The sequence below is a fragment of the Mucilaginibacter lappiensis genome (assembly GCF_900155965.1).
In the GTDB taxonomy this organism is placed as follows: domain Bacteria; phylum Bacteroidota; class Bacteroidia; order Sphingobacteriales; family Sphingobacteriaceae; genus Mucilaginibacter; species Mucilaginibacter lappiensis.
The window spans coordinates 179,752-237,422 of sequence record NZ_FTMG01000008.1; the positions used below are offsets into that span (position 1 = coordinate 179,752).

Below are 57,671 nucleotides of genomic sequence, written 5' to 3' on the forward strand. Positions count from 1 at the left end.
TTACTACCTTGGTTGATTACAGATTTGGTGGTCAGCTGATATCAACGCCTTTAAAATACGGCATAAACGCGGGGATGTATACCAGTACTTTAAAGTATAGGGATGCGGAGCACGGAGGACTGCCATATTATATAAATGGTTCAGGTACCTACGTATCATTGCCATCAAATGCAACTGCAGGTCCGGGTGGCGAAAAAGTGTATCATGATGGTTTAATACAACCAGGTGTAACTGCAAGTGGTGCACCTAATACCACTATCATAGATGCTGCAAGCTATTACCTAAATCAGTTTTCTGCCGGCGATCCTAATAGCTTAAATACAGGAAGCGCTATATACAACAACAATTATATTAAACTGCGTGAAGTTGTATTAGGTTATAATTTGCCTCAAAGTTTTGTGCGCCACATAGGTATGTCAAAAATTAAGTTTTCACTGATAGGTCGTAACTTATTGTATATATACCGCACCTTGAAGAATCTTGACCCAGAAACGCCAATTGGAAACCAGTGGTATAACCAGGGTATTGACAATGGCTCGTTACCGGCAACAAGAAGTTACGGTTTCTCCTTAAATGCCACTTTTTAACCATTAAAATTGATCAGAAGATGAAAAAAATATTTATATATAGCGCTGTCTTATTATCGCTTATAGCGTCATTAAGCTCCTGTAAGAAAACGATTGATAAGAATTATAACAATCCGGAATTATCAACAAAGCCTATCATAAGCGGCTTTTTTACCGCTATGTTAAATAGCGATCGCGTTAGACCCGCTTATTGGAATCTGCGTACGTTTTTCTTTCCACAGATATCTGTTTATGCGCAAACCACAACATTTGATAATGTATCAACTGCTTATAAGCACAGAGACGATTATATTGGTCAATACTGGTCGGACTTTTACTATCCGTCAGGTAATGGAAGTGGACCTATGGCTGTATACCGTGCTATGCAGGCGTCTTATTCTGCTCTATCCAAATCAGATCAGGCAGATCAGTTAGTTTATATGGAGGCGGCTAAAATAGTTTTAGCCGAGCGGGCCGCTAAAATGATTGATATCTGGGGTGATATCCCTTTTACACAAGCAGGCAGTCTTGAAACAACAAGTAATATTAAGAACCCTGTTTTTGATGATAGCAAAACGCTTTATAATTCACTCATCAGTGATCTTAATGAAGCCGCAACTTATTTTGGAGGAGTAAAACTAGCAGGGAATGTGCAATCTGCATTTAACAAAGCCGATATTTTGAATAGTGGCAGCGTGCTAAAATGGCAAACTTATGCCAACTCGGCTCGTTTACGTTTGTTAATGCGTATATCAAATGTAGATGAAGCAACTGCCAAAGCCGCCGTTACAACCATGTTAAGTAACCCTACAGCGTATCCACTTGTTGATGGTGCTAACAACGGTAGTTACAGCCCTTTGAGCTCTGATATTCTTTTACAGCCATTAACTACCACAACTAACAGTACGCTATCTTCTGCTTTAGTTGAGATCGATAGTTATTGGGCTCCCGACTACAAGTTAAATAAGGTGATGCTACCTTCAAACGACCCCAGGATAAGAGTTATGTTTGATAAATATGGTCAAACTGTAAGCGGTAAATTTGTTCCTAACAAAACCTACCGGGCTATGCCAATAAGTTATGGATCTGGACAACAGGATACTGCCTTTTTCAAATATTCTATTGTGGATTCGGCAACATTTATAAATAACATTAAAATGCCTGGTATCGTTATCACTGCTTCAGAAGTTAACTTTTTGAAAGCAGAAGCTTATGAGCGCTGGGGATTGGGTGATGCGTCGGCAGCTTATAATACCGCGTTAAAGCAATCCATTACTTTTTATTATTATCTTAATAGTATAGGTCAGGGTACTGAAGCTGCTCCAACAACTACAGAAATCGATGCCTTTTTAGCTAATAGTAACATTAATTATACCCTGGCGGCTGATCAAACGCATAAGCTGGCTTTGATTTATACTCAGAAATGGCTTCATTTCGGCTTTTTACAATCTGATGAGGCCTGGGCAGAATATAGGAGAACAAAATATCCTGCATTGACATTCCCGGTTGAAACTGCAACGGATTACCAAAATCCTCCAACCAGGCTTTTGTATCCAACGGTTGAAACTGGTTACAACACCAATTACAATACGGTGAAGGCCAAAGATACCCGCACAACAAAAATATTCTGGGATGTAAATTAATACCATAGTTGATTAAGGGGGGCACCATGGTGGGTGCCTCTTTTTTACTGTTTTCTATAGTAAAGAGGCTGTATCATAAATCATGATCAGCCTCTTTTTTTTATTTATTCAGATACTTAAGCAATGTATAGTCTTGGTTGGCTCCATTAACAAAAGTGGGTTTACATGTTTTTTGAGAAAAATTACATAATTAATTGATTATCAGTTATGTAAATTGATGTCGACCATAAATTGTGTAAACCATGTAAACCCACTTTTTGTATAATATTATCGGTTGAATTTCAATTCATAGGCAACACAACACCAAGGATGGGCAATTTGATTTGTGGTACAGCCTCTTTTGTTGAATGATTTTATTTTGATGCAAACCAGGCAAGGCTAATTGGGTTATACCATAAGAAGTATTCTTAAACATTTTAGTATGAGGGCAATATGGAGAGGGTCAATCGGGTTTGGACTGGTTAGCATCCCAATTAAGTTATATTCTGCTGTACAAACAAGTTCTCTTGATCTGGATATGCTGGATAGTAGGGATCATTCCCGGATTCGGTATCAGCGTGTTAATGAACAAACGCATAAAGAGGTGCCGTATGACAAAATTGTTAAAGGCTTTAAGCTTAAAGATGACTATGTAATAGTTGAAGAAGGTGATTTTGCGGATGCGGCTCCCGAAAAAAGCAAAGTGATCGAGATAGAAAATTTTGTCGACATCGCCGACATCGACCTCATGTATTATGAAACATCCTATTACATCGAGCCTGATATTTCTACTAATAAAGCTTACGCTCTTTTATTAAAGGCTATGGTAAAATCTGGAAAAGTTGGTTTGGCACGCTTTGTATTACGTAATACCGAAAGTTTGTGTATCGTGCACCCGTCAGACAATATACTGGTAGTAACCCGGATTCGTTTTGCCCAGGAAATCAGATCAACGGATGAGTTAAATATTGCAGATGATGTTGGGATCACTAAAAAAGAACTGGATGTTGGTTTGGCGCTGATCAAGCAATATACCGAGCACTTTGATATCTCTAAATTTAAAGACGAGTATAGTAATGAACTGATAAACATTATTAAGGCTAAAGCAAAAGGAAAACGACCAACCATCAAAAAACTAAAACCACATAAAACTACAAGCGATGATTTATATGAGCAATTGATGGAAAGTTTGCAAACCAAGAAAGGAGCATAAAAATGGGCTTAACGGATTATATCAAAAAGCGCGATTTTAAACAAACTTCTGAGCCTAAAACTGGCAAAAGCACAGGTAAAATGCTGTCTTTTGTAGTGCAGCGGCACCATGCCACTAATTTGCATTATGATTTTAGATTGGAGTTGGATGGAACTTTAAAGAGTTGGGCTGTGCCTAAAGGGCCTTCGATGAATCCTGGCGACAAACGCCTGGCTATGATGGTAGAAGATCATCCCATTGATTATCAACACTTCGAAGGTATTATTCCTAACGGTAACTATGGGGCCGGGGTTGTATTGATATGGGATCATGGTACTTATGAATCACTGGCTGAAGATCGGGCCGATGATGTGAAAACATTAAGGGTCGGTTTAAAAAGTGGTAACCTGAAATTTAAATTAAACGGCGAAAAGTTAAAAGGTGAATTTGCCCTGGTGAAATTGCATAATGCCGAAAATAATGCCTGGCTGCTGATTAAGCATTCGGATGATTTTGCTGTCAAAAGAAAATACAGCAGTGAGGATCTGGTGCCTGCCGACATAAAAAAAATGCGAAATAACAAAAACGGAGAAGCAACTGCGTTACCAGGCCTGAAAGAAAAAGAGGGCAAAAAAAAAAGCCCAGCCCCCAAAAGCATGAAAATCGTATAGCTGAAAAAGCCTATGCGCCCATGATGGCTAAATTAGAAACCAAAGTTTTTGACCAAAAGGGCTGGATCTATGAACGTAAATTGGATGGCTATCGCGCGATTGGATACACGGGTAAAAACGCGAAACTGATCTCGCGCAAAGGGATAGATTTTAGCGAGAGGTATGATAAAGTAATAGATGAGCTAAAGCTGATCGATCAGGATGCTATATTGGATGGTGAACTGGTTATTGAGGATAAAAGTGGTAAAAGTCGTTTCCAGGATATCCAGCATTATGAAGGCGACAGTGCTAACTTGATCCTTAAATATTATGTTTTTGATCTGTTGAACCTTAAAGGGCACGATTTGCGCAACCTGGAATTAGTGAAACGCAAAAAGCTATTGAAAGCACTGATAGAGCCATTGAACACTGATACTATAATTTACAATACACATATTGAAGGTAATGGGGCTGATCTATTTAAAAAAGCACAGTCCTTAGGATGGGAGGGGATCATCGGTAAAGATGAAGAAAGTACTTACCAAAGCGAAAAGCGATCAGACAGGTGGTTGAAGTTTAAATTACGAAACTCGCAGGAAGCTATTATTTGTGGTTATACTGCACCTGGAGGATCAAGAAAATATTTCGGGGCTCTGGTATTGGGCATTTATGAAGGTGAAAATATCCGGTACATTGGTAATTGCGGAACAGGCTTTAATGAAAGCAGCTTAAAAGAACTGTATGAAAAATTACGCCTCTTAGAAACAGATAAAAAACCGTTCAAAGAAAAGGCCCATCAGACCACTAAAGTAACCTGGCTCCGGCCCGAATTAGTTTGTGAGGTTTGGTATGCGGAATGGACGGCGGATGGCCATTTAAGGCAGCCCGTTTTTAAAGGATTGAGAATAGATAAAGACACAGAGAACGTAATTATGGAAACACCCGAAAAACAAATGGCGGATGAAGAGACTATAGAATTTGGCCGTACAAAGTTGAAAGTAACACATCTGAATAAAATTTTCTGGAAGCAGGAGGGTATTACCAAGGGCGAATTAATTAGCTATTATCATAGTATGGCTGATTGGATTGTGCCTTATTTAAAAGATAAGCCTATATCTATGCGCCGCCAACCCAATGGTATTGATGATGGCGGATTTTTTCAAAAAGATGTGGACATCACACACTTGCCTGCCTGGATAAAAACCGAACCTCTTCACTCTGAAAGTAATGATAAAGATATCAACTATATCATCGGGAAGGAGGCAGCGACTTTACTGTATATGGTAAACCTGGGCTGCATCGAAATTAATCCATGGTTAAGCTCCTACAAGAAACCAGATAATCCGGAGTTTGTGGTGATCGATCTTGACCCTCATGATGTGCCGTTTACCGAAGCTGTAGAGACTGCTTTAAAAACAAAGGAGGTATTTGAACGGATGCACCTTGAGGTTTTTATTAAAACATCAGGTTCAAAAGGTCTGCATATTTATTGTTACCTGGATGCAAAATATGATTACGATTTTGTTAAAATGTTTGCTGAGTATACAGCCAACCTGATTCATCAGGAATTGCCTGATACAACCAGTGTGGAAAGAAGCCCGGCTAAAAGAAAAAACAAGATCTACATTGATTTTTTACAAAACAGGCGCGGGCAAACAGTCGTCTGCCCTTACTCTGTTAGGCCGAAGCCCGGTGCAACGGTTTCGACTCCTTTACATTGGCATGAAGTAAATGATCAGCTTAAATTGTCGGACTATACGATTTATAACATTCCAGAAAGGGTAAAGAGAATACAAGATCCCTGGGAAAATTTAACAACCACTCCTGGAGATTTAAAAGCAGCACTTAAATTAATAAAAGGTAAATAACTTATTCAGGTCCTTAATGTTTCTATAATTGCGTTCTTTCCGTGGCAAGTACTATCGTACAAAATTCTATTGTAGTTTATTATGCAAAAGATTGAAAAATTGTATCTTCTTTTATGTTAAATTAGTTTGACCGGAACGAATTTTACATAAATTTAAAACATAATTAACAGAATCAAATTGGCCATAAAACCCATTCCTAATGAAAGTGAATTAATAAAGCAAGTAGCCTGTGGCAGCGAACGTGCTTTTACAAAGCTTTTTGATGCCTATTACAGGCAGTTGGGCGAATATGTGGTAAGGTTGACAGAATCTGTTGAATTGGCCGAAGAAATTGTACAGGATGTTTTTATAAAGATCTGGACTAAAAGAGAATGCCTTACCGAAATAGACAACTTTAGTTATTATCTGTTTATTATCAGTAGGAACCAGACCTACAATTTCCTGCGGAAAAAGGCAAGTGAACGGGTACGACAATTAGCCTGGGAAAAACAATTTGAAGAGGAGATCTATGAATTGGATCAGGTAAGTACAGAAGAATCCTATCGTATCCAGATAGATAAGGCAATCAATAAATTACCACCACAACAACAAAAAGTTTATCTTCTAAGTCGTAACGAACGGTTAAAGTACGAGGATATAGCTGCGGTTTTAAATATCTCTGCAGAAACCGTTAAAAAGCACATGAAACTGGCCCTGCGTGCCATTAAAAATAGCATCAGTTTGGAAAATAATGATGTTATAGTTTTGATCTTATTGACCCCGTTGATTTTTAAATAAAAATATTTTTCAGGCATTACCCCTTTTCTAATCCTTTTGGGTCTTTAGGGATATAAGACTGAAAAGCATGTCTGAAAGATTAACTTATTTATTCCGTCGATACTTTGATAAAACAGCAACCGTACAGGAAAGGGATGAGCTTATGCAGCTTATCAATGATCCTGGGTCTGAAGCAGTGGTTACTTCATTGATGGAAGAAATGTACATGTCTGGTGAGCAGGTAGGGCATGATCCCTTTGTTGAAGGTAAGCGGAAAAAAATACTTAACGCAGTTTTAGGTGAAAATTCAATAACCGATTTTACAGATAAAGTAGTACCAATAACCCGAAATAAGTTTTTATGGGTAAGGTATGCTGCTGCCATCGCTATATTTTTAGGTTTATCTGTTGGTTTATATGTTTATGTTAAGCGAAGTTCTTTAGGACAGCTTGCTATAACCAAATCCCGCAATGATGTAAAGCCCGGTGGAAATAAAGCTATTCTGACACTTTCAAATGGTGCAAAGATCATATTGAATGATGCAAAAGATGGAACGCTGGCTCAGCAGGGGAATGCCTCAGTTGTAAAGCTGGCAAACGGTGAACTGGCCTACAAACAAGGTGTATCTGCTGATGAGGCGCCTGTTTATAATACCATGTCGACTCCGCGTGGAGGGCAATATAAACTACAATTGCCCGATGGTACCATGGTTATGCTTAATGCCGAATCATCCATTACTTATCCCATCGCATTTACAGGTAAAGAAAGGATCGTTACGATATCTGGAGAGGCTTATTTTGAAGTTGCCAAGAATAAAAAAATGCCTTTCCGGGTGCACTTTGGCGATCAAACGGTTGAGGTATTAGGTACACATTTTAATATTTGTGCTTATAAAGACCAGCCTGATTTTAAAACAACACTTTTAGAAGGCTCAGTGAAAATTTCAAAAGGTAGCGAAAACCAATTATTAGCACCGGGTCAACAGGCGGTGTATGAGCCCGGCAGTCATAAGTTTAACGTAAAAACGGTAGACATTGATGATACTTTGGCCTGGACGAACGGACATTTCCTTTTTGACAATACAGATATTGACAATGTGATGCTTCAATTAGCCCGATGGTATAACATTGAGGTGGTTTATAAAGGTCCTAAGCCAACCTTGAAGTTTACAGGAGAAATTAGAAAAGATAGCAATCTTTCGAGGGTATTGAGAATTCTGGAATCGACCGGTGGAGCAAAGTTTACGATCAGCGGCAACACGGTAATAGTAGAAAAGGAATAATAGATAAGAATTTAACCAATTAATCAATTAACCCATTAACCCATTAAAACCTTTATAAGGATGAGAAAACGCAAGACATAACCTCTGGAAAAAGGGTATTCAAAAGCAAGCCCCCCCGGATTCCGGCCAGGGAGGCTAAATGATTGGATCAACCCAAAGTACAATTGTATCCATTGATTTTAAACTTAACCCAAACATTCAAATGTATGAAACTACTTCTACATTCTAAAGCTCCTATGCCCTATGGCCAGGGGTTTAATGATACAAACCTACTCGATAGCTATTTTAAACAGGTACTACGGATAATGAAACTAACGGGCGTCCTTCTATTTGTACTAACCATGCATCTGAGCGCATCCACAATGGCTCAAAAAGTTAGCCTTTCCAAAGAAAACGGCGACCTGAAATCAGTTTTGAAGGAATTGCGCAAACAAACAGGGTATTTGTTTATGTATAACAACCAGGTTATCAAAAAAGCCCGGCCCATATCTATACACGTTACCAACACGGAGCTTAGTGAGGTGCTGATCAGAATATTTAAAGATCAGCCGTTGACCTACGAACTGGATGACAATACCATCATCATCAAGGAACCAACCCATTCATCGGATAATGATCAAACCGAGAAACAGGTCCCAATACGTATTACTGGTAAGGTAGTGGATAAAAAGGGTGTCTCTATTCCGGGGGTAACCGTACAGATTAAAGGTACTTCAACGGTTACCTCAACTTCGGCTGATGGGACTTTTGCTATCAATGCCGAAAAGGGGAGTGTTATTCAATTCCGTTTTATTGGCTTTGAAATGAAAGAGGTATTGGTCGAAAACCAAACAACACTCACCATTACGCTTAACGAGGATCAGAAAGGTTTGAATGAAGTAGTGGTGGTGGGTTATGGTACCAGTACCAAAAAAGAATTGACCAGCGCCATCTCAACTGTAAAAGCAGAGTCTTTTAATGCCGGTGTGGTTGCGACCCCAGCTGACCTTTTAGAAGGCAAGGTAGCCGGTTTGAATATCACCAATGATGGTAACCCCAATGGAACGGCAACCGTAACACTTCGCGGCCCCTCATCATTAAGGGCAGGAGCGGCTTCCACACCCTTTTATGTAATTGATGGCGTCCCCGGAGCTGATTTTAACCTAGTAGCTCCATCTGACATCGCATCGATTGATGTTTTAAAAGATGCATCGGCATCGGCTATTTATGGTACCAGGGCTACCAATGGTGTAATTATCGTTACTACAAAAAAAGCCAAGCCCGGCCAACTGCGAATGAGTTATGATGCCTACGCTTCTATCCAAAAAATCTCTAATCGATTTGAAGTAGCCTCGGCCGATCAGTTAAGGGCCTATGTTAAAGCAAATGGCCAAAGTTTTACGCCTGCAAATGATAACGGGGGCAATACAGACTGGGCAAAAGAAGTGGAAAGAAATACCGGCTTCTCTCAAAACCATAATTTATCCTTCGGTGGAGGTACTGATAAAACAACCTTTGGCGGTAGTATCAATTACCTCGAAAACCAGGGTATTGTAAAAGGGAGCGGCTTGGACAGGTTTGTGGGCAGGCTTAACTTATCGCAAAAGACCCTGAATGATAAATTGAAACTGGATTTCTCCCTGAGCAATTCTGTAACCAATTCTGATTTGATTGTTAATGATATCCCGCTCACAACTACCAACGGTCAAAATCCGAGTTTATTTAAATCTATAGTTCAATATCTGCCTACCCGCACAGTGTACAATGCCGATGGCACTTTATATACTGACCCTACCTTGTTGTTAGGTTATAATCCGGTGGGGCTGATAACGAATGATACTTATAAACAGAAAATAAACCTCATGCTGGGTAATATAAAAGGTGTCCTAACCTTGCCCGCAGGTTTCTTGTATAATTTTAACTTGGCCTATCAAAGCAGAACAACCAATAATAATACCTATCATAATTCAGTATCGGAATTGGCGCCAAATCTAGGAGGTCAGGCCATTCGCTCCACTTATGAGGATACCAAAAAACTATTTGAAAACTACCTAAGCTATGTGCACAATTGGAATAATCAGCATGATTTTAAAATATTGGCTGGTTATTCTTATGATGAAACTACAACCGGGAACGGGTTTCAATCATCCAACCAAAATTTTGTTTCGGATGATACGGGATATAATAACCTTGGCCTGGGTACGCCTCCTGCGGGTTACCTGGTAAACTATGGAACTGTTCAGGTGGAGACCTTGCGACTGATCTCGTTTTATTCCCGCGTAAACTATAGTTACCTGGGTAAGTACATTTTCCAGGCTTCTTTAAGGCGCGATGGTTCTAACGCTTTTGGTGCCAATCATCGCTGGGGGTACTTTCCAGCAGCTTCAGCGGCCTGGCGGATAATTGATGAATCGTTCATGAAATCTCAAAATCTGTTTGATGACCTGAAAGTACGTATAGGTTACGGTAAGACCGGTAACTCGCAGGGATTCCCGGCCTACACGCCTTTAACCCAATACGGAACAACGGGTAGCTTTTATTATAATGGCAGTTATATTGGTGCTATTGGGCCTACGCAAAACCCAAATCCAAATCTGAAATGGGAAGCTACCGCTACGTTAAACGCTGGTATCGATTTTTCTTTATTCCAGGGAAGGCTTGGCGGATCTGTGGATGTGTATAATAAGAAAACAACAGATATGATCTCAGTTATCCCTGTATCAACAGTAACGAACCTGGTATCAACGTTAACTGCTAACGTCGGCAGCATGAGCAATAAAGGTGTGGAAATAGCACTTAACGGCTCTCCCATAAAATCCGGTGCATTTACCTGGGATACTTATGGGAACATTTCTTTTAACAAAAATAAAATAACCTCCTTAGGGGCAAATTTGTCAAAGATATACGCGGGTTTCCCAGAAGCACCTGGTCAGAGCGGTATCCACGTATCCATCATCGAAGCCGGTTATCCGCTGGGTGAGTTTTATACCCTGAAATATTTAGGCAGAACCAATGGGGTTTCTACCTTCCTGGGTGCTAATGGTCAGCCAACTACCACACCACAAAGTACAGATCAGGTTTATGCTGGTAATGCCCAGCCAACCTATACGTTTGGATGGGGGAATAATTTAACATATAAAAATTTTAGTCTTAACTTCTTTTTCAGGGGGCAGGGTGGTAATAAGATCATGGATGCTTCCCTTGCAAGCTTTAACCAGCCAACGCAGGCCTCGGCACACAATGTACCTACCTTAACTTTAAGCGAACCGGGTAACGATGTGAATGCCAATTTGTTTTCAACCAGGTACCTGGAAAGCGGCACTTTTGTGCGATTAAGTAATGCTACGCTGGCTTATAAATTTAAAGTTCCGGGTAATTATATTCATGGTGTACGGGTTTACCTCACCGGTACCAACCTGTTTATCATCACCAAATACAAAGGTGTTGACCCTGAATTGAACCTGAGTTTAAATAACCAGGCAAGCGGTCAGTTCATAGGGGTGGATTACAATAATTTTTATCCTAAAACACGGAGTTACCTGGCTGGTGTTCAAGTAGATTTATAATTAACCATTAAGATCAAACAAGATGAATCGTATTAAACAACATATAGTTTTTAGTTTTTTATCGGTAGGTATGGCTTTGGTGGCCTTACAAAGCTGCACAAAACTCGATGTAGTACCTGTATCAACACTTACTCCGGCCAACTTTCCTAAAACACCTGCCCAGTTTGTGGCTGCAACAGGACCTATCTATACCAATTTTCGTGGCACCCCTGGGCGTAACCTTTGGCTTACATTAAATCTGAGTACCGATGAAAATGTACTGGTTGCCCGCGGCGGTAACTGGTTGGACGGCGGTACTTATTCAACCCTTAACCTGCATACTTACACACCGGATAATACCATATTTGAGGATGACTGGACATGGGGTTTTTCTACCATTAGTACCTGTAACCAGGTGCTGTCGTTGTTCTCATCTGTGGCAGAAAGCGCTGCTAAAGACCAGACTGTAGCCGAAATAAAAACCATGCGGGCGATGTCATACTTTTATATGATGGATCTGTTTGGCAACGTGCCTATTTCCAAAACATTTGGCGATACCACCAACCTGGGTACACAGACCCGTGCACAGGTTTTTGCCTTTGTTGAAAGCGAATTATTGGCCCAGGTCCCTAACCTGAGCGGTAACGTAGATGTTTCAACTTATGGCAGGCCAACAAAATATCTGGCCTACACTATATTGGCCAAAATGTACCTGAATGCGTCCTATTATATCGGCACCCCAAGGTATCAGGATGCGGTGACCATGTGTGATAATGTTATCAAGGACAGTAAATACGCCCTGGATGCCGATTATCTGGGTATGTTTAAACCTAATAACGGTCCGCAGATAAAGGATTTTATTTTTGCTATTCCTTATGATGGAAACTTGGCACAGGGACAGTATTATGCCCGATGGACATTACATCCGGCGCTGAAAACCAAATACAGTATGCCTTATGCACCTGATGGGCCAATGTATACATTTCCAACTTTTTACGCTCTTTTCAATGATGCTAATGATATCCGCAAAAAACAATATCTGACTGGGAAACAATATAATAATGACGGAACTCCTATATTGATCACCACAACAAACAAAGGTCTTGATGATAGTTACAGTGGGTCAGATCCGGGTGGGGTAGTAGTGCACCAACTGGAGTTTACCCCTAATATTGTTTGGAGGAACAACGCCACATTTGATATCGGTAATGATGAATTAGCCAATGAAGAGGGTTACCGGAATAATAAATTTTATCCCGACAGCACCTCTACCTCCCGTAACCAGGGAAATGATGTGCCACTCTTTAGATATGCAGATATATTGATGATGAAGGCCGAGGCTATTTTGAGGGGTGCCACTGCAACCAATGGGGACTCTCCGCTGTCATTAGTTAACCAGGTAAGAAGTCGCGCAAAGGCAGCGTCGCTTGCGTCTGTATCTCTTTCAGATATTCTGGATGAGCGTGGTCGTGAGTTTGCTGTTGAATGGTGGCGTCGTAATGACCTGATCCGTTTTGGACAATATGAAAAAACATGGGGTATCAAAACAGATGCAGATCCCAATCATCGCATATTTCCGATTCCGAATCCCGAAATTCAACTAAATCCTAAACTGAAGCAAAATCCAGGCTATTAATAATCCGGATTTAAGATCCCCGGCCATTTATGGTCGGGGACTTATTCGGTATAACTTTTTCTGATAAAAGTAATTACTTTAACGGCCATAAAACTTTGATTAGTAAAAGTGCTTTTTTAATATAAAAGCCTTTATAAAACATTATGAGAACAACCCTATTATTCATAGTTTCAGTAATCCTCATTAATACAGCATCAGCGCAGCACAAGGTATATAATATTAAAACCCTTGGAGCGATAGCTGATGGTAAAACCGATAACACCCTGGTTATCCAAATGGCTATTGATCGGGCTTTTGAAGCAGGAGGTGGTACTGTTTGGTTTCCTGCTGGTAAATTTGTGACCAGCGTTATCCATATACGATCAAATGTGGAATTACATCTCGCAGATGGTGCTGAATTATGCGCATCTGTTAAACGCATTACCTATGGCCCCGGAAAAGCATCTCCTCTGATCCGGGCAGAAGGGCAGCAAAATATTTCGATCACTGGAAAAGGTACCATCAACGGACAAGGCGAAGCTTTGTTAAAGGATATTTACCGGATGCTGAACGAAGGCACACTGAAAGATGCAGAATGGAAAACATATAACGACTGGCATCAATTACGTCCGGAGGAAGATAACAGGCCTAAACTCATCGTTTTTGAAAAATGTGATAAGGTTACCCTTAAAAATATCACTATTAAAAATGGCTTATGCTGGATACAAGATTACAGAAGCTGTACCAACATGATTATTGACAGTATCCAGGTGGTCAGTAATACATTTTTAAACAATGATGGGGTCGATCTGGTCGATTGTAAAAATGTAAGGCTAACCAATAGTTTTTTTAATGTAGCCGATGACGGGATCTGTCTGAAATCATCTGATCCACAAGGCGCCTGCGAAAATATATATATTGCTAATTGCAGAATACGTTCAAGCGCCAGTGCTTTTAAAATAGGAACGGCATCTTGGGGTGGGTTTAAAAAAATAACAGTTCGGAATATTTATGTATATGATACCTATCGCTCAGCCATAGCCATTGAATCGGTGGATGGCGCTGTGATAAGTGATATTGATATCAGGGATATCATTGCAAAAAATACAGGTAATGCCATCTTTATCCGCTTGGGAAAACGCAATAAAAAAAGCCCGCCAGGATCAATTAACAATGTTTACATTGGGAATGTTAAATGTGAAATACCCAGCGGCAAACCAGATGCGGGCTATCACATGGAAGGACCAACCGAGCAGTTTGCCCATAATGTTTTCCCTTCTTCTATTACAGGTATACCGGGCTTTGCACTCAATAATATTACTTTAGAAAATATCGCGATCACTTATAGCGGTGTAGCCAAAAAAGAAGTGGCTTATTTTAATACTGATTCCCTGACCAAAATCCCTGAGAAAATAGCCAGCTATCCTGAGTTCTCCATGTTTGGTGAATTACCAGCCTCCGGGTTTTATGTAAGGCATGCTGCCGGTATAAAAATGAAAAATATACATGTAACTTATGCCGGTAAAGATTTTCGTACTCCTTTTATTTTTGATGATGTAAACAAGCTGACTCTTGAAAAGGTGAGCGTTATCCATACTGATGTATTGCCTATCATGATCCTGAACAATGTAAAAGAACCCTTATTGCAGGATATTCAACTGCCAAGAGATGATAAGAAATTTATTAAAATACAATAGCTTATTATTAATGATGTGGGGTAAAAAAATATTAAAAGAACTAAAAATGATAATAGGTAATAAAGGTCACCTCAAATGTTTATTGGCGTGTTTTATTTGTAGTGTTTTTACCAATGTACATGCGCAATTAAACCTGTCGGCTTCTTATGCACTTATTAAAAGAGTAATACCAGCTTATTCGCAGAAATTTAAAGTCCAGGCACTCCAAAGCAATACTTCCAAGGATGTTTTTGAGGTTGATGGTGCAAACGGGATGATCATTCTACGTGGCAATAATGGCATTGCTGTGGCTTCGGCGCTGTATTATTATTTAACGCAGTACACACATTGTCAAATCACCTGGAACGGGACGAATTTAAATTTACCCGCCAGATTACCTATTCCTGCAAAAAAAGTCAGGAAAAGTACGCCTTATGATTACCGATACTATTTAAACTATTGCACCTATAGTTACAGCATGAGCTGGTGGGATTGGAAACGCTGGGAAAAGGAGATTGACTGGATGGCTTTGCATGGTATTAGTATGCCCCTGTCCATTACCGGGCAGGAATACGTTTGGAATAAAGTATATAGCGAAATGGGATTTAGCAAAGCCGATATGCAGGATTTTTTTACCGGCCCGGCTTACTTCGGATGGTTTTATATGGGTAATATGGATAAATGGGACGGCCCTTTACCAGAAAGTTGGATCAATAACCATAAAGACCTGCAATTAAAGATTTTGCAAAGAGAAAGAGAATTAGGTTTAAAACCTGTATTACCAGCCTTTACCGGGCATGTTCCTGCTTCGTTTAAAACACATTTTCCAAAGGCTAAGCTCAAGCAAACCAATTGGAAAAACGGGTTTGCCGATACTTATATCCTGGATTCGGAAGATCCTTTGTTTGCAGAGATCGGCAGGAAATTTATCCAGGAACAAACCAGGATTTACGGAACGGATCATTTGTATTCGGCGGATACCTTCAATGAAAACGAACCGCCATCCAATGATCCAAAGTTTTTGGCCGAGTTGAGCGCAAGGGTGTATGATGGGATGAAGGGTGCTGATCCGAAAGCGGTTTGGGTAATGCAAGGCTGGTTGTTTTACAGCGACCGCGAGTTTTGGCACGATGAGCAAATTAAAGCTTTATTAAATGCGGTGCCTAATGAGCAGATGATCGTTTTGGATCTAAACACAGATTTTGAACCTATCTGGAAGCGTACCAATGCCTTTTATGGAAAACCATGGATCTGGAATATGCTACATAATTATGGTGGCAATATCAGTTTATTCGGCAGGATGGATGCGGTGGCAAAGGAGCCTGCTGCGGCTCTTCATGATCCGGCTTCAGGTCGAATGGTGGGTATTGGCCTAACCATGGAAGCTATTGAGCAAACGCCGGTGTTGTACGAATTGATGACCCAGAATACCTGGCAAAAAGAACCAATTGATTTGGATAAATGGCTGCCCGAATATATCCTTAATCGTTATGGTATAAAAAGTGCAGCAGCATTGGAGGCTTGGCAAACACTGCGGAATACCGTTTTTAACGGAAAGGATATTCGTGATGGTGCCGAATCGATCATCACCGGTAGGCCCACGCTTGATTCCGCGACTGTTTGGACACGCACCAGGTTGAATTATAAACGCATAAACCTGTTACCTGCATGGGATAAAATGATAGAGGCTATTCCGGCCTGTCAGAAAAGTGATGGTTTTAATTATGATCTGGTTGATGTTTCGCGCCAGGCATTAGCTAATTATGCAAGGCCACTACAGTTAAAATGGCTGAAAGCTTATCATGATAAGGATTGTCAGGCATTTGATCAATATACTACCAAATACCTGGAGCTTATTACGGATATGGATAAGTTACTTGCTACCCGAAAGGATTTTTTACTGGGCCCGTGGATAGCAGATGCACGCAACTGGGGGACTAATGATGATGAAAAAAAATTATATGAGCGTAATGCTCGCAACCTGATCACCCTTTGGGGTGACGAAAATAGTCCGCTGCATGAATATTCATGCAGGCAATGGAGCGGTTTACTAAATGATTTTTATAAGGTACGCTGGCAACAGTTTTTTGATCTGATAGGTGCGTCGTTAAAAGATAACAAGACTCCCGATCTTAAAGCTTTTGATAAATCGATCAGCTCTTGGGAATGGCAATGGGTTAATATCCGGAAAAGTTATCCCATATCGCCTTCAGGAAACAGCGTGATTGTTGCTGAACAATTGCATAAAAAGTACAGGAATGTAATGGGAGAGGATTTAAAATAAGATGGAAACAAATGCTACCTCAAATTTTGTGAAGTCGCCCCGTTTGCTATCGCTTGATGCCCTGCGTGGTTTTGATATGTTTTGGATCATGAGCGGGGAGGGGGTTATCCATGCGCTTGCTAAAGCTACCGGCTGGCCGTTATTTTTATGGATGTCTGGTCAGCTACACCATACCGCCTGGAACGGTATTACATTTTATGATATGATCTTTCCGTTGTTTTTATTTATCGCTGGGGTTTCTATGCCTTACTCCATGAGTAACAAGATCAGTAAATATCAGGTAGCTTATCCTTATTTATTGCCTTCTGCCGTAAAAAGAGAGATCTACAAATCGATGGTCAGAAGAACGCTGATCCTACTTTTTTTAGGTATGGTAGTTAACGGATTATTTAAGTTTAATGGTTATGAAAATACCCGCTTTGCCAGTGTGCTGGGGCGTATAGGTTTGGCTTGGTTTTTTGCAGGTCTCATCTATCTGAACTTCGGTTTACGGGGACAGGTATGGTGGTTCGGTATATTATTACTGGGCTATTGGGCTGCTATGGAACTAATTCCGGTTCCTGGCTATGGAGCCGGCGTTTTAACGATGAATGGCAGCCTGGAATCCTACATTGATCGTTTGCTGCTTCCAGGCAGGTTACATGATAAAGTACATGATCCGGAAGGGATATTGTCTACCATTCCGGCAATTTGTACGGCTATGTTGGGCATATTTACCGGTCAGTTTTTAAAATACGAATCAGTGAAATGGCCTATGTGGAAAAAAGGGCTTGGACTTTTTATTGCAGGCCTGGTATTAATATCCCTGGGTATGTTATTGGATATGGTTTTTCCGATCAACAAACGTTTATGGACAAGCTCTTTTGTTTTATTTGTTGGAGGATGGAGTTTGATTTTTCTTTCGGTCTTTTATCTCATTATAGATGTTGCTGGCTACCGTAAATGGGCTTTCCCATTGGTGCTTATTGGGGTAAATTCTATCGTAATATATTTGGCATCTGAAGGAGTGGTAGATTTTCAGCACACGGCCAATTTCTTCTTTGGTGGACTTATTCATCATTTAGCTCAAAATTGGCAAACTTTCTGGACTGCCGTTTCTATAGTTATTATACAGCTCACCCTTCTCTATATTTTATACCGGAATAAAATTTTTCTGAAGATATGATCTGTTATATAGCTACAATAAATCGACTGTCTGGAAAGTCTTCCAAACAGTCGATTTAATCCCATTTTTGAATTAATGGTTAGTTATAGTTCGTTTGGTAAGAATAGCCTTTTGATAGTCATAGGTAATACCTGAGGGCTTAACTACTGTCTGTGTTTTTATTGGTAAGGTTTCTTTTGGTGCCGTTTGTGGTTTAATATTTGTGTCTTTTTTGCAGGACGAAAAACTGATAAGCAGGCTAACCACTAAGAGATAAATCAACTTTTTCATTGTTGTATTTTTAGGTTTATGAATTAATAAACTGATGTTTAGATGTATGCAATGGTGTTTTAAACGATTGGTGGCTTACGTACCTGTAACTGGGTTTACAAATTGCCACATGGCGCTGTACCAACCAGCTTGCGCCCCGGCATACTCCGCATATCCGGTTAGGTGTTCAATATTGATCCACTCGTTAGTTTGCCATCTGTTTTGGATATAACTCCAGCCATCTGTTGCGGTAGCTGTAGACCACATAGCACTGTACCAGGTGGTGTTTCCTGTTGTGCACTCCACGTTGCCATTTTGGTCTTCTACATGCATCAAATTTCCGGTTGCACGATTCTTAAGAAGATAATAGCCATTGCCAGCATCTATTTTAGTCCATTGGTAAGCATTGGTTGTAGCACTGGTTCCATAAGCTACTTTGCCATTCCCGGCGTCATATAAATAATTATTGGCCTGATAACGGTTTACGATCTGGTAATAAGTAATAGAGCCGCTGGTACCCGGGTTACTGTCGTACCAGGTGCCATTTACATACCAGCCTGTTTTATTTCTGCTCAAATTGTCTGTTTGGTTTGATCCATCGTTGAATATAAGATTGGTTGAGGTAATATTGGTAAAGGTATAGCTGTACCAACCATTGCCATTATTGGTCATAGTTACACCTGGCCAGGATCCATCAGCAAGAACACCAGAAGGCAGTGCATTCCACCAATAGATCTTAATGCCGGTACTCCAACCTGGAGGAGGCGAAAAATATACTGTGAACGAGGTGCCCGGAGTAACTGTAATAGATGAAGTAGCTGTTTTGGAGCCGTCCTGTGTTTTTACAGTGATGGTAGCTGTACCTGCTGCAATTGCGGTTACCAGGCCGGTTGCGCTTACCGTGGCAACGGCAGTGTTACTGGAGGTCCAGGTAACATTAGTGTTTGTTGCATTTGTGGGTGCAATAGTTGCGATTAATTGCTGCGTAAGACCTGCGGCTATGGTTGCACTTGTTGGTGCCACACTTACACCGGTAACCGGTACCTGTGCCACATTCTGGTTGGTATAAACCAGGTACTGAAAGCTATTTAATGTTTGTGTAGCCCCTGATGTTAGCGTAACTGTGGTTCCTGAATAGGCATCTTTGTAACTGCCCGCCAGGGCGGAAGGAATGGTATAAGTGGATGAATTACCCCTGAGATTTACCAATACAACTACTTTTTCGGAGCCCGAAACTTTGGTGAATGCGCAAACATTGGCATCGGAGTAATTAGTCATAGTGCCACGCCTAATGGCCGTACTTGATGTTCGGTAATTGAGCACTTTAGCAAATTCAGCGGTTACGTTGGCATTCTGCGACCAGTCTATTTTTACATTGGTGTAAGGCCAAAAAATTTGCTGATTAAAGGCAACCTCCTGGCTTCCAAATAAGAAAGGAACGCCTCTCATATAGGCACATACTACAAAATTGGCCATTACACCCGCACTTCCTCCAAAAATGGTTAAAGCGTTACCATCGCTTGATCCGTCAACATCGTGGTTATCTGTGTATCTGATCACTTGGTTTGTACCGGAGGCATTGGCATATTCGTAATTGGTGCTATTGGTAATATCGGTGGCAACGTTATCACCATTTTTACGGATAGGTTTTAACGCGTTATAATAAAACTGATCACCAAAATTATAATCAAATCCACCCTGAAAAAGGTTTTGATGATCACCTTCTGCAAACATTAACAAATTGTGTGTAGTTATCCCTCTGAGACTGCCAATGGCCTGCGTCCAGAAATCAAGCGGAGGATTGTTCGCAAAATCACACCGGAATCCATCAATGTTAGCTGCAAATACCCAGTAGCGCATAGCATTGATAATGGCCGTACGCATGCTGGTATTCGAAAAATTGAGCGCGGCTACATCCGGAAATGTGGCCAATTGCAAGATATTACCACTGCCGTCACGATTGTACCAGTCGGGATGTTGGGTTGTCCATGGATGATCCCAGGAGGTTCCATTAACTACAAAATCAAGGATAACCGCCATGCCCCGGCTATGTGCACCATCTACAAGTGCCTGTAGATCTGATAAGGTACCATATTCCGAACCCACAGAAGTAAAGTCTTTTATACAATAAGGGGATATGGAACTTTTAGCATCTGTACCGTGTGGATACACCGGCATCAAATAAATAACATTTGTACCAACCGCTTTAATGTTATCCAGGCGGGCGGTTACCCCTGCCAGATTGCCAGCCGTACTGAAGGGACGGATATTGACCTGGTAAAGGTTTACATCCATAGGGTTTGGCACACCAGCGAATGGTGTTCCGTATTGCGCCGGATCCTGGCCAAACGCACTTTGCGACAAAGCAATCAAAAAAAGTGATACTGCTAAATTTCGGATCCGCTGGATAAAGTTTTGTAAAAGATAATAGCTTTTTGTTTCCATAATATATGTTGTTTTATTGGTTGCAATACATGTTTGCCTAAACTGTCAAGGTCAACTTAACTATGGTTTTCTGTACCGGGATTTCAATCACATGGAGTATATCCTGATATTTCAGAAGCCCGAAGATGGTGACCTGATTTTAAAGCAAAAAGATAATTGGTTGTAGTAAGCATGATTGGTTATGTCATGCAAATCAAAGCTAAATCACTTAGGATATATTTTGGAAGAGGATAGTATTCAATATAGATATCTTTGTGAGTTGTGTTTTATAATTTATTGGTAATTAGATATTTATGTTATTTTTGGGTAATTGCAATATAGATTATTGTAGTATAATAATATTGGATATAAGCTTTAGAAGAAGTTTACCAGATAGCCTATTTAATGGAATTTATACAGTCAATCGCGGATTGGTTTGGTTTGCTTCTAAATAAAATATAAGAACATATGAATGTTTGAGACATGATCTCGTGACAATCGATTTTCTTTATATTAGTTCTGCCTCTTCCGAACCTAAGGGTACACATCATGAAACTTAAATTGATTTTTATTACTTATTTGCTATCTGGGATATATTCTTCCGGGAATGCCTGCGGGTTGGTAGTAGATTCCCTTTTGAGCAAGCTTAACATAGTATTGGCTAATAAGGAGCGTTTTGTAAACCAGAAACGAACTCGTATTAAAGGCTTGACTAATCAATTAAACATGGTAAACGGTTTAACGGGGAAATATAATATATATCAGAATTTGTATGATGAATACAAAAACTACAGCTACGATTCCGCCTATCACTATGCCAAACAACTGCAGATTACAGCCCGTCATCTCCATGATCCTCAACGATTGGCTTTTGCCAAGATGGAACTGGGTTTTACGCTCATCTCTTCAGGCATGTTTAAAGAAACCTTAGAAACTTTAAACAGTATTAATATCTCACATCTATCTAAGGATAATAAAATTGACTATTATTTTTTAAAAGCCCGAAGCTATTTTGATCTGTCTGATTTTGATCGTAACATCGACTATTCTGATGTCTATAATCCAAAAGGTATCCAGTGTATTGATTCTGCTTTAGTCTTTTGCTTGCCGGGTAGCTATAATGACCTCGCTTTGAAAGGATTAAAGGATTTGAGAACAGGTAATTACCAGGAAGGGCTTCAAAATTATACCCGTCTGCTGCAGTTAAAGGGATTATCTCCGCATCAGTTTGCTATAAATGCCTGTTGTATGAGCTATATATATGAGGTGCTTGGCGATCAGGAAAAATCCATTAACCTGTTGATCCGCGCTGCTATAGCTGACCTGCAATCGGCTACAAAAGAAACCGTGGCTATTTACAAGCTGGCAGATTTTTTATATAAAAAAGGAGATTTGAACAATGCATTCATTTACATTAAGCAAGCAATGGATGATGCTACATTTTACGGAGCCAGACATCGTCAGGTAACCATCAGCAGCATATTGCCTATTATTGAAGTTCAACGCATCAATACTATCGAGCAGCAACGCCGGTCGTTGTTTATTTATGCATCGATTATTACAGTACTGATTTTGTTTGTTGTAGTATTCGCAGTGATTATTTTTAGGCAGCTTAAGAAACTACGCATAGCCGATGACTTAATCAAAGCAGCCAATACTTCATTGCAACAAAACAACCGTATGCTGGAAGAGTTGAACCGGAATTTGAGTATTGCGAACAAGATCAAGAATGAATACATCGGGTATTACTTTAATATTAATTCCATTTATATTGATAAACTGGAAAGCTTTCAAAAATCAATAGAGAAAAAATTAAGTAATAAACGGTATGACGACGCACAGACAGCTATTAAAAACCTCAATCTGGAAAGTGAAAGACAACAGCTGTTTCACACCTTTGATAAGGTTTTCCTTCAATTATTCCCTGATTTTATCAATAAGTTTGATGAGCTGTTTCAACCCGAGGAGCGGATCTGCGTAACTGAGGGACAATTGCTCAGTACAGAGCATCGAATTTTTGCACTGATCAGGATGGGTATACATGATACCGATCGTATTGCCAAATTGCTCAGTTATTCGGTCAATACGATATATGCTTACAAAAATCGTATCAAAAACAAATCATTTATTCCCAATGATGAATTTGATGACCACATTATGGCTATTGAAGCTATATGAAATTTAAACATAAAAACTCCGGACGACTATCAGTCCGGAGCTTTTATGTGGTGGTCTCCGAATTTAGATAAGGGATAATTACCAATTAATTTTTTTGGATGGGCGTAACCCGAAACTCAGTTTTATAATTGTTTCTCAATACACCTATAAATTGAAATTGTCCTATTTTTTCTTCAGATAACATTTTAAAAAGAGTGTCTGAGCTTTCAATAGCTACATCATTAAATGAAAATAATATGTCCCCGCTTTGAATACCAGCCTTGTCTGCTGGACTTCCTTTCGCTACATCAGAAATAAACAACGCCTGTTTATTCTGTACTTCGGCTATTGTTCTCAATTTAGGCACAATATCTATTTGCTGTAATACCAAACCCAGATAAGCCCTTTTGACTTTTCCAAAACGTATCAGTTGACTAGCTATATCTTTTGCTATATTGATACTTATGGCAAAACATAATCCCTGGGCTCCACTTATTGTGGCAGTATTAACGCCAATTGCTTCTCCATCTGTATTGATCAGCGGGCCACCGGAGTTTCCGGGGTTCAAAGCTGCATCCGTCTGGATCATGCTGTCCATCAATCGTCCATTTTGGCCTTGAAGCGTTCGGCCCAGGGCGCTTACAACTCCTGCTGTTACGGTATGCTGAAAGCCTAACGGGTTTCCAATGGCTATAACCAATTGACCTATAGCCAAAGATTCTGAATCGCCCATATGAACGGGTATAAAATCTGAGGCCGATATTTTTAATATAGCCAGATCCGTATCCTGATCCTGGCCAACCAGAGTGGCTACATGCGTGGTGCCATCATGCATCTTAACTTTAATAAGCTCAGCCTGTTGTACCACATGGCTGTTAGTAAAAAGATACCCGTCTGAAGAAAATAAGAAACCGGAACCCGAGCCAACTGGCTGTTCTTTTCCTTTTTGTTGTTTAAAGAGTTCGATTTTGACCACTGCCGTTTTAACTTTCTCTACGGCATTAATAATGGTCGAAGAATACTGATCCATATAAATCCTTTCAAACACTAGCCATCAATAAATGAACCCTTTGAAAAACTCTGTAATAATTTCCGTATTTCCTGATAAATCGATTAAAAAAGCATGCTGTTTTGTCATCCACTAGTTTTAAATAGAGGTGATCATATCGTTCGTCTACAGCCGTTATCCAATCTTCGGCCATAATCTAAACATCTTTCATAGTTTATTAATATTCTTATCTGGTGTACAACTTATTTAAATATTATTATATTAGCTCTGCCAATTAAAAAGTGTTATTAGGACATTTATTGTTCTTCACAACCTATTGATAATAAAATATTTACCTGATAATTTCTGGTTGATAAAGTGCACTTATCAACTTTTTATCAGAAACAGCAAGTAATACATAACCCCCTCTTACTCCACCCTTGAGTATCAGGGCGTGTCATTATTTGCCCTTGCCCAGGCACCCGGTATCGGGTATTGCTTATATCAGCCTTTTTATTGAATTAACCAATTAGCAAAAAATAAACTAAAACAATTGCCTATGGGAAAATAAGCTAAAACGATTATTAATGTCAGAGAGGGTATTTATTACAGATTCCCTCTTGAAAATATCTGCACATCTTATTACACGAATTAATTATTAAACTAATTAAAAAGTTATGAAACACAATTTGGATAGGAATTATCCCCTGCTAAAAGTTTGTAAAACTATTCTGTACCAAATATTAATAGTTCTGATATTTGTACCATTATCCTATGCCGGTGCTACTAATACCCGGAAAATATCATCAAAAGGTATATTTGGAAGAAAAAATATCATAAATACACCTATAAAAGTTTCCGGTAATGTAACAGATCAGGCCACAGGCGAGAAATTGATTGGCGTGTCGGTCATGGTTAAAGGTAGCAATACCGGCACCGTAACAGATGTTAAAGGAAATTTCACCATTACTGCTCCTGATGATGGCATTTTGGTTATATCTTATATTGGTTATAACACCTTAGAGGTACCTGTTAATGGAAAAAATGCCATTAGCATTAAACTACAGGCCTCATCAAAGGGGCTCTCTGAAGTGATTGTTGTAGGCTATGGTGTTCAAAAAAAGGTAACTGTAACGGGATCCGTAGCATCTGTTAAAGGCTCTGATCTGGAAAAATCTCCCACCGTAAATTTATCAAATACCTTGGCCGGACGCTTACCTGGTGTTACCGCTGTACAATCCAGTGGCGAACCTGGTTATGATGGTTCAGCCATTCATATCCGCGGAACAAACAGCCTGGGCAACAGTGATGCCCTTGTAGTTATTGATGGTGTGCCAGACAGGGCCGGAGGTTTAGAGCGTTTAAACCCGGCCGATGTTGAAAGTATATCGGTTTTAAAAGATGCCTCGGCCGCCATATATGGTTCACGGGCGGCAAATGGTGTAATTTTGATTACTACCAAGCATGGCAAATTAGGAAAAACACAATTGTCGTATGACTTTAACCAGGGTTTTGCACAAGCAACGGTAATACCCAAAATGGCCAATGCCGCAGAGTATGCCACGCTGAATAATGAAATTACATTATACAATAGTGATACTCCTGTATCTGAATGGGGGGCTGCGTGGGCCGCTTTTAATACCACGGGTAGTTACAAGCAGCAAAGCGGTAAGGTAATTAACGCGGCTTTTCAACCAGTTGATATACAGAAATACCGCGATGGCTCAGATCCGCTTGGTCATCCCAATACCGATTGGTTTGGTACCACTTTAAAAACATGGTCGCCCCAAAGCCGTCACAACCTTCAAATTAACGGCGGATCAGATAATGTAAAATTCCTGACCTCTCTGGGTTATACTACCCAGGATGGTTATTATAAAAATTCGGCAACTGGCTACAAACAGTATGATTTCCGTGTAAATCTGGATGCCAAGGTAAATAAGTACATCAATACCAGTATTGGTGTAACAGCGCGTGAAGAGGCGCGGAATTTCCCAACACAAAGTGCGGGATCTATATTCAGGATGCTCATGCGGGGCAAACCAACAGAACAGGAAGTTTGGCCCAACGGTTTACCGGGTCCGGATATCGAAAACGGGCAGAATCCTATTGTAATTACAACCAACAAAACTGGTTATGACAGGGACAGGAGAGACTATTTTCAAACAAACGGAAAGGTTGAATTATTGATTCCAGGAGTAGAAGGTTTAAAGTTAACGGGTACGGCTTCTATTGATAAGTATATAAAGCGGGAAAAGGTATGGTCAACACCGTGGACATTGTATTATTGGGATCATAAATCCTTTGAGGCGGATGGCAAAACCCCGGTACTTACGCCTAGCGTACGTTCCACCTTTACTGATCCGCGATTGTCACAAAGTGATGAAAATAAATTGAATGTTTTACTTGGTGGCTTTATCAATTACGACCGCACTTTTGGAGATCATACTATTAACCTGATGGCAGCCGTAACGCGTGAAACCATCAGTGATGATTATTTTAGTGCCTATCGCCGTTATTTTCTATCACCGGATGTTGATCAGCTATTTGCAGGCGGCGATGCAGAAAAAGATAATTCAGGTGGTGCCTATGACCGGGCCCGGTTAAGTTACTTTGGCAGGGCGGCCTACAATTACAAGCAAAAATACCTAGCGGAATTTTTATGGCGGTATGACGGATCTTATATATTCCCTGAAGCGCACAGATTTGGATTTTTCCCTGGCTTATTGTTAGGTTATAATATTTCGCAGGAAGATTTCTGGAAAAACAATGTTAAGGCCGTCAATTACCTGAAAATACGTGCTTCCTACGGACAAATGGGGGCCGAACCATATTACAATAATGTATTACAGGAAAATCAATACTTATCAACTTATGGTTTCGGGAGTTATATATTTAATGATCAGGTAACCAAGTCATTATATGAACTTCGGGTCCCCAATCCTAATTTTACCTGGGAGGTAGCTAATAATTATGATATAGGCTTGGAGGGTGAGTTGTTTGAAGGGCGCATTAATTTTGAACTGGATTACTTCTATAATAAACGAACCAACATACTTTGGGCACGCCAGGGTTCAACACCGGCAAGTACAGGTATAAGCAATCTATTGCCTCCCGAAAATATAGGCAAGGTTAATAATAAAGGGTATGAGTTTAAAGTAGGGTATAAAGGGAAGATAGGCGAGCTCAAGTATAATGTGAGTATAAACGGAGGCTATGCCCAAAACAAGATCATATACCAGGACGAAGCGCCCGGTGCTCCTGCTTATCAGTTTGCAACAGGACACCCTATCGGGGCACCGCTTTTATACGTCTCCGATGGTGTGTTTAAAGATCAGGCCGAGATTAACGCCAATAAATTAGATTACAGCGGACTAACCCCTCAGCTTAAACCCGGCGACCTGAAGTTTAAGGATATTAATGGTGATGGTAAAATTAACGGCGATGATCGTGTGCGGCTCAATAGAGGCATCACACCTACATTTACTGGCGGGTTATCCCTTAACCTGCAATATAAAAACTTTGATCTTTCCATATTATTTCAAGGTGCTACTGGTGGTTATTTGCCTATCAATACAGAATCGGGGGATATCGGAAATTATCTTCAATATACCTATGACCACCGCTGGTCTGTGGATAAGCCAAGCAGTGTTGATCCGCGGATAGCTAACCGGGGTGATACCTGGTATTCAGTTAACAATAACCCGAGCACCTATTTCTACAGAAGCACCAACTATCTCCGCTTAAAGAATGTGGAATTGGGTTATAACCTGCCCGGCCAGATAGCTCAAAAAATAGGGATGAGCAATTTAAGGGTATACGTAAGTGGCCTTAACCTGATCACCTGGGATCAATTGAGAATATGGGATCCGGAGTCACTTTCAGGCAATGGACAGTATTATCCACAGTCGAGAATTTTAAACACCGGTGTCAGAGTAACCTTTTAATAACGAAAACCATGAAAAATTTAATCAAACATATTTTAACTGTATTAATTGTTTCGGGCGTGTTACTTACCTCATGTAAGAAAGATTTTTTAAATACCAAGCCCTTAACAGAAGTGCCTTCTGATGATACCTGGAAAGATGGCGCACTTTCTGCCGCTTTTGTAAACGAAATTTATAACGGTTTAGGTAATGGGGGCTTTGATGAACAGGAGTTGGCCTCACTATCAGATGAAGCTGTATTTACGCATCCAGGAAGAGGTATAAATGTTATCAACGAAGGTACGGTAGGGCCTACCAATATTGGCTGGACAAACAATACCTACGAGTGGGGAAGCATGTATAACCGGATCAGATCATGTAATGTGGCATTGCAGAACCTGGTTAAGTCCACAATTGACCAATCGCTTAAAGAACGCCTGCGGGGCGAGGCCCATTTTTTAAGGGCTTATTATTATCAGCAGTTGGTGCGTTATTATGGTGGGATACCAATTATTACTAAAGTATATCAGCTTGGGGAGGCCGATTACTCAGCAGCCAGAAACAACTATGCCGATTGCGTTAAATTCATTACTGCCGATTGCGACAGCGCTATTACCCTATTAACCGGTAAAACTATGGATAAAGGCCGTACATCGGTGCCCGCCGCCTTGGCTTTAAAATCAAGAGTATTGTTGTATGCCGCAAGTGATCTGCACGATATTCCAACTGCAAAAGCCAAATCTGCTGTGATCGGTGCTTATACGCACCCCGAGCTTCTTGGCTATATAAGCGGTGATAGGACGGCCCGTTGGCAGGCCGCAAAGGATGCGGCCAAAGCGGTTTTAGATGCCGCCGGTACTGGCTATAAACTCAATTTAGCTTCCCCAGCATCGTTTGATGATGCCAAGACTAGTTATATCTCTATCGCAATGGGCGGTGGCAGTAAAGCCACATTTGTTGATGCTACGGCTTCCTCCGAACTCATTTTTGCGCGGTATTTTGTTGCTGGTAAAGATGAAGGGGGCGAAAATGTAGGTTTAAATAATGGCCCCAATGGTTATCATAACTGGGCAGGTAATACACCGGTTGAAAATTTAGTAAGTGACTATGAAAACATTGATGGTACTAAATTCGATTGGAATAACCCGACCAATAAAGCCGCTCCTTATAAAAACAGAGATCCACGGTTTTATGCTTCTATTTTATATGATGGTGCCGGTTGGAAACCCCGCGACAAGATATCTGGTAATGTTGATCCGGCTAATCAAATTCAAACCGGAAGCTACCAGGTAGGTTCTGGAACGCTGGCTGGTTTAGATACCCGCCAAAGCAGCATCGAAAACTGGAATGGCAGCTGGACTGGTTACTACGTGCGCAAGTTTATAGATATTGATCCTAACGTGGTTGATAATAACACCAAACAGTTTATTCCCTGGCCGTTTTTTAGGTATACCGAGGCAGTATTTAACTATGCTGAGGCCTGTATTGAGCTAGGTCAGGATGCCGAAGCCCGGACTTGGCTTAACAAGATCCGTTTCCGCGCAGGGATGCCAGCCCTTACAGAATCGGGTGATGCATTAAAGCAGCGTTACCGCAATGAGCGAAGGATAGAAATGGTTTATGAGGAGCAGCGTTACCACGATGCGCGTCGCTGGATGATAGGGCCCACTACCCTGGGCCAAAAACTGATCTTTATAACAGTAACCGGCACCCTGAAACCCGGCCAAACAGCGCCATCACCTTATAAGCATGACGAAACTATTTATAATTATACCTACACGCCTGCCATTGATAACGGGATCGAAAACAGGCAATGGTTGGATAAGATGTACTTTTTACCTATTAGCCTAACTGAGGTAAATAAGAATCTCAAGTTGATTCAAAACCCAGGCTATAATTAAAAAGTAGCTGTCATTATTTTAATAGAAATAATATACTCCAAATGCCATGCTGTTATAAACAGCATGGCATTTATTTAGCCTGATAGTTTAACTTATTTACTTTAGGACTTACAATATGTCATTGATATCCACCTAAAACTTATTACAAAGGTATTGATAAGGTTTAATATGGCAGATTTGGTGTAACAAACCCATGATAATTAAAATATTTATTTTTTTTCTGAGCTTAATTGATAAATTTAGAGGTAAGTCGATATATATGAAAAAAACAATACTTTTTTACTTTCTCTTTTTTGCCCTTAAAGTTTGCGACGCCCAGGAAACGTTCCCGGTTAATGGGGCCTGGGATATCCGACCGGGGCAGTATGCTTTTATCAATGGTACTATAGTTACCAATGCCGATCAAACCATAAGTGGAGGCACCTTATTGGTTAAAGACAGGATTATTGAAGCCGTAGGTAAAGATATCCCCATCCCTAAAGGATATACCGTGGTTAACCTGGAGGGTAAATATATTTACCCTGGACTTATTGATGCATATACCACTTATGGTATACCTGAGCAACCGAGACAGGTCTTTGGTGCCGGAGGTTTTGGTGGGCGTGTTATTGTCCCTGTATCAACCAAGCCCGGAGCTTATGGCTGGAATGAATCCATAAAACCCGAAATGAATGCTAAAACAGTATTTCATGGAGATGCCGCAAAGAGTGAAGATCTAAAGAAAAACGGGTTTAGTACCGTGCAATCACTTATACATGATGGTATTGCCCGCGGAACTTCGGTTGTGGTTAGCCTGGGCGACGAACGCGATAATTTGATTATGTTGAACGATCAGGCGGCGGCGCATTATTCTTTTAGTAAAGGTACAGCAGCTACTAATTATCCGTCATCATTAATGGGTAGTATAGCATTGCTACGCCAAACGTACTATGATGCGCAATGGTATAAAACTCAAAAAGGAGAGTACAATATATCTCTCGACGAATTTAACCGTACACAAAACCTGCCCCAGATTTTTGAAGTAAGCGACCCGCAAAGCATTTTGCGTGCCGATAAAATAGCCAAAGAATTTGGCCGGCATTATATTTACAAAACTGATGGATTGGAGTACCGGCGTATTGCCGCTATAAAGGCTACGGGCAGTGAATTTATCATTCCTGTAAACTTCCCGGAACCCTATGATGTAGAGGATCCAATAGATGCCCGGAGTATCAAATATGATCAATTAAAAAACTGGGAACTGGCACCAACCAATCCTGGAGTTTTGGAAAAGGCGGGTGTGAAATTTGCCATAACTTCCTATGGGTTGACCAATGCCCGTGATTTTTGGACAAACATCAGAACTGCCATCACCAACGGTCTTAGCGAAAAACAAGCGCTAAACTCGTTAACAACCATCCCGGCAGAAATGCTTGGTGTAGCTGATAAAGTAGGCACGTTAACCAAAGGTAAACTGGCCAGCTTTATTATTACTTCCGGTAATCTATTTAAGCCTGACAATATCATTTATGAAAACTGGGCAGAGGGACGACAATATGTGGTAAGTAAAATGAATATTGCTGATCTGCGCGGTAATTATTTGGTAAATGGAACGGGTTTTGCTAATACAACTTTAACTATTAATGGCTCGCCTGGTGTGTACGAAGTGAGTGTTAAGCATTCTGGTACAGATAGCACACGTACCAGGGGAACTATTACCAGGACAGGCGACCGGGTAAGCATCTATTTTGATTATAAGCAAAACCCGGAAGGCATTATCAGATTATCAGGGTATATTTCCTCCATTTTCCCGATAACTTTGAAAGGTGATGCCGTATTTCCGGATGGATCATTAAGCAAGTGGACAGCAACATTCACCAGTGCTGCACCGGCATCCAAATCTCCATCGCAGGAGACGCCTAAACCTAATCTAAACGTTGGGCCAGTCATTTATCCTTTTGCAGCATTTGGTAATGCCGAGATACCCAAAGCCGAGACGGTATTGTTAAAAAATGCTACTGTTTGGACAAATGAAAAAGAGGGCATATTAAAAAACACCGACGTTTTAATTGAAAACGGTAAGATAAAGTCAGTTGGTAAAAATCTTCCATCTGCCGGAGCAAAAGTAATTGATGCCACAGGCAAGCATATATCTGCCGGTATTGTTGACGAGCACTCGCATATCGCCGCAACAGGGGGCATTAATGAAGGTACACAGTCAGTCACATCAGAGGTTCGTATAGCGGATGTTATTGATGCAGAGGATATCAACCTGTATCGACAATTGGCTGGTGGGGTAACCACATCGCATATATTACATGGTTCGGCCAATGCTATCGGTGGCCAGACACAGTTAATTAAACATCGCTGGGGTATGTTACCCGAAGAGATCAAATTTGCGGGCAGCGATGGCTTTATCAAGTTTGCTCTGGGCGAAAACGTAAAAGGAAGTAATAATGGTCCGCCTGCCAATAATGCAGCTCTGCGGTTTCCACAAACACGCATGGGGGTTGAAGAGGTATATATAGATGCGTTTACACGAGCCAAAGAGTACAAAACAGCCCGTGCCGCAAAAGGGAGCACTACTCGAAGAGACTTAGAGTTGGATGCTCTCGTAGAAATATTAGACAACAAACGTTTTATCACCTGTCACTCCTATGTGCAATCAGAGATCAATATGTTGATGCACGTTGCCGATTCTATGGGTTTCCACATTAATACCTTTACCCACATACTGGAAGGTTATAAAGTGGCCGATAAAATGAAAGCGCGCAATATTGCCGGGTCAACATTTTCAGACTGGTGGGCCTATAAAAGTGAGGTGGCAGAGGCTATTCCGTACAACGGTAAGCTGATGCATGAGGTTGGCTTGGTAACCGGCTTTAACTCCGATGACGCTGAAATGGCCCGCCGCCTGAATCAGGAAGCAGGGAAAGCGGTAACCTACGGACATATGAGCGAAGAGGACGCCTTGAAACTGGTAACTCTTAATCCTGCAAAAATGATGCATGTAGATAACCGGATAGGCAGTATTAAACCAGGTAAAGATGCCGATATTGTTTTATGGTCGGCAGATCCATTGTCTGTTTATGCCGTTGCCGAAAAAACCTTTGTTGATGGGGTTTTGTATTGGGATATTGAAAAAGATGCCGAAAAACAAAAGGCTTTGGCAGCAGACGAAGGACGTATCATACAAAAGATGCTGGAAGCTAAAAACAAAGGAGCAGCTACGCAAAGACCAACAACTACCCGCCATCGTCTTTATGAATGTGAAAGTGTTGAAGAAGATAATTTTGTAGTGGCCGACGATTATACAGAAATGGAGCGGGCCAAACAGGCAGCACGCGAAGCAAGAGATCATAATGAGCAATAATTCCCCAGTTAAAAGCAACATGAAAAGAACTATATTAAGTTTAGGAGGATTATTGCTTGGCATTTCCTTCGCTTACGGGCAGGCAAACATTTCACCGGCCAAACCGCAAACAAAACCTGTGGTCATAACAGGTGCAACCATACACGTTGGCAACGGGCAGGTGATTAATAATGGTTACATCACTTTTGTAAAAGGCAAAATTACAGGTGTTGGAGAAGGTGCAGCGCCTTCTGTTGCCGATGCGGAAATAATTGATGCTACAGGTAAACAGGTATATCCCGGGTTTATAGCGCCAATGACCACATTAGGTTTAATTGAAATAGAAGAGGGCGCCCGCGGGACGGTTGACGATACAGAAACGGGTGAGCTTAACCCACATGTACGCTCCTTAGTGGCTTATAATGCCGATTCAAAAGTTATTCCTACGGTACGTTCCAATGGTATTTTACTGGCTCAGCCTACCCCTAATGGAGGCTTGATCTCCGGGGAATCGTCGGTAGTACAGTTAGATGCCTGGAACTGGGAGGATGCAGCATATAAAAAAGATATGGCCATCCACTTAAACTGGCCTGTAGCTGCGGGTGGTCGTGAAAGGAGGGGGGCAATACCGGTACCCGGAGTTGTCCAGGAAACACCAGCCCAGCGTGCCCAGAAAAAAGTAGATGAAATAACAAGCCTGTTTGAGCAGGCTAAGGCCTATGCTGAAATTGCTAAGCCCGCCGTAACCAATATCCGCTTTGAGGCGATGAGGGGTTTGTTTAATGGCACCAAAAAGCTATTTATCATTGCTGATAACGCTAAAGAAATAGGGCAGGCCGTAACATTTTCCAAACGTCTTGGAATCTCGGCTGTCATTGTGGGCGGTAAAGAATCATATCTGGTTACCGATTTGTTACGAGAAAATAATGTACCGGTCATCATTCGTGAAACCCAAACCTTGCCTGATAGGGATGAGGACGATGTTTACCTGCCTTACAAATTGCCCAAGCTGTTGCAGGATGGAGGCGTACTTTACGGCTTAACCGGTACCGGTTTCTGGCGTCAGCGCAACCTGCCTTTTGAAGCAGGCCAGGCAGTAGGGTACGGATTAACCAAAGAACAGGCTTTATCCATGATCACCATCAACAATGCCAAAATACTGGGTATCGATAAAACTACAGGTACTTTAGAAACCGGAAAAGATGCCAACCTTTTTATATCCAAAGGTGATGCCCTGGATATGATAGGCCTGGATGTGGAAACCGCCTTTATACAGGGCCGTAATATCAACCTGGATAACCTGCATAAGCAGCTTTACAAGAAGTTCAGCGACAAATATGGGTTAAAAGAATAATCGGTTTACGATCCTGAACAGTGGGCCATTTTGGTATAAAAGTGGGTTTACATGGTTTACACTTTTTATGGTTTACATTTATGTAGTTATTTGATAATCAATTATTTGTGAATTTTACACCTCGATATAGCAGGTTTTTATGTAAACCCACTTTTTGGGGTAAAATGCTTAGGTCCCCTCAGGGTCTCCTGCAAGGAACCCTGAGGTTAACGCCGGCCAAGACGAAATGATGTTAAGAAATTGTGCAAAAAAACTTGCTTATTATTTCAGTTGCCTATTAATTTAATTTTATAAATTGCCGGCGCAATATGAGTAAATATTTAATCCTTCTTGTTTTTATAGGCCTTACCACATCGCTGTTTTCAAAAACGCATGTGCGCAGATTCAAATTAACTCATAAAATAAAAACGGCAAATGCTTATCTATCAACAGATAGTGTTTCGGCAGACACACTTCTGCATTTTGCACAATCTCTTTTGGGTACCCGGTATCGTTCCAGATGTTCTAATCCGTTGGTGGGTTTTGACTGCTCGGGTTTTGTAAGTTATGTTTTCAAAAAGTTTAACTTTAATGTACCCCGTTCATCCTGCGAGTTTATCAGTGTAGGCCAAAAAGTAAGATTAGAGGATGCCCGGCCTGGTGACATCATATTATTTACAGGAACTAAAAAACATACCCGCAGAATTGGCCACGTAGGCATCGTCTATTGTAATTCGAGCGACGAGTTTAAATTTATCCACTCCACATCCGGTAAAGAGCATGGGGTTACCATATCCAATATGGACGAAAGATATAAACGCCGCTTTGTACAGGTTATCCGCCTGTTAATTTAACATTTTTCTTACCCTTTTGATATAAAAAAAGCTTCTGTTACGACACAGAAGCTTTTTTATTTTGATAGAAATCAGCGGATTTAACAAAAAATAATCAGTTCTTTTTTGTCGCTACAGGGTCTCCTGAAAGGGACTCTGAGGTTCGCCCTCTGGCAATTCAACACAGGGTCCTCTCCGAGAGACCCTGCTGGGACATGAAATCTTTCGATCAAATATTTTTTGTCCCCTCAGGATCTCCTGAAAGTAATAACCCATCATATGGCATTTGTTCAAAAAAGGGTGTCATGGAGCCCGTCGAAGCATGGAGGGCAGGCCTCTGCGCTCGACCCTTCGACGGGCTCAGGGTGACAGCCTCCTGTTTTAATAGTATTTGACAGTTCTGTCTACTCATGGGCTATTACTCTCCTGAAAGGGGCCCTATGGTTCACCCTCTGGTAATTCAAAACGCAGGGTCCTCTTCACAGAATCTGCTGGGACATTAGCTTTTTTTATAATGATGGAGATGCTCCTTTCAAATAACAATTAGGGTAGTGTATCAGCTTGAATTTATTTATGCATGTAATAAAATCCCAAGCAAAATGAAGACAATAAGTGACTCAAAACCCATAATAAGGAATCTTTTAAATTTATACAATTTAAAAAATCGTAAAGCAGCTATGATGATAATTAAATGCAATATGAAATAGATGCAAAGTAAAATTCTTAAAGGAATAAAAAAAGTTGGATTTCCATTTACAATGAAATATGACATCCAGCCCATTATGCAAACCAAAACATAAGTTAGCGGAACATTTATTATATAAGCAAAAACTATCTTTTTATTCATAGGTTATAAGTTGATTTTGTCCTCTCAGGGTCTCCTGAAAAGGACCCTGAGGGGACATGAATTTAACATTTTTCTTATCCTGTTGATATAAAAAAAACTTCTGTTATGGTATAGAAGCTTTTTTATGATGATAGAAATCAGCGGATTTAACAAAAAATAATCAGTTCTTTTGTTGTGAAAGAAAGGTAATGAGGGACGCAAATTCTTCGTATGATAACGCGTTGGCCAGGCCTGTTGGCATCATAGATGTTTTCAATTCCTTACGGCTGATCACATCGGATGCTTTTACTGTAAAAACATTGCCTGTTATGTCCCGCATCACTATCTTTTGTGCCGATTCCTCGGTAATGAAGCCCATATAGTTTTTGTTTCCTTTGGCAGATATTACTACGGTAGCAAAACCCTGGGAAATTGATGCGTTAGGTTTAAGAACCGACTCTGCAATTTGCTGCCTTGTCATGATGGAACCTATTTGTCCCATAAACGGCCCTTTTAGCTTTTCGCCCCTGGTAAGGCTATGACAAGCGATGCAGCCCTGACGGGCAAAAAGAGCTTTTCCCTTTAATGGATCTCCTTTTATTTTTGCGATCATCAGCATCACATCTTCGATAGATGATTTCCCGATCTGGCCTTTCTTGTTCGTGATTTTGGCCAGATCAATTTTAACTTCTTTCGTGGCGGTACCTTTTTCTTCACCGCCAAACGCTGTAATCCCCATTTGATGGCGGGCATTTAAATTGGCAAAAAACTGTTTCCCGGTAGGGCTTGATTTTGTCCATTGGGCTTTTAAAAATTGCTCAATCCGTGGCGAACCATCCCAGGTAACACCTTTATAAATTGGGCCATGCGAATCGGGCCTGGTACCCCACCACCACGAAGCATCATAATCGGCCTCCTTTTTATAAAGCCGTGATAGTGTTACCAGTATTTGCTTTTTAGTTTTATCATCCTTCACTCTGGAGTAGGCTTTAATTAATCCATCAACAGCTTTGGTATCATATATATACCTTAAAGCCCATAGCGCCAGGGTTGAATTAGCTGTGCCGATGGCGTTAACGCAGTCATTAACCGCATTCATACTTACAAGCGCCCTTACAGCCAGGTGTGCCGGTATAATGGCGGCATTGGGTTTGGCATGAGGACCTTCTTCATTTTTGTTTGGCGCCACAAAAGTAGCCGGAACTGGTGTAGTTAGCAATGGTTGAGCTGCAGCAATTCTGCCCAGGCGACCCAGACCTACAATAGCCGCGGCCTGAACCCGTTCGGACGGATTTTTTAAGCTGGCTAAAAATGGTTCAATGGGTACGTTTTGAATGCCAGGCTTTCTGTCTGCAAGTGCCCGTAAAGCAAACTCTTTTAAATTATTATCCTTTGAAAGTTGTACTAAAGCTGGTATCCCGTTTTCGCGGGTGGCCTGGGCATAGGTATAAAGCCCTGCAACCCGGGCATATAATGGCAGGCTGGCATCATTTGCAATTTGGAGTGATAGTTTGCCGGTTTCTTCAACAGGCCTGGTAAGAAGTTCCTGGGAAGCACTTAAACGGGCCACAGCGCTTGCCGATTTAAGCAGGTTTGCCAAATCGCCTGCTGATGCCGCTTTAAGGTCGGGGAAAGATTTGTAGGTCCAGTTTGTGGGTACGGCTCTTACTACATAGCCTTTGGCCGCATCGCCAGAGTAACCCGCACCATCCCATGCAGAGAGGTAGAGTCTTCCTGATCCATCAACATCCAGATCTGTAATTTGAGGTAGTTGAATAAATTCTTCTTCTTTTTGCTGAAAGCTGGCGCCATCGGGTTTTAAACGATTGATATACAATTCGCTTCTTCCCCAGTCCGCTGTCATGGGTACGTGGTTGTATTTTTCGGGCCAGGTGGGTTCGTCCATGAACAAAGAACCCGTACCGGATCCGCCTCCTAAATCAACCAGGGCGGGTAGAATCTCATCCGTAAAGTGTTGGAACAATACCGGATACCCGTATTCACCAGATTGTATGTGGTGTGAAAAACGGATGTTCCACCCGCCGCCATCATTGGTATTGTCACGGGTGAAAACGTTCATGTAAGGGTCAATAGCGACATCGTATATGTTACGGGTTCCGTGGGTGTAAATCTCCATTTCGGTTCCATCGGGCCGTACCCTAACAATGCCGCCACCCAGCATAGTTAATTTTTTGCCGCTGCGGTCTATAGCATCATGAAAGCCAAAATCACCTACGGCTATATATATCCAGCCATCAATACCCATACGTATGCCATTGGTGGCATGATCTGTACCTCTTTCGGCCAGCATGTGGGCATTGCTTATATGCTCAATAAGCGGCTTTGGAGGGCCATCGGCAATGCCATCATGGTCTTTGTCTGTAAAAACTTCCAGGTTCATCCCAATTGCTTTACCTGTTTCTTTAGAAAATACCGTGTGCATTACAAAAACCTGGTCGCCCATCACCAGGATACCCCTGGGATCGTCAACTTCGGCAAATTCTGTATGCTTGTCTATCTTACCGTCATTGTCACTGTCCACAAGCCTCATAATTTTTCCTTTCCCGGGAGTTTTGCCCAGGGAGCCTATCATATCTACACCAACATATACCTCGCCTGTTGGCGCTGTTGCAATACAAGCCGGACTTGGCGTAAGGTCTGGGCCGGCAAACCGAGTAATTTTTAATCCATCCGGCCAATGAAGGGTGTCCTGGCGTTTGGTACCTAAAGTATGACTTTGATTTAGCGAAGCATGTTTAATTGGAGGTTGATTTTCTGGAAAAAAAGCGCTTGTAAAGTACCTGAGCGTACCAAAAAAAACGACGACAAAAAGCAGGGTGAAGGACAGTTTTAGCATAAGGATTAAGAATTTTAGGGAATAATTAGTGTTGTTAAACGGATAAATTTATGTGTTTCATTTAATGATAGATGTATTTTTTATTTAATTTTTTGTCAGTAATGTGTTTTAGACAATTAATTAGATATCAACTTCAAGATTATAGTATATGCCGGTGATGATGTGAAACAAGGTAGATGAAGTAGTATCTTATGTCTTTGTTAACTATGATAGTAAGATAACACATTAAAATAGGAAGTTAATCCATTGTGGAACTGCTGGCTGTGCTATAATTTTATATGCAATATTTAATTTGTTTGTACATATAAACAAATAATTTTAATCATATATTTATTGCTTAAATACAGAGACCCTTTATTTATAAACGCCAATAAATAGCTAATTAAAAAGCCAATTATAAACATATAATGATGGGTTCTCATTAAACCTGTTTTGAAATTGGAGCGGATAAATTTGTTTGGTTTATCTGCCCTGATTAATGAGAAAACCGATCATAGTAATTATTATTTAAACCACCCTTACTACCAAATTAATGATGAATTGGAAGGTGTATTTTTTTTCGACCTGGTGTACTGTTTGTGCGTTGTGCCTGTTTTCTGCTTGTACCCATTCAAGATCAGACCAGGGTACGGAGGAACAGGTACCAGATGTGATAAGCTATAATTTTAACATCAGACCCATTCTGTCTGATAAATGTTATAAATGCCATGGGCCCGATGCCAGTAAACGGGAGGCCGGTCTTCGGCTTGATATGCCGGAGAGTGCCTACCAGGCTTTAAAAGACAATCCAAAGGCTCATGCCCTGGTACCCGGCGAGCCTAGTCTGTCGGAGGTTTACAAGCGCATTTCAACCCAGGATACGATGGAGTTGATGCCACCACCGGCTTCGAATTTGAAAAGATTGTCGGCCTATGAAGTAGACCTGATCAAAAAATGGATAAAACAGGGTGCCAAATACGAAAAGCACTGGGCTTTTGTACCTCCCAAATTACCTACAGTACCACAAGTGAAAAACACAGCGTGGCCCAAAAATCAGATAGATAATTTTATACTGCAAAAGCTGGAGCAGAAAGGTATCGATCCCAATCCCGAAGCCGACAAAGAGCGTTTGCTTAAAAGGTTATCGCTTGATCTTACAGGCTTGCCACCCAGTTTGCCCATGATGGACTCGTTTTTGGCTGATAAAAGTGCAAATGCTTATCAAAAGATGGTGGATCAATTGATACAAAGCCCCCAGTATGGCGAAAAAATGACCCTGCATTGGCTGGATGTTGCCCGCTATGCGGATTCGCACGGTTACCAGGATGATAATTACCGTAGCCAATGGCCCTGGCGCGATTGGGTGATTCATGCTTTTAATGAAAATTTGCCTTACGATAAATTTGTAACCTGGCAGCTGGCGGGAGATCTGCTGCCCAATTCTACCCAGGAGCAATTGCTGGCCACTGGTTTTAACCGTAACCATAAAATAACAGAAGAGGGGGGCGTAATTGATGAAGAATACCGGGTAAGTTATGTAACCGACCGTACCAATACCTTTGGCAAAGCATTGTTGGGAATTACCCTGGAATGCGCCCATTGCCATGACCATAAGTATGATCCTTTTTCGCAGAAGGAATATTACCAGGTATATTCCTTTTTTAACAATGTAAAAGAAGTGGGTATCCAGTCGACAGTAGGAGGTCCTGAGACTTATGCCAAACGACCGATGATGCAGATCAGTAATGAGGAGGTGAAAAAGGTATTGAACTTTATAAACAAGCAGGATACTGCAAAACTCATCGTATCGGTAATGGGCGATAGTGACAAAGTACGGCCAACCTACATCCTGAAACGTGGTAACTACGATGCACACGGGGATCAAGTTGAACCCGGAACCCCTCAATCCATATTGCCTTTTACCGCCAGCTATCCTAAAAACAGACTGGGGCTTGCCGAGTGGTTGTTCAATAAGAATAATCCGTTAGCTGCCCGGGTATTTGTTAACCAGGTATGGCAGGAGTTTTTTGGCAAAGGTATTGTTAAAAGTTCTGGTGATTTTGGAATGCAGGGTGATTTGCCCTCACATCCGGAACTGCTGGACTGGCTGGCCGTCGATTTCAGGGATCATGGCTGGGATATCAAACGGCTCGTCAAACAGATTGTGTTATCGGCCACTTACAGGCAATCAGCTATACTCACCCCCGAAAAAGCAAAATCGGATCCTGAAAATACTTACCTGTCCCGCGGTCCTCGTTATCGTTTGCCTGCCGAGTTTGTCCGCGACTTGGTACTAGCCAGTAGTGGGCTGCTAACGCGTACCATCGGGGGGCCAAGCGTTAACCCTTATCAGCCACCCGGTCTTTGGGAAAATGCCACCTCGGGGCGTGGTATACTGGCCAATTACAAACAGGTACATGGCCCTAATCTTTACAGGAGGGGGATGTATACACTCATCAAACGTACGGTACCACCGGCCTCATTGGGTATTTTTGATGCCAGTAACCGTGATCAGTGCGAGGTAAAACGCTTACGTACCAATACGCCGCTCCAGGCATTGGTGATGCTGAATGATCCAACGGTATTGGAGGCATCGAGGGTATTAGCGGCAAGGTTATTACAGGATAACAATTCAACTTCGGCCAAGGTAACTAAAGCGTTCCGGTTGATCATGTGCCGCCACCCGCAAGAAAAAGAACTGACCATATTAACCGCTTATTATAAAGACGAGTTAAAGACCATGAAAAAAGCAGATGCCGAAAAGTTGCTGAGTGTTGGCGAATACCCGCTTCCGGTTAATGCTGATAAAATAACATTGGCCGCGATGATGAAAGTAGTAGACACCATATATAATTTAGAAGAAGCCATAACCAAAACCTGAGCCATATGGAAAAAGATTTTTTAGAAAGCAGACTCAATATTAACAGAAGAAAGTTTTTGTCCAGGCTGAGTTTGGGTATAGGTAGTGTGGCATTGGGCTCTTTGCTCATTCCGGATTTGTTTAGCGGGAACGGAGCCGATAGCGAGGCCGATTTTATTCCGGGCATCCCTAATTTTGCCCCTAAGGCTAAAAGGGTGATCTATCTTTTTCAGGACGGTGCGCCTTCACAACTGGAATCATTTGATTATAAACCTAAATTAAGGGAGATGATGGGGCAGGAGCTGCCCGCATCGGTTCGCGGTAACCAGATATTGACCGGGATGACTGCCAAGCAGGCCTCCTTTCCACTGGTAGGCTCCTTTTATGATTTTAAACAATATGGTGAATCGGGTGCATACGTAAGCGATTTGTTTCCGCATATAGGTAAAATAGCCGACGATATCTGCATCATCCGCTCCATGAACACTGATGCTATTAATCATGATCCGGCGCTTACTTTTTTCCAAACCGGTGCGCAGCAGGGTAACCGGCCAAGCATGGGCTCATGGGTAAGCTATGGCTTGGGCAGCGAAAATAAAAACCTGCCGGCCTTTACCGTATTATTATCAAAGGGTAAAGGGAACGGTCAGGGGGTATACTCCAAGTTATGGAGCAACGGATTTTTAGATTCTATTCACCAGGGTGTACAGTTTAGCAGCGGCGAAAACCCTATACTTTATTTAAATGACCCAGAGGGTTTAAACCGGCATGAGCGCAGGAAAATGCTGGACAACCTGGCGGCCCTTAATGATATCAATTACAAACAGTTTGGTGATCCTGAAATAAATGCCAAAATACAGCAATACGAAATGGCCTACCGCATGCAAACAGCCGTTCCCGAAATTATGGATGTATCCAAAGAATCGGACGATATTGTGAAGATGTACGGGCCCGATTGCCTGGTTCCCGGTACTTATGCGGCAAACTGTCTGCTGGCGCGTAAACTATCAGAAAACGGGGTCCGCTTTGTGCAATTATACCACCAGGGCTGGGATCAGCATTCTAACTTACCGCAGGAAATGGCTGGTCAGGCTAAAGATGTTGACCAGGCTTCGGCGGCATTGGTTACTGACCTGAAACAACGTGGTTTGCTCGACGAAACGCTGGTGATTTGGGGTGGTGAATTTGGCCGCACCAATTACAGCCAGGGTAAACTGGAAAAAGCCAATTATGGCCGCGACCATCATCCCCGTTGTTTCAGTATCTGGATGGCTGGCGGCGGTATCAAACCTGGTTTGGTATATGGTGAGTCGGACGAATTTGGCTATAACATCGTGAAAGATCCCGTGCATGTGCATGATTTCCACGCTACCATGCTTAATCAGTTAGGTATCGACCATAAAAAACTAACCTTTAAAAGTTTGGGCAGACGTTACAGATTAACAGATGTGGCTGGTAATGTGATTAAGGGCATCATCGCGTAAAGAATACCTATTACAATGGAAAGAAGAGATTTTATTAAACATACCACCGCTTTATCAGCCGGGTTTTTTATAGCTAAAGATTTGTTGGCCAGGGATGACCGGCCTGTTTATGGTCATGGTCATATGCGGTACCGCATGGATAAAAACTGGAGCAAAGCCGATGCCCAAAAGAATCCGGTAAATGATTGTCACGAAATGGTGCAGGATGCACAGGGGCGGATATTATTGCTCACCAACGAAACAAAGAATAATGTGCTCATCTATAATAAATCGGGTAAACTATTGGATACCTGGGGGCACGACTTTCCGGGTGCTCACGGTTTGACGATAGTGAATGAGAACGGCAGCGAGTTTTTATTCATTACCGATACAGTAAAACACCAGGTATATAAAACCACATTGGAGGGGCGGATATTAATGACCATCGATGTTCCCTTAGAAACAGGAGTTTACCATAAGGCCGAAGAATTTGTACCTACTGAAACCACGGTTGATACCAATGGCGATTTTTTTATTGCCGATGGTTATGGTGCGCAGTACATTACACACTATGATAAAGACGGTAAGCTGAAAGGTTTTTTTGGAGGCAAAGGAGAGGGGGACGAACATTTGGATAATGCTCATGGTATTGTGATCGACAGACGTCATAAAACGCCAACCTTGTTAATAACCGACCGTACCCGCAACTGCTTTAAACGCTTTAGTTTAGATGGTCAGCTGCAGGAAATCATCAAACTGCCTGGCGCTTGTGTATGCCGCCCGGTTATCAAAGGCGACTATTTGTATGCGGCCGTGTTACGGTCGCCGGACCTTGGGCATGAAAATACCGGATTTGTAACGATATTGAATAAAAACAACAAAGTAGTATCCAATATTGGCGGTACCGAACCGGTTTATCAGAATGGTGTTTTGCAGCCTATGGCGCAGGCCGAAAAGATATTTTTAAATCCGCATGATGTATGTGTGGATAATGATGAGAACCTTTATGTGGCCCAGTGGGCGTCGGGTAAGGTGTATCCTTATAAATTTACAAGAGTTTAAACTAAAGCTTCATAGCTTATATACCGGTTATTTTAATGAGGACCAGCCACAAAGGTTTTGCCGAGGGATTATTATTTACGCTAAATATTTTTATTGTTGTTTTATTATTGGCTGGTGATAGCCTGGTGGTACCCCAATGGCTGCAACCTGTTGGTCGCTTGCACCCGCTTATACTGCATTTTCCGATAGTCATACTCTTGCTGGCCATGGTGATGGAATTTTTCCGTTTCAGACCCGAGTTTGCGAACGAAAAACTATACCAGCGTTTTACTACCTATTTGCTGGTATTGGGAGCGCTTTTGTCTTCGCTTACGGTAATTATGGGTTTATTCCTTTCCCGCGAACCCGGATATGAGGGAGGCACTTTACAATGGCATAAATGGTTTGGTGTAAGTGTAGCATTTGTGGGTTATGGTATTTATTTGTGGCGCAATACCGCGGGCTATACAGCAACCATAGCCAAAACAGGAGCCATCGTCACCATATTCTGCCTTACACTTGCCGGGCATTTTGGGGCCGATCTTACGCATGGCGAGGATTTTATACTGGCACCTATCCTCCAAAAAGAGAACCGCAAGGTACCTATAGAGCAGGCGCTGGTTTACCAGGATGTAATAGCCCCCATTTTTGAAACTAAATGCCAGAGTTGCCATAATGCTGATAAAATGAAAGGTGGTCTGATGCTGACTGATACGACCGCCATACGGAAAGGCGGAAAAACAGGTAAGCTGTTTATTCCCGGGCAACCCGGCATCAGTTTATTGTTACAGCGCATACACCTGCCAGAGGAGGATAAAAAACATATGCCACCGGTAGGCAAATCGCAGTTAACTGATCAGGATAAAATGCTGCTGTACCTTTGGATAAAGAATAATCCTGATTTCAAGAAAAAAGTGATTGACCTGCCGGCAACAGATTCCCTAAGAACATTGGCGTCAACCAGGCTGAAACCAGCAGAAAGCACCGAGGAGGTTTATGATTTTTCGGCCGCTGATGATCAAGATATCAAAAAGCTCAACAATAATTACCGGGTGATATATGCCCTGGCTAACGCTTCACCGGCACTGGCTGTTAATATTTATAACAAAAGCACTTATTCGGTAAAAGTTTTGGAAGAGCTTGATCCCATCAAAAAACAGATTGTTATACTTGATTTGAATAAAATGCCTGTAAAAGATGCAGATCTGAAAACGATTGCCCGTTTTGAAAACCTGCGCCAGCTTAATCTTAACTTTTCTGATGTTAATGGTAGTGGCTTAAAGGATCTGGCATCGCTCAAACATCTCAAAACATTATCCTTAGCCGGAACCAAACTTAACCCCAACGTACTTGGGCAAATTATAGCCATTAAAAGCCTGGCAGAACTGGCCATTTGGGATACTGGGTTGAAACCCGCTGATATACAACAACTACAAGCAGCCAATAAAAAGATCAGGTTGTTAAGCGGATTTAAAGATGATGGCAAACCCTTAAAGCTCACCAATCCGCTGCTTAAAAACACAAGCCAGGTATTCCAGCAATCCTTTCAGTTGCAATTGAGCAATCCCATCAAAGGGGTTGATATACGGTATACTACAGATGGAAGTGCTCCGGATAGTGTCAAATCAGCCGCTTACAAACCAGGTATCATATTTACGCAGAACACTGTTTTGCGTGCCCGTGCATTTAAAGCAGGCTGGCTGGGGAGCGATACGGTGCAATTTAATTTTTACAAGAATACTTACATACCAGATAGCATTAGCTTTTTAGCAGCCGCGGATGGAAAATACTATGCCGATGGAGCCAAGACCCTCATTAATAAAGAACTGGGCGGTACCAACTTTGGTAATATGAAATGGTTGGGCTCGCAAAAAGAGATGGCTATATTGATGCTCTTCAAAAAGCCAGTGGAATTACATTCGCTCACGCTGAATACTATGCGCAATATAGGCAGCCAGATATTTTTGCCGGCCGAAATTGAAGTTTGGGGAGGGGCGGATGAGCATCATTTAAAGCTATTAGCCAACCAGAAAACAGCTGCTCCGCGAAAAGAAGACCCCTTCGCTATCATTAGTGAGGAATGTAAATTAAAAACAGCCGGGAACGTATCCTGCATTAAACTGGTTATTAAACCGCTACAGAAGGTGCCAGACTGGCATCCGGCAAAGGGAAAACCTGGTTGGGTATTCACAGACGAGGTGTTTTTAAATTAAAGCAAAATTACCAAAAAGCACAGGTTAAGTTATTTTTAGTTTCTTTATAACTGAATTGTTTAATACATTTATTCTTTTACTAAAAAGAGCATGAAACAAATAGCTTCAATTCTGGTACTTTCTGCTGTGTCCTTGGGGGCATTTTCGCAAGAACCCAATACTAAACTTAATCTGGCTACTCCAAAACCAGAATTTACAATTATTAAAAACAACCAGGCAACTCCGGTTAAAAATCAGGGCAATTCCGGTACTTGCTGGTGTTTTGCCACCACATCGCTTGTTGAAAGTGAAATGCTTTCTAAAAAAGACAAAGACCCAGACTTATCTGAAGTTTACACCGTATATAATTTATACATAGATAAAGCCGAAAAATACATCCGTAGGCGTGGTAATACCCGGTTTACCGAAGGTGGCATACAACAGGATGTGATGTTTGCTGCCGATAACTTTGGTTCTGTGCCACAAGAAATTTATCCAGGTGTTGGCCGCGATACGGTATTGAATCACGACGGGCAAATGGAAACTAAATTGAAAGCCTATCTGGATGATTTATTAAAAAATAACCCTGATACCATTCCTGCATCCTGGAAAGTTAACTATAAATCAATTTTGAACAGCTACCTTGGGGAACCACCGGCAACTTTTACCTACAATGGAAAAACTTATACTCCAAAAACTTACGCGGAGCAATTTGTACCGCTTAAACTTTCTGGCTACATTGGTTTAACGTCTTTCCAGCATCATCCTTATAATACTACTTTTGCTATTGAGGTTCCTGATAATTATAACAGTAACATGTTTTATAATTTACCGCTTGATGAGTTTATAAAAAGCGTTAAAGCGGCTGTGCTGCAAGGCTACACAGTTGCTTGGGATGCAGATGTGAGTAACAAAGGCTTCCAGATGAAAAAAGGGTTTGCTAAATGGGTTGATAAGGATGACGAGTCAAAAGATTTTGCAACTTTTACAGAGAAAACTCCAACAGCTGAAATTCGTCAGGATTTGTTTGACAGACAGGTTACCCAGGATGATCACCTGATGCAAATAACCGCTCTTGCCAAAGACAGCAAAGGCAACGAATACTTTTTAGTTAAAAATTCATGGGGTAAAGGAGCAGGCCCTTTTGGCGGATATATATATGTGAGTGTTCCTTACTTTGCAATAAATACCATATCGGTAGTTGTAAATAAAAAAGCTATACCTGCTACTTTGGTAGCGAAGGTTGGCGGATAATAACTTATTACTGAAAATAATTGTAAAGAGGTTGTCTCGAAAGTTCGGGGACAGCCTCTTTTTTTGTTTTGTTATAGGTAAAAGGGTATATCCAAGTATTTCTTTTGGGGAAGTAACCGGGGGCTTAAAACAAACTCACCTGTTCTGTTCCGGGGCTTTGTAATTCATTTTGGTAGGCACGGATCAGACTGATCAGGTCCGGTCCATATTGTGTTGCCTTTTGTACACCGATTCCTTTGATGGTGCTCAGCGCTTTAAGTGTATCCGGTAGTTTTTCTGCAATTGCGGCTGCGGCCTTCTCTGAAAGTACCATATTGGGCATAACATTTTCTTTAACCGCTGCTTTTTCGCGCCACTCCAATATCTGTTCGTACAGTTTTTCATTGGGTGGGGCGTTCAGTGCCTTCAAGTAGGAGCGGTCATGAGTTTTAGCTTTGTCTTTGGTTTTTTCCAGATAAGAGGCTGTTGTAAAAGGAACTTGCGCAAAATATTCCATCAGCCGGATACGGTTCATTAACCAAACAATAAGCTGATCCGCCTTTTTAGCTAATTCTTTCGATAGCCCGATCAGGCCTGGTAATTGTTGATGCAAGCTTTCGGTAGCGGCAGTTAGTTTATCGAGAAAATAAACAGCGGCCTGTATGCTCCGTTCTACCTTGAGCTGTTTGGTGAACTTAGCAGCAACACTGATAATGTCTTTCTCCAGATCGGGAAGCACCATTTCAAAACCTTTGAGCCTGGTTTGCAACACACCGAAATTAAATAATTCGCCGAGCAAATATGTTTCATATAACAGCTGGTCGCGTTGAAGTGTGTGTGCATCAGGTGTAACCAAAGCAGCCTGCTCGTTAAAGCGAATAACTGCCGGGTCGCCAATAATATTATGGGCACTGATAGGATTACGTAAAACCATACCCGATAAAGTACGGCAACGGCTCAGCGCCACATAGGCTTGCCCGGATGCAAAGGCTTCACTTACATCAATAATAGCTTTGTCGAAGGTTAATCCCTGGCTTTTATGGATAGTGATAGCCCAGGCCAGTTTTAGGGGGATCTGCGCAAAACTGCCGGCATTACTTTCATTGATAGCCTCACCATCCAGTTGGTACTTCACATTTGTCCATTCTGTGGTTTCTACCAAAAGCTCTTTATTTTCCAGGCCACATTGAACAAACACGGTATTACCCTCGATGCGGCTAACTGTACCAATCTTGCCATTATAATACAGTTTTTCTGCCGAGCCGTCATTCTTTACAAACATCACCTGCGCGCCGATCTTGAGTTTGAGCCTGGTTTCGGTAGGATAAGCATCTTTAGGAAAATCACCACGTATGGTGGCTGCAAATTCAAATTCCTGTCCCTGCAAAGCTTCCAGAAATTCGGTATTTACCTGTTGGGCAATACTGTTGTGCGTGGTCAGTGTAATGTACGGGTCATTGGCAGCTGGCCTAAAGTCAGGTACGTATCGTGCATTCAATAAAGTTAAACTTTCCTTACTGATCTGTTGGTTTCGGACTTCATTCAGGATATCAACAAAGGATTGTTCCTTTTGACGGTAGATGTGGTTTAGTTCGATGCGGACATAAGATGCCTTTTGCATGGCCAGTGCACTAAAAAAATAAGGCGTTGCATAATAACGGCTTAACAATGTCCATTCTTCATCCCGGATGATGGGGCTCAGTTGTGAAAGATCCCCGATCAATAATAGCTGTACACCACCGAAAGGATGGGGCGATTCTTTAATATTTCGTAATATCAGGTCAATCTGATCCAGTACGTCCGGCCGTACCATACTGATCTCGTCAATGATCAGCAGTTCCAGGTTATTCAGCAGTTCCTTCTTTTCCTGGCTATAATGAGTATCTGGCCGATCATTTCCGCCGGGTAAAAGCGGTCCGAATGGCAATTGAAATAAGGAATGGATTGTCATCCCACCCGCATTAATCGCCGCTACACCCGTAGGCGCCGCCACAGCCAGCTTCTTTTTGGAGGTATGCTTTAGGTTTTGCAGGAAAGTAGTTTTACCAGTGCCCGCCTTACCTGTAAGAAAAATAACCGTATTGGTTGATTCCAGGTAATCGACGGCCAGTTGCATCGCGGGATTAAGTTCATTCATTTACAATAATAACATTATCAATAGAATTCATGCTACATGAAATCGCTTTCTGTTAGAAAGATTTTTGCATAAGAGGCTAATGATATCTGCTTTAGTTTCTGGCATATTAAATAATGGATCGTAAAGTTAATACTAAAAATATTAGTATTTTATATATCTTTGAAAAAAGTTATAATCCTTAAAAATGATCACACATAGCTATCTGACCAGGGAGGCTAAAGCTTTTGTAAAGCGCATCAATGGCCCCGACGAAATCGTAAGGGTAGTACCCGGCTATCCGCCTGGTAAAGTAGCCCAATGTTATCAGTTGTATACCGCTTTTGAAGAAAAGCCTGATAGCCTGGGCTGCATATTATTTGATGAACAGGGATATTGGATCTATGATGGCGACCTGTTATCTATCGAAGAACAAGAACAGCTGGCTAATTTTATCATCAATTATGTAGAAAGGCTATGAAAAAGACGATTAACTATCGATTGACCCCGGCAGAAAAGCAAATGCTTAAAACTAAAAAGGTAAGCCAAAAGCTATTACAGGACTATGCGCCTGACGAGATCGCTACCCTGTTGGAGGCCTCATCTCAACGCGCCCGGGAATTAAACGCGCTTGCGGAATTTCAAAGCATACCATCGCTTGGTATTAACTTTGCAGAAGAGCTCATTAGCCAGGGATATTATACGCTGGCAGAACTCAAAGGAAGAGCTGCCGTGGAACTTTTTGATGCTTTTGAACAGTATTGCGGTGCCTGGGCTGATCCTTGCGTGGAGGACTCATACCGTTTGCTGGTACATTATATTGAAAACCGCGACGACAGCAAACACTGGTGGCATTTTACTGCTGAACGCAAAGCCTATCGTGAAAAATACGGGTTCCCCGCAAATCGGCCACAGAAACCCTGGTATCAAAGTGGAAAATACCCTAAAATGAATAACCATCAAACTGATCAATAGCTATAATAATATATGGAAAATTAGGCGGCGGCTAATCAATTTATTGAGTTCCTAAAAATAGGAAGTATCCGGTTGAGAATACTTCCTTTGGTGATCTTTCGACACCAACTATTATATAGATTGAGTAATCGCAGGCGTTTTTAGTAAGAACTTTTTCTCGCCAGCTTCTTTAATCATAAAATCAGCTAAATCATCTTTCGTAATCTTTCCAATCTTCATCTTTTTAAATAGGCTGGGGAATATCTGATATTTTCCTGTCGGCGATGCATCAGACAAAATTCCTGGTCTGACCATTTCCCATTTTAATTTACTTCTAGCAAATAAACTTTCCATTACTGCCTTGTCATCATACTGGTCTTTTAATAAGAGGTTAATAATTAACTTCATAAAAAAGCCTAAATAAGGCCTACTGTTACCCACACCGAAACCAGATATAACTAATATCACAGCGTCCGGACAAATCTCTTCCATAGCAGGGATAACAACGTTTGCCATTTCCGAAAATAGGGTAGTCCCTTTTTTTTTCTTAGTATTAATACATACTAAAATAGCATCTGCATTTTTAATAGCCTCTTTTAAGTCGGCCAGCGAGGTGGCGGAGCCATTTATTTTTGTGAGCATTGGCTCATCTTGAAGGAGTTGTTGCGCTCTGGGAGATAATGCGGTAACCTTATGGCCTTTTGCCAAAGCTTTTTTAACGCAGCTTAATCCGACACCGGAAGTTGCTCCTATAATAGTGATATTCATGATTTTAAATTATTGAATTCGTTAATGGTCATTAAAAATTGCTGACCAACACCTTTAGGTGCAACCATTAAATTCGTGCTCCCATATTGCCACGGTTTACCATCGGTAGTTAATATTTCGGCGCCAGCTTCTTTGGCTATAAATAAACCCGCAAGCCAGTTTGTGGTATCTAAATCCTCCTGGAGAAATAAATCAATCCGGCCTGTGCCAACATAGGCCAGTTGTAAGGCATGCGGACCATAATTTCGAACACAAAGGAATTGCTCCAATAAATTGGTGACACTTTTTCCCATTTTATGATAGATGTGATATTCATCTTTCTTATGGTGTGTATATTCCCAAACGGCAAGCATTTCATTAAGATTTTTCTTTTTGTTGGGCACAATACGTTCGCCGTTCATAAACGCCCCCTCTCCAGATTTTGCCCAAAATGTTTCTTTTAATATCGGATCGTAAATGACGGAAAAATCAACTTCTCCATTTTTGATCAAAGTAAGATTGACTGTCCAACCTGATAGATGCTGAACATATTGAACAGCACCATCTATCACATCACATACCCAGTATTGGGGAATAGCTAAGGGCTTTAATTGCTGTGCGGTTTCTGTTTCTTCTTCCGGCCATTCAATTTGCGGATATGCTAATTCAAGCTTCAACTTAAGTTCTTGTTGAAAGCGAGTATCCATATCTCGGCTAAGCTCGCGTAAATCGGCCATGTTTATCGGTAATGGTTTGGTTTTGAAATCTATTAGAAAGTTATCACCCAACCCTCTGACTAAGTCCAGAATGAGGTTGACATCAATGTTTTTTCGCATCGTTTTAATGTTTAATATCCTGGAAAACTCTGGCGTTGCCTTCTTTAATTACTTTTTTGTTAAAGCAGCGTATAATCGCTTTGCTGTTTTTCAATAGTGTTTCCATTTGTTTTAATTTTTATGATCTTGATTCCTTATAACCATCATTAAGCATCCAGTGACTGAACGTTGCATATTCGCGGGCATAATCTTTGGCATCCCGGGCTATCTCTACGTTCCACGATAATTGCCTTACCTTGTTATAATGAGGTATGCGGTTGGCTTCGTACACTTTTAATGCAGTGGTTAAAGAAGAGTTTGCTTTTAATGCCTTAGTGAGGACAATTACGTCTTCTATACCCAGGGTCCCACCAGCTGATATATGCGGTGATAGACCGTGGGCCGCATCACCAATCAGGGCTACACGCTGTGACACCCAGGAAGGCAGTGGCGGAACAAACATGATCTGGTTGTGCAGGATCATTTCTTCAGGCGTGCGCCCGATCAATTTTATTAAAGCATCGCCCCAGCCATTATCATTCATCAGGGCTGCACGTTTTAAGGCTTCTTCTTTTTTTGATCCGGTGGGCTCTACACTATCAAATTGATTGATCATCCAGGTAGTTTCATTACCATATGTTTGAAAATAACCGCCCCGGGTTCGTTCATGTCCAACAGTAAGTACACTCCCAACTGCGGGCTCATCACCAGATGGAAGCAAAGCCCTCCATACATGATGCCCTTTATGCTCCTGGGCAGTATAGTTGGGTAACAATTGATTCCGCACTTTGGAATACACGCCGTCTGCACCGATAAGCAGGTCAGCTAAGATATGTTCGCCATTCTCCAATAATACTTTAACCTCATCAGCGCTTTCTTCAAAACCGACAACACGTGCTTTAAGATTAATATTATCCTGACCCATTGCCGCTGCCAGTATATTATTGAGTTGAGGCCGCGGATATAATACAAAGGAGTGATCTTCCGCGCCAAATCCTTCGGCCTTGAACCGGTGACCGGCAGCGTTATAAAACCAAGCCTCTATTGGTGTACCCACATTGCGCATTTGTTGGCCCATTCCCAGGTCTTCAAGTACATCCAGCGCATTTTTCCACAAACCTATAGATGCCCCAGCCGCCCTGATCTCTGCGGCCTGTTCGCAAACTATAACATCAGCCCCCATACGTTTAAGCGCTATACCGACAGTTAAACCTACCAGACCTCCACCAGCAACCACAACCCGTAATTTCTTTATCATAGTTTCAGTTAATTCATTTGAATTTTCCATCGCTTTTATTTTTTTTATTAATTTTATACAAAGAAAAGTGGATTTGTATACCATATATAGATTAAATCGCTGGTATTGTACCTCAAATCACAGAATTAATTGATAACACTATGGCTAATAAAATCAATAGGCAAATTCCCGAGTTCGGCATATCTGGGAGCAATATAAAAGGCATCGCCCTGAAAAATCTTGACCTTAACCAAAAGGCCCCTGGGGAACACCACACCGGATTTGCACATCGAGATGATCACTATATGCTGGTAGCGCTTTGGGAAGGTAAATTAAAAGCCATTATTGATTTTGAAGATCACGAATTCAGCGCACCCTGTTTGCTAATGATCTTTCCAGAACAAGTACATCAATTAATGCCGCAAACTCATTTATCTGGCTGGACGATCAGTTTTGACACAGCGTTGATCAGTGAAGAAACCAGGAGCATATTAGAAAAGGATTGGCAAAATCAAACCCCTTCTTTCAGCAACGTTCCTGTTGTCTGGTTAGAGCAAATAAACAGCTTGTTTGTTGCGATTAGTCAGCTGTACAACAAACCATTGATTACATCCCAAAATGCCATAACGGCTTTACTCATAGGGCTACTGTATATTATTATCGGTAATATAGCAGGAGTAGAAGTTAAAACTAAAAATAAGAAAAGTAGGCCTACGCTGATTAAGCAGCAATTTTTACACCTGCTTTATAAACATTTTAAAGACTGGAAGAAACCCTCTGTGTATGCTGAAAAGTTAAATATTACCACAGCGCATCTGAACGATACCGTTAAACGGATCACAGGCAGGTCAGCTACTGAAGCTATACAGGAACATTGCATTCTGGAAGCGCGGCGATTACTGCGTTATACCGATTTGGGCGTAAAAGAAGTGGGTTACCAGGTAGGATATTTAAATCCTAGTCACTTCATCAAAATTTTCAAAGCGGTAACCAGCCTGACACCGGCTCAATACAGGCAGGGTCTGATTTAACTTTTTTAGCAGAAAATCCCGATTATCTTAGGGCAAAAAGACCACAAACCAGGTGTTAAATCTGATTTGTGGTCTTTTGTGACGGTGTCCGACTGCAGTTCTCGAACACCTTTGTAAGTGATTTGAAGAAATTGGCTTCTATTGATCTTTAATTACAATTGAAATAATATAGGCATCCTTAGTCTCTAAATAGGGTGTATGTCAATGAAATTTTTAAGTTTGCTTAATGTTTCCAAAATATTGAACAAATCTTAGGATAGATTTTAATCGATTTTTATACTGTCTATCGCTCTTTCCATTGCGTATTCCTTAACGCCAGGTACTTTTAGCCCTTCTGCACGTAATACGGTTAGGTCGGTCATACCTAAAAAGCCAAGGAATGCCTTCAAATAAGGCGCAACAAAATCATTGGCTTTGCCTGGCCCTTCTGAATAAATACCTCCGGAAGACATGGCAACATAAACCTTTTTTCCCGTGATCTTGCCAATGGGGCCACTTTCACCGTAACCAAAAGTGATCCCGGCCCGGGTAATATGATCGATCCATGCCTTTAATGCCGAATGGATGGTAAAGTTGATCAATGGCGCACCAATGACAATGATGTTTGCACCGAATAGCTGTTTAACCAACTTGTCAGAAAGGCGAACGGATTCTTTATCTGCTTCGCTTAGCTGATCTTTAGGCGTAAACATAGCGCGCAGGACGGCAGGATTTAAATGCGGAATTTCGATATCGACCAGGTTCAATTCTTCTACGGTACTGTTCGGATATTTGTCTTGAATCTTTTCAACAATAGCGTTACCCAGCTTAATACTGTGCGATGCCGAACCCTGTATACTTGATTTTAAATGAAGGATGTGTGTCATAGTATTTACTTGATTATTTTTCAAAGGCAAAACTATGGTTACCAACCGGTGAAAAGTGAGTACTTACCCAAAGGTAACCGCTTACATTGGGGTAAGTGATTACCTTTGCGTTATGAAAGTGATTAAAGATGAGAACCTTCCAGACAAAGAGGCTTGTGCCGGCTCGCTCAAAAACGTCATTGATGCGCTGTATGTACTTAATGGAAAATGGAAACTAGCTTTGATTCTTTCCCTGGTGCAATCCTCCAAACGTTTTAACGAGATCCAGCAGGAGCTCACTGGTATATCTGCCAAAGTATTAGCTAAAGAGTTAAAAGATCTGGAGTTAAATGACTTTATCAAACGTAATGTATACCCAACTACACCGGTAAGCATTATTTATGAAGCAACCGGATATAGCCGAACTTTAAAAAACGTATTAGGCGAACTAAGTGCCTGGGGTGAACAGCACCGGGAAAAAGTTAAACAAAGCATGCGGAAGCAGTCCTGAGTATTAAAATAAACACGATAGCTATTATAGATCGTCAATTATAAAAGGTCTGGTACTGTCCTCCTGACTGTAATTTTCACAAGTTGGATATTATTAGTCATTAAAATATAACATTGTACCAGGGCTTATTTCATAAGGAGGCTTACCTTGTTCAAATACCCGGGAATCAAACAGGCCTTCTGTTGTTATAATATCGCCTTTTACCCTGATCCAACTGCCTTCGCGCAGACCGACCACCGGGATTGTGTTTTGCGTATGGAATTCTTTAATGCGGGTTTCACGGGTTTCGCCATTATGCTTCAATTGAGGAGATGGATCAAGATAATGAGCGTTAATGTTAAATGGTACCAGGCCCATCGTGCCAAAATCAGGTGGATATACAATAGGCATATCGTTAGTGGTTTGCATGTTGATGCCTCCAATATTACTCCCTGCACTGGTGCCCAGATACGGAGTCCCTTTTTCTACTACTTCTTTCAACAGATTCATCAGCTCCTGGTCATGCAATTGTTTAACGAGCAGAAAGGTATTACCACCACCTGTGAAAACTCCCCGGGCATGCTGAAGGGCGTTTAAGGGGTTGTTGAAGGTATGCAACCCTTTTACAGTGATGCCCAAAGCGGCAAAGGTCTCTGCTGCTTTCCGCGTATAATCATCATGTGAGATACCGCCGGGGCGGGCATAAGGAATAAACACGATCTCGTTTAATCCAGCAAACAGGTCAGAAATAAATGGTTTCAGGTAGGTCAGGTATTCTTCCCCAAACAAAGCCGAGGTACTGGCAAGTATTACATTTTTCATAGTGCTAAAATAATGTTTTATGGGATTTAATAGTTTTTTCGTATAGTCAGAATTTAAACCGGACTATCTATTTTATTAAGATTGGATCACACGAGGGGACCGGTAAGCAGGTACCTTTGTTATATCTGCAATAAAAAATAGCAATGTTGAAATGATCGTGATGTACGATTTGGCAAAGAGCAGATAAATAATACAACCCTATAAATCAAAAGATATGATTACCTATCAAGTAGAAAATAATTTAACAGCAGAAGAATTCATACAGATTTTGGTTAGATCAACCTTGGGCGAAAGAAGGCCTGTGGGTGAACCGGAGCGGATTGAAAAAATGCTCCAACACGGAAACTTGATTGTTACAGCCAGGGATGGTGATGCGCTGGTGGGTGTAGCCCGGTCATTAACAGACTTTTTATATTGTACATATTTGTCTGATTTGGCTGTTGATGAAGCCTATCAAAAACAAGGGATTGGCAAAGAACTGATAAGACTCACTAAGAAGGAAACCCCACAGGCCAAGCTGATTTTGCTTGCTGCCCCCAAAGCTATAAACTATTACCCTAGAATAGGGATGAGTCAATGGGAGCACTGTTTTGTACTGGATGACGAAAAGGCGTTGAAATAAGGCTTCGCGATAAGTTATGTTCAAACCAGTATAGACCGCTAACTTTTAAACACACTTTAAAGAATTAGATAAAATAGAAAACGGCCTTTACGGTGTCTTGAAAGCCGTTTGTGACGACCAGACCCGCAGCTCTCGAGCTCTTTTATTGAAGATTTTAGAAGGTTAGCATCAATAAATGTCAATTGTAATGTAGATCATCGTC

38 protein-coding genes (1 of these 38 running past the window's edge) are annotated in these 57,671 nt (G+C 41.3%); 28 read left to right on the forward strand and 10 right to left on the reverse strand.

Annotated features, from left to right (window positions below):
• The 12 genes from BW976_RS16435 to BW976_RS16485 form a co-directional block, all read left to right on the forward strand.
• A protein-coding gene (locus BW976_RS16435) for a SusC/RagA family TonB-linked outer membrane protein (RefSeq protein WP_076374409.1) crosses the window boundary here: on the forward strand, positions 1 to 587 show its final stretch. 2,761 nt of this gene lie to the left of the window's left edge; only the last 587 of its 3,348 coding nucleotides appear in the window; its start codon lies off the left edge, out of view; it ends in the stop codon at positions 585 to 587.
• 20 nt (positions 588 to 607) lie between these two features.
• Entirely contained in the window at positions 608 to 2,209 is a 1,602-nt protein-coding gene (locus BW976_RS16440; protein WP_076374410.1) for a SusD/RagB family nutrient-binding outer membrane lipoprotein, read from the forward strand.
• 421 nt (positions 2,210 to 2,630) lie between these two features.
• Positions 2,631 to 3,401, forward strand: a complete 771-nt coding sequence (gene ku / locus BW976_RS16445) for a non-homologous end joining protein Ku (RefSeq protein WP_076374411.1) — start codon at positions 2,631 to 2,633, stop codon at positions 3,399 to 3,401.
• Between the two features lie 2 nt (positions 3,402 to 3,403).
• Entirely contained in the window at positions 3,404 to 4,051 is a 648-nt protein-coding gene (locus BW976_RS28895) for a DNA polymerase ligase N-terminal domain-containing protein (protein ID WP_084192223.1), read from the forward strand.
• A gap of 20 nt (positions 4,052 to 4,071) precedes the next feature.
• The gene (gene ligD / locus BW976_RS16450) at positions 4,072 to 5,898 is read left to right on the forward strand and encodes a DNA ligase D (RefSeq protein WP_084192224.1); all 1,827 of its coding nucleotides are present in this window, start codon (positions 4,072 to 4,074) and stop codon (positions 5,896 to 5,898) included.
• A gap of 177 nt (positions 5,899 to 6,075) precedes the next feature.
• The gene (locus tag BW976_RS16455; RefSeq protein WP_076374412.1) at positions 6,076 to 6,675 is read left to right on the forward strand and encodes an RNA polymerase sigma factor; all 600 of its coding nucleotides are present in this window, start codon (positions 6,076 to 6,078) and stop codon (positions 6,673 to 6,675) included.
• A gap of 67 nt (positions 6,676 to 6,742) precedes the next feature.
• Entirely contained in the window at positions 6,743 to 7,936 is a 1,194-nt protein-coding gene (locus tag BW976_RS16460; protein WP_076374413.1) for a FecR family protein, read from the forward strand.
• A 206-nt stretch (positions 7,937 to 8,142) separates the two neighbouring features.
• Positions 8,143 to 11,481 carry a TonB-dependent receptor gene (locus BW976_RS16465; RefSeq protein WP_084192226.1) on the forward strand — a complete coding sequence of 1,113 codons (3,339 nt, stop codon included), beginning with the start codon at positions 8,143 to 8,145 and terminating at the stop codon, positions 11,479 to 11,481.
• A 22-nt stretch (positions 11,482 to 11,503) separates the two neighbouring features.
• Complete coding sequence (locus tag BW976_RS16470; RefSeq protein WP_076374414.1) at positions 11,504 to 13,096, forward strand: RagB/SusD family nutrient uptake outer membrane protein; 1,593 nt, start codon at positions 11,504 to 11,506, stop codon at positions 13,094 to 13,096.
• A 143-nt stretch (positions 13,097 to 13,239) separates the two neighbouring features.
• On the forward strand, positions 13,240 to 14,772 hold the full coding sequence (locus tag BW976_RS16475; protein WP_076374415.1) for a glycoside hydrolase family 28 protein: 1,533 nt from the start codon (positions 13,240 to 13,242) through the stop codon (positions 14,770 to 14,772).
• Positions 14,744 to 17,035: an alpha-N-acetylglucosaminidase gene (locus BW976_RS16480; protein ID WP_245834720.1), complete on the forward strand. Its 2,292-nt coding sequence runs from the start codon at positions 14,744 to 14,746 to the stop codon at positions 17,033 to 17,035. The genes BW976_RS16475 and BW976_RS16480 overlap by 29 nt, the downstream gene beginning before the upstream one ends.
• A 1-nt stretch (position 17,036) precedes the next feature.
• On the forward strand, positions 17,037 to 18,200 hold the full coding sequence (locus BW976_RS16485; RefSeq protein WP_076374416.1) for an acyltransferase family protein: 1,164 nt from the start codon (positions 17,037 to 17,039) through the stop codon (positions 18,198 to 18,200).
• Positions 18,201 to 18,272: 72 nt separating this feature from the next.
• Here the strand turns inward: BW976_RS16485 and BW976_RS16490 are convergent, their stop codons facing one another.
• Together BW976_RS16490 and BW976_RS16495 are read right to left on the reverse strand one after the other, a co-directional pair.
• Positions 18,273 to 18,470, reverse strand: coding sequence for a hypothetical protein (locus tag BW976_RS16490; RefSeq protein WP_076374417.1), 198 nt, complete (start codon positions 18,468 to 18,470; stop codon positions 18,273 to 18,275).
• A 75-nt stretch (positions 18,471 to 18,545) separates the two neighbouring features.
• Positions 18,546 to 20,894, reverse strand: a complete 2,349-nt coding sequence (locus BW976_RS16495; protein WP_076374418.1) for an alpha-amylase family glycosyl hydrolase — start codon at positions 20,892 to 20,894, stop codon at positions 18,546 to 18,548.
• A gap of 528 nt (positions 20,895 to 21,422) precedes the next feature.
• Between BW976_RS16495 and BW976_RS16500 the strand changes: the two genes are divergently transcribed.
• Entirely contained in the window at positions 21,423 to 23,051 is a 1,629-nt protein-coding gene (locus BW976_RS16500; RefSeq protein ID WP_076374419.1) for a DUF6377 domain-containing protein, read from the forward strand.
• 85 nt (positions 23,052 to 23,136) lie between these two features.
• On the opposite strand, the gene BW976_RS16505 is transcribed toward BW976_RS16500, so the two are convergent.
• Positions 23,137 to 24,060, reverse strand: coding sequence for a S1C family serine protease (locus BW976_RS16505; protein WP_076374420.1), 924 nt, complete (start codon positions 24,058 to 24,060; stop codon positions 23,137 to 23,139).
• A 635-nt stretch (positions 24,061 to 24,695) separates the two neighbouring features.
• Between BW976_RS16505 and BW976_RS16510 the strand changes: the two genes are divergently transcribed.
• The 5 genes from BW976_RS16510 to BW976_RS16530 all read left to right on the forward strand — a co-directional run bounded on the left by BW976_RS16510 (position 24,696) and on the right by BW976_RS16530 (position 35,363).
• A complete protein-coding gene (locus tag BW976_RS16510; protein ID WP_084192227.1) occupies positions 24,696 to 27,965 on the forward strand; it encodes a SusC/RagA family TonB-linked outer membrane protein in 3,270 nt (1,089 codons plus the stop codon).
• 11 nt (positions 27,966 to 27,976) lie between these two features.
• Positions 27,977 to 29,845, forward strand: coding sequence for a RagB/SusD family nutrient uptake outer membrane protein (locus BW976_RS16515; RefSeq protein WP_076374421.1), 1,869 nt, complete (start codon positions 27,977 to 27,979; stop codon positions 29,843 to 29,845).
• 259 nt (positions 29,846 to 30,104) lie between these two features.
• Positions 30,105 to 33,197: an amidohydrolase family protein gene (locus BW976_RS16520; RefSeq protein ID WP_076374541.1), complete on the forward strand. Its 3,093-nt coding sequence runs from the start codon at positions 30,105 to 30,107 to the stop codon at positions 33,195 to 33,197.
• Between the two features lie 19 nt (positions 33,198 to 33,216).
• Entirely contained in the window at positions 33,217 to 34,530 is a 1,314-nt protein-coding gene (locus BW976_RS16525; protein ID WP_076374422.1) for an amidohydrolase family protein, read from the forward strand.
• A gap of 308 nt (positions 34,531 to 34,838) precedes the next feature.
• A complete protein-coding gene (locus tag BW976_RS16530; RefSeq protein WP_076374423.1) occupies positions 34,839 to 35,363 on the forward strand; it encodes a C40 family peptidase in 525 nt (174 codons plus the stop codon).
• A gap of 986 nt (positions 35,364 to 36,349) precedes the next feature.
• Here the strand turns inward: BW976_RS16530 and BW976_RS16540 are convergent.
• A complete protein-coding gene (locus BW976_RS16540) occupies positions 36,350 to 39,025 on the reverse strand; it encodes a DUF7133 domain-containing protein (RefSeq protein WP_076374425.1) in 2,676 nt (891 codons plus the stop codon).
• Positions 39,026 to 39,557: 532 nt separating this feature from the next.
• Here BW976_RS16540 and BW976_RS16545 point away from each other — a divergent pair.
• The 5 genes from BW976_RS16545 to BW976_RS16565 all read left to right on the forward strand — a co-directional run bounded on the left by BW976_RS16545 (position 39,558) and on the right by BW976_RS16565 (position 47,814).
• Positions 39,558 to 41,885, forward strand: coding sequence for a PSD1 and planctomycete cytochrome C domain-containing protein (locus BW976_RS16545; RefSeq protein ID WP_217696264.1), 2,328 nt, complete (start codon positions 39,558 to 39,560; stop codon positions 41,883 to 41,885).
• A gap of 5 nt (positions 41,886 to 41,890) precedes the next feature.
• The gene (locus BW976_RS16550; protein ID WP_076374427.1) at positions 41,891 to 43,348 is read left to right on the forward strand and encodes a DUF1501 domain-containing protein; all 1,458 of its coding nucleotides are present in this window, start codon (positions 41,891 to 41,893) and stop codon (positions 43,346 to 43,348) included.
• A gap of 15 nt (positions 43,349 to 43,363) precedes the next feature.
• A complete protein-coding gene (locus BW976_RS16555; protein WP_076374428.1) occupies positions 43,364 to 44,389 on the forward strand; it encodes an NHL repeat-containing protein in 1,026 nt (341 codons plus the stop codon).
• 35 nt (positions 44,390 to 44,424) lie between these two features.
• Positions 44,425 to 46,581: a DUF2231 domain-containing protein gene (locus BW976_RS16560; protein ID WP_076374429.1), complete on the forward strand. Its 2,157-nt coding sequence runs from the start codon at positions 44,425 to 44,427 to the stop codon at positions 46,579 to 46,581.
• A gap of 90 nt (positions 46,582 to 46,671) precedes the next feature.
• Entirely contained in the window at positions 46,672 to 47,814 is a 1,143-nt protein-coding gene (locus BW976_RS16565) for a C1 family peptidase (protein WP_076374430.1), read from the forward strand.
• A 124-nt stretch (positions 47,815 to 47,938) separates the two neighbouring features.
• On the opposite strand, the gene BW976_RS16570 is transcribed toward BW976_RS16565, so the two are convergent.
• Complete coding sequence (locus BW976_RS16570) at positions 47,939 to 49,930, reverse strand: HRDC domain-containing protein (RefSeq protein ID WP_076374431.1); 1,992 nt, start codon at positions 49,928 to 49,930, stop codon at positions 47,939 to 47,941.
• 184 nt (positions 49,931 to 50,114) lie between these two features.
• On the opposite strand from BW976_RS16570, the gene BW976_RS16575 reads away from it, so the two are divergent.
• Together BW976_RS16575 and BW976_RS16580 are read left to right on the forward strand one after the other, a co-directional pair.
• A complete protein-coding gene (locus BW976_RS16575) occupies positions 50,115 to 50,387 on the forward strand; it encodes a hypothetical protein (RefSeq protein ID WP_076374432.1) in 273 nt (90 codons plus the stop codon).
• Positions 50,384 to 50,881, forward strand: a complete 498-nt coding sequence (locus BW976_RS16580; protein WP_076374433.1) for a helix-hairpin-helix domain-containing protein — start codon at positions 50,384 to 50,386, stop codon at positions 50,879 to 50,881. The genes BW976_RS16575 and BW976_RS16580 overlap by 4 nt, the downstream gene beginning before the upstream one ends.
• A 111-nt stretch (positions 50,882 to 50,992) precedes the next feature.
• Here BW976_RS16580 and BW976_RS16585 read toward each other — a convergent pair whose 3' ends face one another.
• From BW976_RS16585 to BW976_RS16595, 3 genes are all read right to left on the reverse strand, one after another.
• Complete coding sequence (locus tag BW976_RS16585; RefSeq protein WP_076374434.1) at positions 50,993 to 51,628, reverse strand: NAD(P)-dependent oxidoreductase; 636 nt, start codon at positions 51,626 to 51,628, stop codon at positions 50,993 to 50,995.
• Positions 51,625 to 52,443, reverse strand: a complete 819-nt coding sequence (locus BW976_RS16590; RefSeq protein ID WP_076374435.1) for an inositol monophosphatase family protein — start codon at positions 52,441 to 52,443, stop codon at positions 51,625 to 51,627. The genes BW976_RS16585 and BW976_RS16590 overlap by 4 nt, the downstream gene beginning before the upstream one ends.
• A gap of 118 nt (positions 52,444 to 52,561) precedes the next feature.
• The gene (locus BW976_RS16595) at positions 52,562 to 53,710 is read right to left on the reverse strand and encodes an FAD-dependent monooxygenase (protein ID WP_217696265.1); all 1,149 of its coding nucleotides are present in this window, start codon (positions 53,708 to 53,710) and stop codon (positions 52,562 to 52,564) included.
• Positions 53,711 to 53,820: 110 nt separating this feature from the next.
• On the opposite strand from BW976_RS16595, the gene BW976_RS16600 reads away from it, so the two are divergent.
• Positions 53,821 to 54,690 (forward strand): helix-turn-helix domain-containing protein, encoded by an 870-nt coding sequence (locus BW976_RS16600; protein WP_076374436.1) that lies wholly within the window; start codon positions 53,821 to 53,823, stop codon positions 54,688 to 54,690.
• Between the two features lie 263 nt (positions 54,691 to 54,953).
• Here BW976_RS16600 and BW976_RS16605 read toward each other — a convergent pair whose 3' ends face one another.
• Positions 54,954 to 55,556, reverse strand: a complete 603-nt coding sequence (locus tag BW976_RS16605; RefSeq protein WP_076374437.1) for an FMN-dependent NADH-azoreductase — start codon at positions 55,554 to 55,556, stop codon at positions 54,954 to 54,956.
• Between the two features lie 112 nt (positions 55,557 to 55,668).
• On the opposite strand from BW976_RS16605, the gene BW976_RS16610 reads away from it, so the two are divergent.
• Positions 55,669 to 56,046, forward strand: a complete 378-nt coding sequence (locus tag BW976_RS16610; protein WP_076374438.1) for a winged helix-turn-helix transcriptional regulator — start codon at positions 55,669 to 55,671, stop codon at positions 56,044 to 56,046.
• Between the two features lie 93 nt (positions 56,047 to 56,139).
• Here BW976_RS16610 and pepE read toward each other — a convergent pair whose 3' ends face one another.
• Positions 56,140 to 56,847 carry a dipeptidase PepE gene (pepE, locus tag BW976_RS16615; RefSeq protein WP_076374439.1) on the reverse strand — a complete coding sequence of 236 codons (708 nt, stop codon included), beginning with the start codon at positions 56,845 to 56,847 and terminating at the stop codon, positions 56,140 to 56,142.
• A gap of 214 nt (positions 56,848 to 57,061) precedes the next feature.
• Here pepE and BW976_RS16620 point away from each other — a divergent pair, with 214 nt between their 5' ends.
• Positions 57,062 to 57,469 carry a GNAT family N-acetyltransferase gene (locus tag BW976_RS16620; protein WP_076374440.1) on the forward strand — a complete coding sequence of 136 codons (408 nt, stop codon included), beginning with the start codon at positions 57,062 to 57,064 and terminating at the stop codon, positions 57,467 to 57,469.
• Positions 57,470 to 57,671 lie beyond the last annotated feature (202 nt).

What these genes read in the sequence shown, in the direction of transcription:
- BW976_RS16440 (WP_076374410.1), top strand. Translation starts at nt 608, where the DNA reads ATGAAAAAAATATTTATATATAGCGCTGTCTTATTATCGCTTATAGCG.
- ku (WP_076374411.1), top strand. Translation starts at nt 2,631, where the DNA reads ATGAGGGCAATATGGAGAGGGTCAATCGGGTTTGGACTGGTTAGCATC.
- BW976_RS28895 (WP_084192223.1), top strand. Translation starts at nt 3,404, where the DNA reads ATGGGCTTAACGGATTATATCAAAAAGCGCGATTTTAAACAAACTTCT.
- ligD (WP_084192224.1), top strand. Translation starts at nt 4,072, where the DNA reads ATGATGGCTAAATTAGAAACCAAAGTTTTTGACCAAAAGGGCTGGATC.
- BW976_RS16460 (WP_076374413.1), top strand. Translation starts at nt 6,743, where the DNA reads ATGTCTGAAAGATTAACTTATTTATTCCGTCGATACTTTGATAAAACA.
- BW976_RS16465 (WP_084192226.1), top strand. Translation starts at nt 8,143, where the DNA reads ATGAAACTACTTCTACATTCTAAAGCTCCTATGCCCTATGGCCAGGGG.
- BW976_RS16470 (WP_076374414.1), top strand. Translation starts at nt 11,504, where the DNA reads ATGAATCGTATTAAACAACATATAGTTTTTAGTTTTTTATCGGTAGGT.
- BW976_RS16475 (WP_076374415.1), top strand. Translation starts at nt 13,240, where the DNA reads ATGAGAACAACCCTATTATTCATAGTTTCAGTAATCCTCATTAATACA.
- BW976_RS16480 (WP_245834720.1), top strand. Translation starts at nt 14,744, where the DNA reads ATGATAAGAAATTTATTAAAATACAATAGCTTATTATTAATGATGTGG.
- BW976_RS16485 (WP_076374416.1), top strand. Translation starts at nt 17,037, where the DNA reads ATGGAAACAAATGCTACCTCAAATTTTGTGAAGTCGCCCCGTTTGCTA.
- BW976_RS16490 (WP_076374417.1), bottom strand. Translation starts at nt 18,470, where the DNA reads ATGAAAAAGTTGATTTATCTCTTAGTGGTTAGCCTGCTTATCAGTTTT.
- BW976_RS16495 (WP_076374418.1), bottom strand. Translation starts at nt 20,894, where the DNA reads ATGGAAACAAAAAGCTATTATCTTTTACAAAACTTTATCCAGCGGATC.
- BW976_RS16500 (WP_076374419.1), top strand. Translation starts at nt 21,423, where the DNA reads ATGAAACTTAAATTGATTTTTATTACTTATTTGCTATCTGGGATATAT.
- BW976_RS16505 (WP_076374420.1), bottom strand. Translation starts at nt 24,060, where the DNA reads ATGGATCAGTATTCTTCGACCATTATTAATGCCGTAGAGAAAGTTAAA.
- BW976_RS16510 (WP_084192227.1), top strand. Translation starts at nt 24,696, where the DNA reads ATGAAACACAATTTGGATAGGAATTATCCCCTGCTAAAAGTTTGTAAA.
- BW976_RS16515 (WP_076374421.1), top strand. Translation starts at nt 27,977, where the DNA reads ATGAAAAATTTAATCAAACATATTTTAACTGTATTAATTGTTTCGGGC.
- BW976_RS16520 (WP_076374541.1), top strand. Translation starts at nt 30,105, where the DNA reads ATGAAAAAAACAATACTTTTTTACTTTCTCTTTTTTGCCCTTAAAGTT.
- BW976_RS16525 (WP_076374422.1), top strand. Translation starts at nt 33,217, where the DNA reads ATGAAAAGAACTATATTAAGTTTAGGAGGATTATTGCTTGGCATTTCC.
- BW976_RS16530 (WP_076374423.1), top strand. Translation starts at nt 34,839, where the DNA reads ATGAGTAAATATTTAATCCTTCTTGTTTTTATAGGCCTTACCACATCG.
- BW976_RS16540 (WP_076374425.1), bottom strand. Translation starts at nt 39,025, where the DNA reads ATGCTAAAACTGTCCTTCACCCTGCTTTTTGTCGTCGTTTTTTTTGGT.
- BW976_RS16545 (WP_217696264.1), top strand. Translation starts at nt 39,558, where the DNA reads ATGATGAATTGGAAGGTGTATTTTTTTTCGACCTGGTGTACTGTTTGT.
- BW976_RS16550 (WP_076374427.1), top strand. Translation starts at nt 41,891, where the DNA reads ATGGAAAAAGATTTTTTAGAAAGCAGACTCAATATTAACAGAAGAAAG.
- BW976_RS16555 (WP_076374428.1), top strand. Translation starts at nt 43,364, where the DNA reads ATGGAAAGAAGAGATTTTATTAAACATACCACCGCTTTATCAGCCGGG.
- BW976_RS16560 (WP_076374429.1), top strand. Translation starts at nt 44,425, where the DNA reads ATGAGGACCAGCCACAAAGGTTTTGCCGAGGGATTATTATTTACGCTA.
- BW976_RS16565 (WP_076374430.1), top strand. Translation starts at nt 46,672, where the DNA reads ATGAAACAAATAGCTTCAATTCTGGTACTTTCTGCTGTGTCCTTGGGG.
- BW976_RS16570 (WP_076374431.1), bottom strand. Translation starts at nt 49,930, where the DNA reads ATGAATGAACTTAATCCCGCGATGCAACTGGCCGTCGATTACCTGGAA.
- BW976_RS16575 (WP_076374432.1), top strand. Translation starts at nt 50,115, where the DNA reads ATGATCACACATAGCTATCTGACCAGGGAGGCTAAAGCTTTTGTAAAG.
- BW976_RS16580 (WP_076374433.1), top strand. Translation starts at nt 50,384, where the DNA reads ATGAAAAAGACGATTAACTATCGATTGACCCCGGCAGAAAAGCAAATG.
- BW976_RS16585 (WP_076374434.1), bottom strand. Translation starts at nt 51,628, where the DNA reads ATGAATATCACTATTATAGGAGCAACTTCCGGTGTCGGATTAAGCTGC.
- BW976_RS16590 (WP_076374435.1), bottom strand. Translation starts at nt 52,443, where the DNA reads ATGCGAAAAAACATTGATGTCAACCTCATTCTGGACTTAGTCAGAGGG.
- BW976_RS16595 (WP_217696265.1), bottom strand. Translation starts at nt 53,710, where the DNA reads ATGGAAAATTCAAATGAATTAACTGAAACTATGATAAAGAAATTACGG.
- BW976_RS16600 (WP_076374436.1), top strand. Translation starts at nt 53,821, where the DNA reads ATGGCTAATAAAATCAATAGGCAAATTCCCGAGTTCGGCATATCTGGG.
- BW976_RS16605 (WP_076374437.1), bottom strand. Translation starts at nt 55,556, where the DNA reads ATGACACACATCCTTCATTTAAAATCAAGTATACAGGGTTCGGCATCG.
- BW976_RS16610 (WP_076374438.1), top strand. Translation starts at nt 55,669, where the DNA reads ATGAAAGTGATTAAAGATGAGAACCTTCCAGACAAAGAGGCTTGTGCC.
- pepE (WP_076374439.1), bottom strand. Translation starts at nt 56,847, where the DNA reads ATGAAAAATGTAATACTTGCCAGTACCTCGGCTTTGTTTGGGGAAGAA.
- BW976_RS16620 (WP_076374440.1), top strand. Translation starts at nt 57,062, where the DNA reads ATGATTACCTATCAAGTAGAAAATAATTTAACAGCAGAAGAATTCATA.